The following is a 57,671-nucleotide window of genomic DNA, read 5'->3' as shown; positions in this document are numbered from 1 at the left end:
GCCGAAGGCGACCATCCCGACCAGGAATCGGACACCTGGTTCCTGGCCGGCCGGCTCGACGCGACCGACAGCGATCGGTCGTTTGCGTTCCTGACCATCTTCAACAAGAACCGGCCGGGCGGCACGGTGGTCGCGGACTTCTACACGATGGCGCTTTTCGACCTCGATACCGGCGACTACGGCACCTATACGGACTACGACATGCCGCCGGCCAACATGGAACCGGGAGCCCGGCGCAAGCTCGAGACGGCGTCGGGTCACCTGGACATCAGCTACCACAGCGGCGCGGGCACCGCGTCGTGGACCACCTGCCTCGACGCCGAGGGCAAGCTGCTGCCCTTCACCTACCGGGTCAGCCTCGTCGGCGAGGACCAATCCGGCCGGCCGATGCGGCTGGACTTGGCCGTAACCCCAACGCGCGCACCGACACCGGTGGGTGCGGCGACCTACAACGGAAAGATCGTCTGCTTCGGCCAGAGCGAGACGTACTCGTATTTCCAGACCGGACTGACAATGACCGGGACCCTGCGCTGGGGCAACGTGGTCGAGCAGGTCTTCGGCAGCGGCGGGCACGTCGACCGGCAGTGGTTCCCGAAGTACGCCGGCGGCGGGGGATCGGGCGGCGACCCGCGGGCCAGGTCACACGAGTGGCGCACCATCAACTTCGACAACGGCGTGGACTTGAGCATCTGGCGCCAGTTCGACCGCACGAACGGCAATGCGCTGCAGCCGTTTACCGGCGTGACGACCAGCCACCCGGACCCGACGATACCGCCGCAGTGCGCCGAAGACGTCGAGGTCACGATCAGCAGCTACGTCCGCTGGCCGGAGGAGGTGCGACCGCTGGTGCGGCCGGTGGCCCCGGCCCGATACATGCCGGACCGCCACCGGATCACTTGCGCCACATTGCAACTGGACATCGTGGGGGAGCCGATGGTGCCCGCCCCGGCGCACGGACTGCCGATCGAATACATGGAGGGCCCCTATCGCTACCAGGGAACGCTGTGGGGCAAACCCGTTTCCGGGTTCGCGTTCAACGAGCGCTCTTTGGCGCTGTATCGGGATTGGGAGTTGGTCGAGGTGCTGGCCACCACCGTGGCCGACGCGGGTACCGAGCTGCAATCGATGGTCGATGAGTTGGCGCGGTTGATAGCCGCCAGCCGCCGCGGCGAGGCGGTCGAATTGCTGAGTGCGCTGCCATCGGTTGAGAACGACTTGCTCGCAACGCTTCTCGATGATTTGGTCGCCGTGCTGTCGTCTTCGCCGAAACTGTAAATCCGCAGGCGTCTACTCGAACTATTGCTGCAAATATACAGTCTCGGCGCCAGGGCAGCCCGCAAGCGCCTGAGCCCAGCTGATGTGGCGATGCTGCAGGCCCGGCTCGTTGCGGCCGAAGATCAGGTGATCGCGGGCGCCCGACTCGAGGTTGGCCTGCAGGCCCTCGACCAGCCGGTAGTCCTCGTCGCGGACCGTGGCGTGCGCGTAGTCGAAAACGGCCTGAGCGCCGGCGGCCACCGATTCATCGGAGAGGTCCAACGGGGTGGAGTTCTGGTGCACGGTGACCGACCTGCCCGGGCGGTCGCCGGGGTATATCCGGAACAGCTCGCCGTTGGCGATCGTCACCGATAACACGATGTTGGGGAACAGCGCATAGATCACGACCATGTTGTGGAACGGGTCCCACCGCTCCTCGGGAACGTCGTCGAGTTCGAGGATCGTGTTGAGCGGGAAGATCAACCGGTGATGCGGGCCGTACGAGTCGAACACCGTGCAGTTGCTGCGGGCGATGGTGGCAAAGGTCTGCCGGTGCACGGTCGCGAAATGGTAGTTCTCCGAGAAGGTGTCGACCGCCAGTTTCCAGTTGATCGGGCAGTCGAGCACCTTCTCACCCAGCGGAGACCACCGCCCGATGCCCCACGAGTCGAGCTCGTCGGCCAGCGGCCCCAGGTGCGCGGCGACGTCTAGGTGCGCGCCGGGATCCAATGCGACCCAGAGGAACCCCGCGTGTTCGGCGGCCGGCAGCTCGGTCAAACCGTCGGACTTGACGGCGATTTCCGGGAACCCCTCATGTCCCGGAAGCGCCACCAAGCGCCCGTTGTTGTCGTACGTCCACGCGTGGTAGGGGCAGGTGAATCGCTTCGCGGTTCCACAACCCGTGGCCACCTGCGACTGGCGGTGCAGGCACACGTTTTCGAACGCCTTGACCGACCCGTCGGCCGTGCGGGTCAGCAGGATCGATCGGCCCAGCACCGTCTTGGTGCAGTACGCGCCCGGACCGGGCAGCTCCGAAACGTAGCCGACCAGTTGGGGACTGGCCATCAGCATCGCGCGGTCCCGGTGGTGCCGTTCGGCCGACGTGTAATCGGCCGCGTCGACCCGGTGCACGCCCCGCGCGAGATCGGTCGCCTTGTCGCGGGCCAGCTTCAAGGCGCGCCGCGTCAGGTCGATGAGCTGATCGCGATCCATTCGCCCAGTAGAGACCTTGCGACGGTTGTAAGGTCAAGCCGTGGCTGAGCAGCTGCTCATCGGCGACGTCACGGCCCTGACCGGGATCGCGTCGGGCCGCATCCGCCACTACGAGAAAATCGGGTTGCTGCGCGCCGAGTATCTGAGCAACGGCTATCGGGTCTTCGACGTCGATCAGGTGCTCGAGCTGTTGCGCATCGACCTGATGAGAAGCCTCGGCGTCGGCATCAACGACATTCAGCGGTTGCTCGACGGGGGCCAGACCACCCTGGCCGGGCTGCTGGACGAGCACCGCACGTTGCTGGTGCGCGAACGCGACCGGCTGGATCAGCTGATCGCCGCGATCGATGCGGCCACCGATACCGGCGCCGCCGACGTCGACGAACACCTGCTGCGCGCGTTGGCGACCCGGCATCGCGACAGCATCGGCGTCATCGGCCGGCTCACCACGCCGCTGTCGGCCCCCGTCACCGCGATGTATGCCGACCTGTTCGACGAATGGGAGCTCCCGGTTCCCGCGTTGTTCGGGCAGATGGCGCTGCCGCCGGCGGCCAGCACGCTGTTGGAGCGGCTGGCCGAGACGCCGGGACATCAGGTTCTCTTCGACCGACTGCGCAAACTCGCCGGCGACGTGGTTGCGTTGGACGAACGCGAATCGGCCGCAACGGAACTCGCTCAGAGCTGGATCGACCAGCAGCTGGCCGACCCGCTGCCCGACGACGTGGTGGCCGTGCTGCGCGAGGTGCAGCCGCTGTTGACGCACGACCCGGTGATCGTCCAGGGCTTCCGGGCGTGGGCCGGCTCGATCAGCCCGGCGGCCGCCCTCTTTCTCGACGAGATCGCCCGGCAGACCGCCCGCCGCGGTCTGCAGGCCGTCAGCGTCATCGTGCTGCCCGCCGATGCGGCACCGTGATGCACATGTGATCTTTGTGGCTAATGTGCCCGTTGTTGTTTGTGTCGTACCCTGTGGCATGTGTCGGTGTCGCGTCGTGACGTGCTCAAATTCGCGGCCGCCGCGCCCGCCCTGGTAGGGCTGGGCGTCGCGGCTTCGTCGCTGCGCGCCGCGCCGGCGTCGGCGTCGCTCGGCACCCTGCTGGACTACGCGGCCGGCGTCATCCCGGCGAGCCAGATCCGGGCCGCCGGGGCCGTCGGATCGATCCGATACGTCTCGGACCGCCGGCCCGGCGGCAATTGGATGCTGGGCAAGCCGATCCAGGTCTCCGAGGCCCGCGACCTGAGCAGCAACGGGCTCAAGATCGTTTCCTGTTACCAGTACGGCAAGGGCAGCACCGCCGACTGGCTGGGTGGCGCCGGCGCGGGGCTGCAACACGCGCAGCGGGGCATGCAGCTGCACGCCGCGGCCGGCGGTCCGGCGAACGCCCCGATCTACGCGTCGATCGACGACGACCCCTCGTACGACCAGTACAAACAGCAGATCGTTCCCTACCTGCGGTCGTGGGAATCGGTGATCGGGCACCAGCGCACCGGTGTGTACGCCAACTCGAAGACCATCGATTGGGCGCTGCACGACGGCCTGGGTTCATACTTCTGGCAGCACAACTGGGGCTCGCCGAAGGGTTTCACCCATCCCGCCGCGAGCCTGCACCAGGTCGAGATCGACAAGCGCAGCGTCGGTGGGGTCGGGGTGGACATCAACGAAATCCTCAAGCCCCAATTCGGGCAGTGGGCCTAGGGCCGGCCGCGGCCCAAGTTCCAGCAAACACTCGTTCGCTCATTTTCGGGCCGTGCGGCCGCGAGTCGCCCGACTGGCGCAGCGCCGGCGGCGCCTGAACGACCCGATTTTTTTAACATAACGATTACATAACAATCGTGCCTTGAACAGCGCAGTTATAGCTACTCGACCGTAACCACCTGCATGCAGCAAGTTTGTTCGCGGCGCCCGCGCGGGCGGTTCGGCGGGGTGTTACCCAGGACACGGTTACCCGCGCGTAGAACTCACCAGTAACCGATCAACATGCAAAAAGGGCACTGATCCTTATGACACTCTTAGTACAGCCGGTGCCGTCCGCCCGCTCCGTTGGGGCCCCCGACGACCCACCGGCCAGCCGCCCTCCGGCTGTGATTCGACGCGGAATCGACTGAAACCGAGCAGGCCCGCACCTCTGGGGTCGACCGGCCGAACCGAACGAGACGTAAAGACGCATACAGGGAGATACAAAAGGTGACGATCCACGAGCATGACCGGGTGTCCGCCGACCGCGACGGCACGGGCCCCCACCACACCGATGCTCTGGTCGACCGCCTGACGGCCGGCGAGGCCTACGCCGTCGCGTTCGGCGGCCAGGGCGCCGCCTGGCTGGAGAGCCTCGAGGAGCTGGTGTCGTCGGCCGGGATCGAATCCGACCTGGCGACGCTGGTCGGCGAGGTGGAGCTGCTGCTCGAGCCGGTGGCGAAAGAACTGGTCGTGGTGCGCCCGATCGGCTTCGAACCGCTGACCTGGGTGCGCGCGCTGGCCGCAGAGGACCCCGTACCGTCGGACAAGCACCTCACGTCGGCCGCGGTGTCCATCCCCGGCGTGCTGCTGACCCAGATCGCCGCCGCGCGCGCCCTGGCCCGGCAGGGCATGGACTGGGCCGCGACGCCGCCGGTGGCCGTCGTCGGGCACTCGCAGGGCGTGTTGGCCGTCGAGGCGTTCCGCGCCGCGGGGGCCCGCGACGTCGAACTGCTGGCGTTGGCGCAGCTCATCGGGGCGGCGGGCACCCTGGTGGCCCGCCGGCGCGGGATCTCGGTGCTCGGCGACCGCCCGCCGATGGTGTCGGTGACCAACGCCGACCCGGAGCGGATTCGCCGGCTGCTCGACGAGTTCGCGCAGGATGTCCGCACCGTGCTGCCCCCGGTGCTGTCCATCCGCAACGGCCGGCGGTCGGTGGTGATCACCGGCACCCCCGAGCAGCTCTCGCGCTTCGAGCTGTACTGCCAGCAGATCTCCGAGAAGGAGGAGGCCGACCGCAAGAACAAGGTCCGGGGCGGCGACGTCTTCGCGCCGGTCTTCGACCCGGTTCGCGTGGAGGTGGGCTTCCACACGCCGCGGCTGGCCGACGGCATCGACCTCGTCGCCGGCTGGGCCGAGAAGGTCGGCCTCGACGTCGAGCGGGCCCGGACGCTGACCGAGGCCATCCTGGTCGACGGCGTCGACTGGGTGGACGAGATCACGCACGTTCACTCCGCCGGCGCGCGCTGGATCCTCGACCTGGGTCCCGGCGACATCCTGACCCGGCTGACCGCGCCGGTGATCCGCGGCCTCGGCATCGGCATCGTGCCGGCGGCGACCCGCGGCGGTCAGCGCAACCTCTTCACCGTCGGCGCCGTTCCCGAGGTCGCCCGGGCCTGGTCGACCTACGCCCCGACCGTGGTGTCGCTGCCCGACGGCCGGGTCAAGCTTTCGACGAAGTTCACCCGGCTGACCGGGCGGTCGCCGATCCTGCTCGCGGGCATGACGCCCACCACCGTCGACGCCAAGATCGTCGCCGCCGCGGCCAATGCCGGGCACTGGGCCGAGCTGGCCGGCGGCGGTCAGGTCACCGAGGAAATCTTCGCCGCCCGCATCGAGGAGCTCTCGACGCTGCTCGAGCCCGGACGCACCTACCAGTTCAATGCGCTGTTCCTCGACCCGTACCTGTGGAAGCTCCAGGTCGGCGGCAAGCGGTTGGTGCAGAAGGCGCGTCAGTCCGGCGCGGCGATCGACGGCCTGGTGATCAGCGCCGGCATCCCGGACCTCGAGGAGGCCGTCGAGCTGATCGACGAGCTGAACGATGTCGGCATCAGCCACGTGGTGTTCAAGCCCGGCACCGTCGAGCAGATCCGCTCGGTCATCCGCATCGCGACCGAGGTGCCGACCAAGCCGGTGATCATGCACATCGAGGGCGGCCGGGCCGGCGGCCACCACTCGTGGGAAGACCTCGACGACCTGCTGTTGGCGACCTACTCGGAACTGCGCTCGCGTCCCAACATCACCGTCTGCGTCGGCGGCGGCATCGGCACCCCCGAGCGGGCCGCCGAGTACCTGTCCGGGCGCTGGGCCGAGTCCTACGGCTTCCCGCTGATGCCGATCGACGGCATCCTGGTCGGCACCGCGGCGATGGCGACGCTGGAGTCCACCACCTCGCCGTCGGTCAAGCGGATGCTGGTCGAAACCAACGGCACCGACCGGTGGATCAGCGCCGGAAAAGCCCAGGGCGGCATGGCTTCCAGCCGCAGCCAACTCGGGGCCGACATCCACGAGATCGACAACAGCGCCTCCCGTTGCGGCCGGCTGCTCGACGAGGTCGCCGGTGATGCCGAAGCGGTCGCCGAGCGGCGCGACGAGATCATCGCGGCGATGGCCACCACCGCCAAGCCGTACTTCGGCGACGTGGCGGAGATGACCTACCTGCAGTGGTTGCGGCGCTACGTCGAACTGGCCATCGGCGAAGGCAATTCGACCGCCGACACCGCCGCGCCGGGCAGCCCCTGGCTCGCCGACACGTGGCGCGACCGCTTCCAGCAGATGCTGCAGCGGGCCGAAGCTCGCTTGCACGCAAAGGATTTCGGGCCGATCGAGACCCGGTTCGACGAGGCCGCCCTGCTGGAGAATCCCGACGAAGCGATCGCGACGTTGCTCGCGCACTATCCCGACGCCGAGTCGGTGCAGCTGCACCCGGCCGATGTTCCGTTCTTCGTCACGCTGTGCAAGACGCTGGGCAAGCCGGTCAACTTCGTGCCGGTCATCGACAAGGATGTGCGGCGCTGGTGGCGCAGCGACTCGCTGTGGCAGGCCCACGACGCCCGCTACGACGCCGACCAGGTCTGCATCATCCCGGGCACGGCCGCGGTCGCCGGCATCACCCGGATGGACGAGCCGGTCGGCGAGCTGCTGGACCGCTTCGAGCAGGCCGCCATCGACGAGGTGCTGTCCTCCAACGGCCAGCCGCGGGCCGTCACGTCGCGCCGGCTGGGCCGCCCGGACGTGACCGGACCGCTGGCGATCGTGCTCGACGCGCCGGACGTGCAGTGGGCCGGGCGCACCACCACCAACCCCGTGCACCGCATCGCCGACCCGGCCGACTGGCTGGTGCACGAAGACCCTGAAGGCCCCGAAAGCCGCCGCGCCACACACTCTTCCACCGGGGCGCAGCTCGTGGTCGACGGCGATCACGTCGTCCTGAGCGTGCCGCTGTCGAGCACCTGGATCGACATCCCCTTCCGCCTGCCCGCCAACACCGCCGACGGCGGCACGCCGGTGGTCTCCACCGAGGACGCCACCACCGCCATGCGCGCGGTCCTGGCGATCGCCGCGGGGGTCGACGGCCCGGAGTTCCTGCCCCCGGTCTCCGACGGGACGGCCACGGTGACGGTGGACTGGGACCCCGAGCGGGTCGCCGACCACACCGGCGTCACCGCCACCTTCGGCGAGCCGCTGGCGCCCAGCCTCACCACCGTGCCCGACGCGCTGGTCGGCCTGTGCTGGCCCGCCGTTTTCGCGGCGATCGGCTCGGCCGTCACCGACGCTGGTGTGGCGGTGGTGGAGGGCCTGCTGAGCCTGGTGCACCTGGATCACGCCGCCCACCTGATCGGCAACCTGCCGACGGCGCCGGCCCAATTGACCGTGGCCGCAACGGCTTCGGCGGCCGTCGACACCGACATGGGCCGCGTGGTTCCGGTGTCGGTGACGATCACCTCCGGCGAGGGCTCGTTGATCGCGACGCTCGGTGAGCGTTTCGCGATCCTCGGGCGCACCGGTACTGCCGAGCTCACCGATCCGGTCCGGGCCGGCGGCGCGGTGTCGGAGAACGCCACCGACACCCCGCGTCGCCGCCGCCGCGACGTCACACTGGCTGCGCCGGTCGACATGCGCCCGTTCGCGGTGGTCTCCGGCGACCACAACCCGATCCACACCGACCGAGCGGCCGCGCTGCTGGCCGGCCTGGAATCGCCGATCGTGCACGGCATGTGGCTGTCGGCCGCCGCGCAGCACGCCGCGACCGCCACCGACGGTCGCGCCCGGCCGCCCGCCCGGCTGATCGGTTGGACGGCGCGGTTCCTGGGCATGGTGCGCCCCGGCGACGAGGTCGACTTCCGGGTCGACCGCGTCGGGATCGACCAGGGCGCAGAGGTTTTGGAGGTGGCCGCGCGCGTCGGCTCGGACCTGGTCATGTCGGCGACCGCGCGGCTGGCGGCGCCGAAGACGGTCTACGCCTTCCCCGGCCAGGGGATTCAGCACAAGGGCATGGGCATGGACGTCCGGGCCCGGTCCAAGGCGGCCCGCAAAATTTGGGACGCGGCCGACAAGTTCACCCGCGACACGCTGGGCTTCTCGGTGCTGCACGTGGTGCGCGACAATCCGACCAGCATCATCGCCAGCGGTGTGCACTACAACCACCCCGAGGGCGTGCTGTTCCTGACGCAGTTCACCCAGGTGGCGATGGCGACCGTGGCGGCCGCGCAGGTCGCCGAGATGCGCGAGCAGGGCGCCTTCGTCGACGGTGCCATCGCGTGTGGCCACTCGGTCGGTGAGTACACCGCGCTGGCCTGCGTCACCGGCATCTTCGAACTCGAGGCGCTGCTGGAGGCGGTCTTCCACCGCGGCTCGAAGATGCACGACATCGTGCCCCGCGACGAGTTGGGCCGCTCCAACTACCGGTTGGCGGCGATCCGGCCCTCGCAGATCGACCTGCCCGACGACGAGGTTCCGGCGTTCGTGGCCGATATTGCGGCGAATACTGGTGAGTTTCTTGAGATCGTCAACTACAACCTGCGCGGCTCGCAGTACGCGATCGCCGGCACGGTGCGCGGTTTGGAGGCCCTGGAGGCCGAGGTGGAGCGCCGCCGCGAACTCAGCGGCGGGCGCCGCTCGTTCATCCTGATACCGGGCATCGACGTGCCGTTCCACTCGCGGGTGCTGCGGGTGGGCGTGGCCGAGTTCCGCCGCTCGCTGGAACGGCTGGTGCCGCGCGGCAGTGATCCCGACCTGATCATCGGGCGCTACATCCCCAACCTGGTGCCGCGGCCGTTCACGCTGGACCGCGACTTCATCCAGGAGATCAGGGATCTGGTGCCGGCCGAGCCGCTCGACGAGATCCTGGCCGACTACGACACCTGGCGCCGCGAGCGGCCGAGCGACATGGCACGCACCGTCTTCATCGAGTTGCTGGCGTGGCAGTTCGCCAGCCCGGTCCGCTGGATCGAAACCCAGGACCTGCTGTTCATCGAGGAGGCCGCCGGCGGGCTGGGCGTGGAGCGGTTCGTCGAGATCGGCGTGAAGTCGTCGCCCACCGTCGCGGGGCTGGCCACCAACACCCTGAAGCTGCCCGAATACGCCCACAGCACAGTGGAAGTGCTCAACGCCGAGCGCGACGTCGCCGTGCTGTTCGCCACCGACACCGACCCCGAGCCGGAGCCGGAGGACGACGTTGATTCCGACGGTGCCGCGTCGGACGGTGCGCCCATGTCCGATGTCGCACCAGCCGTCGCTCCGGCTCCCGCCGCAGCTCCGTCAGGTACTCCACGTCCCGAGGACATCGCGTTCGACGCCGCCGACGCCACTCTGGCGCTGATCGCGCTGTCGGCCAAGATGCGCATCGACCAGATCGAGGAACTCGACTCCATCGAGTCCATCACCGACGGCGCGTCGTCGCGGCGCAACCAGCTGCTGGTGGACCTCGGTTCGGAGCTGAACCTGGGTGCCATCGATGGCGCCGCCGAGGCCGACCTGGCCGGGCTGCGGTCACAGGTCACCAAACTGGCCCGGACCTACAAGCCTTACGGCCCAGTGCTTTCCGACGCGATCAACGACCAGCTGCGCACGGTGCTCGGCCCGTCGGGCAAGCGCCCGGCCGCGATCGCCGAGCGGGTCAAGAAGGCGTGGGAGCTCGGCGACGGCTGGGCCAAGCACGTCACCGTGGAAGTCGCGCTGGGCACCCGCGAGGGCACCAGCGTGCGCGGGGGCGCGATGGGCCACCTGCACGAAGGCGCGCTGTCCGACGCCGCATCCGTCGACAAGGTCATCGACGCCGCGGTCGCCGCGGTCGCCGCGCGCCGCGGCGTCTCGGTGGCGCTGCCGTCGGCCGGCGGTGGCGGCGGCGCGACCATCGACGCCGCCGCGCTGGGCGAGTTCACCGATCAGATCACCGGCCGCGACGGTGTGCTCGCCTCGGCGGCCCGCCTGATCCTGGGCCAGTTGGGCCACGACAATCCGGTCAGCGCCTCGCCGGCGGCGACCGATGCCGAGCTCATCGACCTGGTCACCGCCGAATTGGGCGCGGACTGGCCACGTTTGGTGGCGCCGGTGTTCGACGCCAAGAAGGCCGTCGTGTTCGACGACCGCTGGGCCAGCGCCCGCGAGGACCTGGTCAAGCTGTGGCTGACCGACGAAGGCGACATCGACTCCGACTGGGCGCGCCTGTCCGAGCGGTTCGAGGGCACCGGTCACGTCGTCGCCACCCAGGCCACCTGGTGGCAGGGCAAGGCGCTGGCCGCCGGCCGTCAGATCCACGCGTCGCTGTACGGGCGGATCGCCGCCGGCGCCGAGAACCCGAACCCGGGCCCCTTCAGCGGCGAAACCGCCGTGGTGACAGGCGCTTCGAAGGGCTCGATCGCCTCGTCGGTCGTCGCGCGGTTGCTCGACGGCGGTGCCACCGTCGTCGCCACCACCTCGAAGCTCGACGACGAGCGGCTGGCGTTCTACCGCAGGCTGTACCGCGACCACGCCCGCTACGGCGCCGCCCTGTGGGTGGTGGCGGCCAACATGGCGTCCTACTCCGACATCGACGCCCTGGTCGAATGGGTCGGCACCGAGCAATCCGAAAGCCTTGGGCCGCAGTCGATTCACATCAAGGACGCGCAGACGCCGACGCTGCTGTTCCCGTTCGCCGCGCCCCGCGTGGTCGGGGACCTGTCGGAGGCCGGCTCGCGCTCCGAGATGGAAATGAAGGTGCTGCTGTGGGCCGTGCAGCGGCTGATCGGCGGCCTGTCGAAGATCGGCGCCGAGCGCGACATCGCGTCGCGCCTGCACGTGGTGCTGCCCGGCTCGCCGAACCGCGGGATGTTCGGGGGCGACGGCGCCTACGGCGAGGCCAAGTCGGCGCTGGACGCGCTGGTGAGCCGCTGGCACGCCGAGTCGTCGTGGGCGGCCCGGGTGAGCCTGGCGCACGCGCTGATCGGCTGGACCCGCGGCACCGGGCTGATGGGCCACAACGACGCGATCGTCGACGCCGTCGAGGAGGCGGGTGTCACCACCTACTCCACCGACGAGATGGCCGCCATGCTGCTGGCCCTGTGCGACGTGGAATCCAAGGTGGCCGCCGCGAGCAAGCCGATCGAGGCCGACCTGACCGGCGGGCTGGGTGACGCCCAGCTGGACATGGCCGAGCTGGCCGCCAAGGCCCGCGAGAAGATGTCGGCCGAGGCCGCCGCAGACGACGACGGCCCGGCCGAGGGCACCATCGCGGCGCTGCCGTCGCCGCCCCGCGGGTTCAAACCGGCGCCGGCCCCGGAGTGGGACGACCTCGACCTCGACCCGGCCGACCTGGTGGTGATCGTCGGCGGCGCCGAGCTCGGCCCGTACGGTTCGTCGCGCACCCGCTTCGAGATGGAGGTCGACAACGAGCTTTCGGCGGCCGGTGTCCTCGAGCTGGCGTGGACCACCGGACTGATCCGCTGGGAGGACGACCCCCAACCCGGTTGGTACGACACCCAATCCGGCGATCTGGTCGACGAGTCGGAGCTGGTCGAGCGCTACCACGACACTGTGGTGGAGCGCTGCGGCATCCGCGAGTTCGTCGACGACGGCGCGATCGACCCCGATCACGCGTCCCCGCTGCTGGTGTCGGTGTTTTTGGAGAAGGACTTCGCGTTCGTGGTGTCGTCGGAGGCCGACGCGCGCGCCTTCGCCGAGTTCGACCCCGAGCACACGATCATCCGGCCGCTGCCGGATTCCAGTGACTGGCAGGTCATCCGCAAGGCCGGCACCGAGATTCGGGTGCCGCGCAAGACCAAGCTGTCGCGGGTCGTCGGCGGCCAGGTGCCCACCGGGTTCGACCCGACGGTGTGGGGCATCAGCCCGGACATGGCGAGTTCCATTGACCGGCTTGCGGTGTGGAACATCGTGGCGACCGTCGACGCGTTCCTGTCGGCCGGCTTCAGCCCGGCTGAGGTGATGCGCTACGTGCACCCGAGCATGGTGGCCAACACCATGGGCACCGGCATGGGCGGTGGCACGTCGATGCAGACGATGTACCACGGGAACCTGTTGGGCCGTAACAAGCCGAACGACATCTTCCAAGAGGTGCTGCCCAATATCGTTGCCGCACACGTGGTTCAGTCCTACATCGGCAGCTACGGCGCGATGATCCACCCGGTGGCCGCGTGCGCGACCGCCGCGGTGTCGGTCGAGGAGGGCGTCGACAAGATCCGGCTCGGCAAGGCCGAAATGGTGGTCGCCGGCGGCATCGACGACCTCACGCTGGAGGGCATCATCGGCTTCGGTGACATGGCGGCCACCGCCGACACCGGGATGATGCGGGGCCGGGGCATCCACGACTCGAAGTTCTCGCGGCCCAACGACCGGCGCCGGCTCGGCTTCGTCGAGGCGCAGGGTGGCGGCACGATCCTGCTGGCGCGCGGTGACCTGGCGCTCAAGATGGGGTTGCCGGTGCTGGCGGTGGTGGCCTTCGCGCAGTCGTTCGGCGACGGTGTGCACACCTCGATCCCGGCGCCGGGCCCGGGGGCGCTGGGCGCGGGCCGCGGCGGCAAGGACTCGCCGCTGGCGCGGGCGCTGGCCAAGCTGGGCGTGGGGGCCGACGACGTCGCGGTGATCTCCAAGCACGACACGTCGACGCTGGCCAACGATCCCAACGAGACCGAGCTGCACGAGCGGCTGGCGGACTCGCTGGGCCGCTCCGCGGGCGCGCCGCTGTTCGTGGTGTCCCAGAAGAGCCTCACCGGGCACGCCAAGGGCGGCGCGGCGGTGTTCCAGATGATGGGCCTGTGCCAGATGCTGCGCGACGGGGTGATCCCGCCCAACCGCAGCCTGGACTGCGTCGACGACGAACTGGCCGGCTCTGCCCACTTCGTGTGGGTGCGCGAGACGATGCGGCTCGGCGAGAAATTCCCGCTGAAGGCGGGGATGCTGACCAGCCTTGGGTTCGGGCACGTGTCCGGCCTGGTGGCGCTGGTGCACCCGCAGGCGTTCATCGCCGCGCTGGACGCGGATCAGCGCGTCGACTATCAGCGGCGCGCGGATGCCCGCCTGCTGGCCGGTCAGCGCAGGCTGGCTTCGGCCATCGCCGGTGGGCCGCCGATGTACCAGCGGCCGCCGGACCGTCGCTTCGACCATGAGGCGCCGGAGAAGCGCCAGGAGGCGGCGATGCTGCTGAATCCGGCCGCCCGGCTCGGCGAGGACGAGGCTTTCGTCGGATGACTCGGCCTATCCGATAACCTGGCCAGCCATGGGCATTGTCGGAGTGGGGATCGATCTCGTCTCCATTCCCGATTTCGCCGAACAGGTCGACCAGCCGGGAACCGTCTTCGCCGAGACGTTCACGCCGGGTGAGCGCCGCGACGCCTCCGACAAGAGCTCGTCGGCCGCGCGTCACCTGGCCGCCCGATGGGCGGCCAAGGAGGCGGTGATCAAGGCGTGGTCGGGCTCCCGGTTCGCCCAGCGGCCCGTGCTGCCGGAGGACATCCACCGCGACATCGAGGTGGTCACCGACATGTGGGGCCGGCCGCGCGTGCGGCTGACGGGCGACATCGCCAAGCACCTGGCGGACGTGACGATCCACGTGTCGCTGACGCACGAGGGGGACACGGCGGCCGCGGTGGCCATCCTGGAGACCCCTTGAGCCTGGAGACCCCTTGAGCCTGGAGGCCCCTTGACCGCGAGCGTGCGTGTTTGTACACGACACGCCGGTGCTGAGTGGCATTCTGCGCACGCTCGCGGAATAGCGGGACGCGCATGAGCCCGCTGGCAGAACGCGTGCGCGAGGTGTTGCCGTCGGTGCGCCGCGACCTCGAGGACCTGGTGCGCATCGAATCGGTGTGGGCCGACCCCGCCCGGCGCGACGAGGTGCACCGCAGCGCGCGGGCGGTGGCGGACCTGTTGTCGCAGGCGGGTTTTCGCGATGTGCGCATCGTCAGCGAGGGCGGGGCGCCGGCCGTCATCGCACACCATCCGGCGCCGCCCGGCGCGCCGACGGTGCTGCTCTACGCGCATCACGACGTGCAGCCCGAGGGCGACCGCAGCCAGTGGGCGTCGCCGCCCTTCGAGCCCACCGAACGCGACGGCCGGCTGTACGGCCGCGGCAGCGCCGACGACAAGGCCGGCATCGCAACGCATTTGGCGGCCTTTCGGGCGCACGGCGGCAAACCGCCGGTGGGCGTCACGGTCTTCGTGGAGGGCGAGGAGGAATCCGGCTCGCCGTCGCTGGGCCGGTTGCTCGCCGCCCACCGCGACGCGCTGGCCGCCGACGTGATCGTCATCGCCGACTCCGACAACTGGAGCACCGACGCCCCCGCGTTGACGGTTTCGCTGCGCGGCCTGGCCGACTGCGTCGTCGAGGTCGCCACGCTCGACCACGGGCTGCACTCGGGCCTGTGGGGCGGCGTCATTCCCGACGCGCTGACCGTGCTGGTGCGGTTGCTGGCCAGCCTGCACGACGACGACGGCAACGTGGCGGTCGACGGCCTGCACGAAACCGATTCCGCCGCACTGAATTACCCCGACTACCCCGCCGAGCGGGTGCGGGCCGACTCCGGGCTGCTCGACGGTGTGTCCGAGATCGGCTCGGGGACGGTGCCGCAACGGCTGTGGGCCAAACCGGCGATCACGGTGATCGGCATCGACACCACGCCCATCGAGAAAGCGTCGAACACGCTGATCCCGCGGGCGCGGGCCAAGATCAGCATGCGGGTCGCGCCCGGCGGCGACGCGGCGGCCCACCTGGAAGCGCTGACCGCCCACCTGCAGCGGCACGCGCCCTGGGGCGCGCGGGTCACCGTCACGCCCGGCGAAATCGGCCAGCCGTACGCCATCGAGCCCACCGGGCAGGTGTACGACGCGGCACGGGCGGCGTTCCGGCAGGCGTGGGGCGTCGAGCCGATCGACATGGGTATGGGCGGCTCGATCCCGTTCATCGCCGAGTTCGCCGCCGCCTTCCCGCAGGCGAAGATCCTCGTCACCGGCGTCGAAGACCCCGCCACGCAGGCGCACAGCATCAACGAGAGCCTGCACCTGGGCGTGCTGGAACGCGCGGCGATCGCCGAGGCGCTGCTGCTGGCCGGCCTGGGCTAGAGGGACAGGTCGCGCCGGAGTTTGGCGACGTGGCCGGTGGCCTTGACGTTGTACTGCGCGACGGCGATCTTTCCCTTCTCGTCGACCAGGAACGTCGAGCGGATCACGCCGGTCACGGTCTTGCCGTACATCTGCTTCTCGCCGTAGGCGCCCCAGGCTGTCAGCACCTTGCGGTCGGGATCGGACAACAGCGGGAACGTCAGCTTCTCGGCGTCGCGGAACTTGGCCAGCTTTTCCGGCTTGTCGGGGGAGATGCCGACGACGTCGACGCCGGCGCCGTTGAGGTCGCGCAGGTTGTCGCGAAAGTCGCAGGCCTGCTTGGTGCATCCCGGTGTGGAGGCGGCCGGGTAGAAGTACACGATGACGCGGCGCCCCTTGTAGTCGGCCAGCGACACCTTGTTGCCGTCGGCGTCGGGCAGGCTGAAGGAGGGCGCCTTGTCGCCCGGGGCGAGCCGCGTGGTCTCGGTCAACGTGGGTCCTTTCTGTTCACCGCAGCGTTGGGGTTATCGCCGGCTGATCTAGGGTAGTGCCTCAGGTGCACAGGCGGACTTGGAGGACAGACACGTGGCGGACCGGGACCCCGAGGCCATCAAGCGGGACATCGACGTCGCCCGCGACCAGCTGGCGGCCACCGTCGATTCCCTCGCCGAGCGCGCCAACCCCCGCCGCCTCGCCGACGACCTCAAGGTGCGGGCGGTCGAATTCGTGAAGAAGCCCGTGGTGATCGCCTCGCTGGTCGGGATCTCGTCGATCGTGGTGATCGTGGTGGTGCGCCGGGTCAGGGACCGGTGACCTTCCGGACCTGGTCTGGCGCGCCGCTACCGACGTGCACGGGCAGGTCGTCGGCCCAGGGCTGGGTGGTGACCATGTCCTCGACGTCGAGGTAGCCGCGCTCGAACTCGCCGGTCGCCGCGTCGACGAGCCGGTACTCCTGCCGCTGTCGGTGGATGGGCTGTGCGTCGAGGATCACCACCCGCACGTCGCCGGGGGCGAACCCGCACCGCTGCTGCAGCGCCTCGATGAGGCACTCGTTGTGCATGTGCCCGTCGCCGAAGTTCCAGCCCAGCACCATCGAGCACAGGACCTCGCCCTCGCAGATGTTGTAGTCGTCCTCGTCGTAGCCGGCCAGCGCGCGGTGCACGAGGGTGAACAGCGCGCGACCGTGGGTGTTCATCCCGCGGAACGCCATCGCGAGGTGCAGCGGGACCAGGGTTTCTTCTTTGGACCCGTAGAGGCGCTCGAGCTGCAGGTGCTGCATTGGGCCGAGCGCGCGGGACCCGGTGCGGAACTTGTCGTCGACCGACGGCTTGACGCACCACAGCGTGGTGTCCCAGTTGCCGGCGTAGTAGCGCATGCCCGGCAGGAAGGAAACCTTGCGGGGGTACAGGTTTCCGACGACGACGGTGCCGGCGAGCACCGCGAACAGGATGGCCACCGGCAGGGGGTTCTCGACGCTCGACAGCCCCAGCTGCGCGTGGGCCACGAAGAGCGACAGCACCCCGAAGATCATGAACACGTTCCACTCCAGCGGCACGCCCATCGGGAAGGCCAGCAGGATATTGAGGTGAAACACGATCATCACGAACGCGGCGATGGCCGTCGGCCAGCCGCCGTGGCAGAAGAACAGCACCAGCGGCACCAGCCCCTCCACCGCGGTCGAGAAGTGGGCGATGACGCCCGCTAATGTGCTGGGCCGCAAGTCATCCGGATAGCGCTTGAACAGCGAGCGCTTGAGAATTCCGCTGGGGATGAACGGGTTGTTCGCCAGCATCGTGGAGATGACGAACGGGAAGTGCCGGGTCAGCTTGGAGGTTGCGGCGCCGATCCAGATGACCATGAAGACCACCTTGGCGCCGACGATGATGTCCGCTCCGGAGAACAGGAAGACCAGCGCCAGCGGCCCGTACACCTCGCCGCGGGCGGCCAGGAAGATCACCTTGTCGCGCAGGCTGAGCACGGCCAGGACCGCCAGGATGGCGACGGTCTGCCACCGCGGCAAAACGCCGATCATGGTGTCCAGCACGGGAATTGGGCCGGTGCCGTCCGAGACCAGCGCGATCACGAGCAACACCAGCAGCGCGTCGTAGAGCAACGCGTCGAGCGGCGTTCGGTCGTTGCCCTTGGTCAGCGGCGCCTTGCCCGGCCAGGGCGGCAATCGGATGGTGCCGGGTCGCAGCCAGTACAGGATCGAGCCCATCGGCGGGAAGTAGCGCCCGGCCAGCGGCCCGAAACAGCAACCGAGGCCGACGACTTCGAACAGCATGGTGAAAAGGACGGCCTTCTGGAACACGATCGGCTCGGACCACCACGCGCCCACGTCGGTGAAGCCGCCGATGCCGTTCGTCGACCACGCGAACAACCATGCGCCCAGGACATACAGCGCGATCTTGACGCCGTACATCAGGTGCATCACCAGGGGTGTGCCGAACCCGTTCTCGGCGATGTGGCGCGCCATCGGCACGATCCGCTCGGCCCGCGGCCGCGTGCTCCACTCGGCGTCCACGACGGGCAGGTTCGGCTGAATGAACCCCATTGCGGCTCCTTCGACGCGGCTTGTCTCACCGAGAAACTACATCGAGGAGCCGCGCGTGCTACGGCAATCCGGCCATCCCGTCCTGCCCGAGCAGCAGCCCGCCCGTGCCGCCGGGGCCGGCGGTGCCCGGTGTGGTTCCCGTCCCACCGCTGCCGCCGTTCCCGCCGTCACCGATCAACACGGCGCTGCCGCCCGCGCCGCCCTTGCCGCCCTTGTCGCCGGCGGCCGTGCCGGCGGCGCCCCCGTCGCCGCCGTTCCCGCCGTTGCCGATGCCCCCTGCGTGACCGCCGGCGCCGCCGTTCCCGCCGGTGAGGTCGCCGACGCCGCCCGCGCCGCCGATGCCGCCGACGCCGACGAGCGTGCCGGCGTTGCCGCCGGCCCCGCCGTTCCCGCCGATGGAGCCGGCGCCGGCGGCCGCGCCGCCGATGCCGCCGTTTCCGCCGGAGCCGGCGACCATGCCGGCGTTGCCGCCGGGGCCGCCGTCCCCGCCGATGCCGTTGCCGGCCCCGCCTCCGCCGCCGGCGCCGCCGTCGGCGAACAGCCCGCCGATTCCGCCTGCCCCGCCCTTTCCGCCGATGCCGCCGCCGAACCCTCCGCTGCCCCCGTCGCCTCCGGCGCCGAACAGGAGCCCGCCGGCGCCGCCGGGCCCGCCGTCGCCGCCGATGGCGGTGCCCCCTCCGGCGGTGCCGCCGGTGCCGCCGTGGGCGAACAGCCCGCCGGCGCCGCCACCGCCGCCGTTGCCGCCGATGGCGCTGCCGAACCCGCCGGCGCCGCCGGTGCCGCCGGCGGCGAACGCTCCGCCCGCGCCGCCGGTTCCGCCGTTGCCGCCGATGGTTCCGGACCCGCCGACTCCGCCGGTGCCGCCGAAACCGGAAATCCCGCCCATTCCGCCGGACCCGCCGTTCCCGCCGATGGGACCGGGCCCGCCGGCGCCGCCGGTTCCGCCGGCGGCGAAGGCCCCGCCGGCTCCGCCTGTGCCGCCGAACCCCCCGACGCCGGTCCCAGCCAAGGTGGAGGCGCCGCCCGCCCCACCCGGACCGCCGCGGGTGAACAGCCCGCTGGCCCCACCGGCGCCACCGGGTGCGCCATTGGCGGTCGACGAGGCCCCGCCGGTGCCGCCGGCGCCGCCGATGCCGAACAGCCCGGCGGCCCCGCCGTTGCCGCCGGCCACGCCGGTGGCCCCGGACGCTCCGGACCCGCCGTTGCCGCCGTTGCCGATCAGCCACCCGCCGTTGCCGCCGGGCGCCCCGGTCCCCGGCGCGCCGTTGGCGCCGTTGCCGATCAACGGACGGCCGGTCGCCGCCTGGACGGGCCCGTTGATGACGTCGAGCAGGCTCTGCAGCGGCGACGCGGCGGCGACCTCGGCGGCCGCGTATTGCCCGGCGCCCGCCGTCAACGCCTGCACGAATTCCTGATGAAAGGCCGCCGCCCGCGCGCTCAGGGCCTGATACGCCTGGCCCTGGCCGCCGAATATCGCGGCGATCGCCGCCGACACCTCATCGGCGCCCGCGGCCAGCACCGCCGTCGTGGGGCCCGCCGCGGCGGCGCTCACCGCCTCGATGGACGAACCGATATTTCCCAGATCCGCGGCGGCCGCTGTCAGCGCCTCCGGCGCGGTGATCAGAAGAGACATTTGGCACCTCTTGACGCGTCATGACCCATGGAGCCATGCCGACCAGTCGGCGCCTGCCGACATGCGTCGGCACATTCGGAGATTGTATGGCGATCGGCGACCGAAAGCGCCGCGAATGTGAAGATGAGTGCGCCGTCAGGGTTTCGAACCCCGGACCCGCTGATTAAGAGTCAGCTGCTCTACCAACTGAGCTAACGGCGCCGTGTACGGCCGAGACCGCGTACGCGACAATAACAGGCGTGCTGCCGCGAAGCGAAATCCCGATGTCCGCCAGGATACCTGTCGAGCGCCGGGGCGGACGCGCACTAAAACGCCCATCAAGCTAAAAGCCTTGCAGGGCAAGGGCTCTCAAAAAAGCGTTCCGCAGTAGGGGGCACGGTCTGTCGCGAAGGCGGCATCCAGGTCGCGTAACGCGCCCGGGCGCAGTTCGGTGATGCGGCCGGCCCGCAACAGCTGGGACGCGCGGTGCGCACCCATATAGAGCGTGGCCAGTTCGGCCAGGCCGATTTCGACGTCCGCGGGCCCGTCGTGCGGTGTGCATTTGCCGGTACCGTCACGCGTCTGAAGCAGGAACCGTCCTCCGGCGAGGTTCAGGGGGTCTGTGACGTCGAGCACGACGTCGGTGTCGGCCGCGTACACCCGCTCACCGAGCACCTCGGGGACGTCATTGATCCGCACCCACAGGAAATCGCTCATCCCGGTGGTCTGGGCGGTGCGCTGGTCGCGCAGCTTGAGCGGCAGCGGATCGTCGACGGGGACGTCGATCTCGATGGTGTCGAACATCTCCAACGCCAAGAGGGTCTGCAGCAGCTCGGTATGAGCCTCGTCGGTGACGGCGAAGAAGTCCTCGACGATCACCGAGCCGAACGGCGGCCGAAACGCGTGTTTGCCCGCACCGATGACTCGATACGCCAGAAAGCCGTCGGGGTGGACGGTGAAATTCAGCGCGGACCCGTTGCCCCGCTGCGTGGGCCGGTCCTCCAAAAAGTCGGCCCACCATGCGTCGTCGCGCTCCACCGCCCCGTTGGTCATCGCGCACCATCGTTCGTAGATTCCGGGCAAGAGGCGACTCGCCTCCTCGGCGTTGACTTCCCGCGCCCTGTTGCCGCCCGGCGCGTGACGCAGCTTCGCGAAGCGGCGGTCGATCGAATAGCAGTGGGCGTAGCTCGCCACCCCGGCGCCGAAACCGTCGTACATGGCGGTCTGGGTCGGGACACCACAGACGATCGGGTAGCCCCGCTCGATGAGTTTCCCCAGCCCCTGGGCGCTCAGCTGTGCCCATATCCCGGTTCCCTGATGGGTCGACGCGACCGCGATCATCGTCAGCCACGCGGCTCGCAGGCTGCCGCCACCGGGCACGGTGAGCCGCGCCCGGTAGATGATCGAGGTGCCCACCAAACTGGGATGCTCCGGGTCGGAAACGTCCTCGGCGACCAGGATGTCCTCGAGTTCGACCCGGCGTTTCCAGGCTTCCACGGCGCGCGGGTCCACCGGATCGCCGAAGGTGCGGGCCTGATTTTCGTAGACCGCTTGCCAGTCATTTTCGGTTGGATGCCTGATCGTGATGGCCTCGTCGGTCGCGTTCATCGCTTATCCAATCCGCTTCTAGGACAGCCAAACCGGCGCTGTCGCAACCCGAATCCACTTAACGGGGACCGTCTCGTCCGATACCCGGGTGTTCGACCGCCAAAACCGCTGTCGCGGGTCAGACCGGTCGTGTCTGGGTATAGCGATACCCGATGCTGCAAGGAATCACTCGGCTTGCCATCGCCGCGCCGCGACGCGTTATCGGCGTAGCGGTGTTGATGCTGCTGGGGGCGGCTGTTTTCGGCATCCCGGTGGTCAACGGCCTGTCGGGTGGGGGCTTTCAGGACCCGACCTCGGAGTCCGCGCGGGCGACGGCCCTGCTCAGGGACCGGTTCAACCAAACCGATCAGCAGATGCTGATCGCGGTGAGCGACCCCACGGGGGCCCGCAGCGATCGGGCGCGCCGGGTGGGCACGGATCTCGTCGACCAGCTGCGACGATCGCCGTGGGTCTTCAACGTCTCGTCGGCCTGGACGTCGCCGCCGCGGGTCGCCGCCCAGCTGGTCAGCAAGGACGGCTCGTCGGGGCTGATCGTGGCGGGCCTGCAGGGTGGCGAGAACGACGCCCAGAAGTACGCCAGCACGCTCACCCGCGAATTGGTGCACGACCGCGACGGCGTCACCGTGCGCGCCGGCGGCATGGCCGTGGCGTATGCGCAGATCAACCAGCAGAACGCCAGAGACCTGGTGTTGATGGAGGCCATCGCGATTCCGCTGAGCTTCGCGGTGCTGGTCTGGGTGCTGGGCGGGGTGGTGGCGGCGGCGGTGCCGGTCGGCGTGGGCGGGCTGGTCATCGTCTGCACGATGTCGGTGTTGCGGCTGATCAGCTTTTCCACCGACGTGTCGACGTATGCCCTGGACCTGAGCATCGCGATGGGCCTCGCGCTGGCGATCGACTACAACCTGCTGATCATCAGCCGCTACCGCGAGGAGCTGGCCCGGGCCGGGGAGCGGGACCGGGCGCTGTTCCGGACCATGGCCACGGCCGGCCGGACCGTGCTGTTTTCGGCCACGACCGTCGGGTTGTCGATGGCGGTGATGGCGCTGTTCCCGATGTACTTCCTGAAATCGTCGGCCTACACCATCGTGGCCACGGCGGTCATCGTCGCGTTCGCGTCCGTGGTGGTGACCCCGGCCGCGATCGCGCTGCTCGGGCCCCGGCTGGACGCGCTGGACGTCCGCCGCTGGCTGGCCCGGCGGGTGCCGCCGCGGGCGCCGTCGTGGCGCGACCACGCGCACAAGCCGGTGTATTCGCTGTTCTGGTATCGGTCGACGAAGTTCGTGCTGCGCCACGCCCTGCCAGCCGGCCTGGCCGTCGTCGCGCTGCTGCTGTTGCTGGGCGTCCCGTTCCTTGGGGTGAAGTGGGGTTTTCCGGACGAGCGGGTGCTGCCCCGATCGGCGTCGGCGCGCCAGGTCGCCGACATGCTCGACAACGATTTCGGCAACGGGCTGGGAACCTCGGTGTCCGTCGTCGTCCCCGACGCCCGGGGCGTGACCCCCGCCGACCTGGAGCGCTACGCCGCGGACCTGTCGCGCGTGCCCGACGTCTCCGCGGTCACGGCGCCGACCGGGACGTTCGTGGCGGGCTCCCCGGCGGGGCCGCCCGCCGCCGCCACGGGCATGGCCAACGGCAGCGCGTTCTTCACGGTGGCCACCACCGCGCCCCTGTACTCACCAGCGTCAAACACGCAACTGGACCGCTTGCACGCGGTCAAGGCTCCGGCGGGGCGGGCCGTGGAGATGACCGGGCTGGCGCAGCTCAACCGCGACAGCGTCGACGCGATCACCACGCGGCTGCCGACGGTGCTGGCGCTGATCGCCCTGATCACCTTCACGCTGCTGTTCTTGCTCACCGGCAGCGCGGTGCTGCCGCTGCAGGCGCTGGTGTGCAACGTGTTGTCGCTGACGGCGGCGTTCGGCGCGATGGTGTGGATCTTCCAGGACGGCCACCTCGGCGCGCTGGGGACCACACCCAACGGGACGCTGAACGCCAACATCCCCGTGTTGTTGTTCTGCATCGCCTTTGGGCTGGCGATGGATTACGAGGTGTTCCTGGTCTCCCGGATCCACGAATACTGGCTGGCGTCCCCGCCGGCCCGGGAGGCGCACCCGAGCCCGGCCGAGGCCCACGCCGTCACGGATGAGAGCACTGCGTTGGGCCTGGCCGGCATCGGCCGGGTGGTGACCACCGCCGCGCTGGTGATGTCGATCTCGTTCGCCGCGCTGATCCCCGCGCACGTGTCGTTCATGCGCATGCTCGGCGTCGGCCTGACGCTCGCGGTGCTGGCCGACGCCACCCTGGTGCGGATGGTCTTGGTCCCGGCGTTCATCCACGTGCTGGGCCGGTGGACCTGGTGGGCGCCCACACCGCTGACCTGGCTGCGTGACCGGCTGGCGACCGGCGAAGCCGCCGCCGCCGCGGTGGCACGGCGTCGCTGGGCCGCCGACGAACACCAGCCACGGCCCCTGATCAAGCGGTGGCCCACGACGGCGGTGAGCGAACATGGTTAGCGCCGCTGCGCTGGCGCTGGCTTCCGCTCTGTGCATCGCGATCGGTGACGTGCTGCAGCAGCGGGCGGCGCACTGCATCACCGACCGGTCCGTCGGCGACATCGAACTGTTCGCCAAGCTGCTGCGCAACCGGCGGTGGTGGGGGGGCGCCCTGCTGTTGGTGGCGAGCATCGCGTTGCAGGCGGCCGCGCTGGGGCGGGGTTCGGTGCTGCTGGTGCAGGCGTTGCTGATGCTGTCGCTGCTGTTCGCGCTGCCCATCAGCGCCAGGGTGTGGCACCGCACGGTGACCGGCGGCGAGTGGATCTGGGCCGGGCTGCTGACCGCCGCGGTCATCGTGATCGTCGTCGTCGGCAACCCGCAGGCCGGCCGGTCCGGCGCATCGCTGGGCACCTGGGTGGCCGTGGCCGCCGTGCTGGCGCCGCTGTTGGTGGCGTGCCTGGTGGTCGGCCGGATCCGGGGAGGCGCCCTGGCCGCCGCGTTGTTCGCGTTCGTCTCGGGATCGCTGTGGGGGGTCTTCGCGGTGCTGACCAAGGAGGTGGTCGCCCGGCTCGGCGACGGCGGTTGGGCGGCGGCCGGAACCCCCGAGTTATACGGGTGCATCCTGGCCGCGGCGGGCGGCGTGGTCTGGAGCCAGGCCGCGTTCCGGGCCGGGCCCCTGACCGCGTCGATGCCGACCCTGCAGATGTCGCAGCCGGTCGTGGCGGCGGTGCTGGGTGTCGTCGTCCTCGACGAGACTCTCAACGCCGGGCGCGCCGGTTCGTTGGCGCTGGTGACGGCGGCGCTGGTGGCGACGGCGGCGATCGTCAAACTGGCGCGCGTCGAGGCCGTCGCGACCCATGACGGGGTCGAGGCGCGGCGCCAAGACGCGGTGGGCCAGCCGGCGTAACGGTTCGGTCGCTGACCGTCCCATGTCGCATTGTGGGCGGCCAAAAACCCATTACAATGCTTCCACTGTTTCTGGTCAGCGGTGACCACACTTTGCCGATCGAATTTGGAAGGTCACTCGATGACGCCTTTGCGCAGACGCCGACCGTGGCTGGTTGCCACCATGGTCGTGTTTGCTGTCGTCGGCGTTGCCTGCAGCAGCAGCCACACCGCCGCGCCCGCGAAGGTCATCTTCGACAAGGGCACCCCGTTCGCCGACCTACTGGTGCCGAAGCTGACCTCCTCGGTGAGCGACGGTGCCGTCGGCGTCACGGTGGACGCGCCGGTGACAGTGAGCGTCGCCGACGGCGTGCTCGGGTCGGTCACCATGGTCAACGAGAACGGGCGCTCGATCGGCGGTCAGCTCAGCCCCGACGGGTTGCGCTGGTCGACGACCGAGCAGCTGGGCTACAACCGGCGCTACACGCTCAGCGTGAAGGCGCTGGGGTTGGGCGGCGCCGCCACCCGCCAGATGACCTTTCAGACCAGTTCGCCGGCCCACCTCACGATGCCCTACGTCAGCCCCGGCGACGGCGAGGTGGTCGGCATCGGCGAGCCCGTGGCGATCCGCTTCGACGAGAACATCGCCGACCGGGCCGCCGCGCAGAAGGCCATCGTCATCACCACCAACCCGCCCGTCGAGGGCGCGTTCTACTGGCTGAACAACCGCGAGGTGCGTTGGCGCCCAGAGCATTTCTGGAAGCCGGGCACCGCCGTAGACGTGGCGGTCAACACCTACGGCGCCGATCTGGGCGACGGGATGTTCGGCGAGGACAACGTCAAGGCGCACTTCACCATTGGCGACGAGGTCATCTCCACCGCCGACGACACCACCAAGATGGTGACGGTGCGGGTCAACGGAGAAGTCGTGAAGACCATGCCGACGTCGATGGGCAAGGACAGCACCCCGACGGCAAACGGCTTCTACATCGTGGGTGGGCGGTTCAAGCACATCATCATGGACTCGTCGACCTACGGCGTTCCGGTCAACTCCCCCAACGGATATCGCACCGACGTCGAATGGGCCACGCAGCTTTCGTATAGCGGTGTGTACGTGCATTCCGCGCCGTGGTCGGTCGGCGCCCAGGGCCACACCAATACCAGCCATGGGTGTCTGAACGTGAGCCCCAGCAACGCGGAGTGGTATTACGACCACAGCAAGAGCGGCGACATCGTCGAGGTGGTCCACACCGTGGGGGGGACGCTGCCGGGCACCGAGGGGCTGGGCGACTGGAACGTCCCGTGGCCGGTGTGGAAGGCCGGCAACGCCAACGTCAGCTAGCGCCGACGCCCGTTACGTTTCATTCATTTGAGCGCGACCTGCATGGCGTAGGGTGCCCGCCCATGAACACTCCTTCGCCCGGTCCGGGGTGGTGGCTGGCCTCCGACGGCAACTGGTATCCCCAGCGGTGGGAAACCACCTTCGTCCATTACACGAACGAGTCCCTGCCGGCCGTGATCGACGAGGCGAGTCGCCAGTCGAAAGCCTACGGGGAACAGGGCTGGGAGATCGTGGGCTCCTCGGTGCAGCGCAGTCAGGTCGCGCGCCGGTTCAAGGAGTACGACAGCGGCGGGGACCACTACTTCGAGTGGAGCATCGTCTGCACCCTGAAACGGCCTCTGGCGCCGGGGCAGACGGCGCAAGGCTCCGCCGAACGTTGGGGTGGCTGACGGGACTCGAACCCGCGACACCCAGGATCACAACCTGGTGCTCTACCAGCTGAACTACAGCCACCATTGCCGCGAGCGGGCTTCCATCACTGGGCCAACGAGCGGCGACCACCGATATTAGCCGGTCGGGGGCGCGGAGTCCGAATCGATTGTTCTCGTGGCGTTCTCTGGGCCTTCGAGGTCGGCGACGACGGTCTCGATCTCGCTGGTGGACGGGCCCGGCGGGGGCACGAACGCGGTCCGCCGGTAGTACTGCAGTTCGCGGATGGACTCGTGGATGTCGGCCAGCGCCCGGTGGGTCAGGCCCTTGGCCGGCTGGCCGTAGTAGATGCGGGGGTACCAGCGCCGGCACAGTTCCTTGATCGAGCTGACGTCGATCATCCGGTAATGCAGGTAGGAGTCCAGCTTTGGCATGTCGCGGGTGATGAAGGACCGGTCGGTGGCGATCGAGTTGCCTGCCAGCGGGGCGGTCTTGGGCTGCTTCACGTGGGTGGTGATGTAGTCCAGGACCATCGCCTCGGCGGTCGCCAGGTCGACGGTGGAGGACTTGACCTCCTCGATCAGCCCCGAGCGCGAGTGCATTTCGGCGACCACCTCGATCATCGACGACAGCGCGGCGTCGTCGGCGTGGATCACCACGTCCACGCCGTCACCGAGCACGTTCAGCTCGGCATCGGTGACCAGGACCGCGATCTCGATCAGCTTGTCCGAGCTCAGATCGAGCCCGGTCATCTCGCAGTCGATCCATACCAATTCGTCGCGCACAGCGCTCAGCGTATGCGTGCGCCGGGCCCGCGCGAGCCCTGCCCCCGCCTGGCCCGGGGAAGTAGTGTGAGCGTTGCGACTGGGGAAGAGGGGCGAGCACGATGACCACCGAATCGGCGGCGACACCCGCACAGCGAATCGCGAACGGCTATGCCGTCGAAGGCCAGGCGCTGGAATTGGGCACGGTCGTCGTCGACGGCGTGGCGGACCCGACCGCACAGATCCGCATCCCGCTGGCGACGATCAACCGGCACGGACTGGTGGCCGGGGCCACCGGAACCGGCAAGACCAAGACGCTGCAGTTGATCGCCGAACAGCTCAGCGCCGCGGGCGTGGCGGTGCTGATGGCCGACGTGAAGGGCGACCTGTCCGGCCTGGCGCGGCCCGGGGAGGCCAACGACAAGACCGCCGCGCGCGCGAAGGACACCGGCGACAACTGGGCGGCGACGGGGTTTCCGGTGGAGTTCTTGTCGCTGGGCACCGGGGGAGTGGGCGTGCCGGTGCGCGCGACCGTGGCCAGCTTCGGCCCGGTCTTGTTGTCGAAGGTGTTGGGGCTCAACGCCACTCAGGAATCCACGCTGGGGCTGATCTTCCACTGGGCCCAACAGGGCAACCATCCGCTGGTCACTTTGAACGATCTGCGCGCCGTCATCAGCCACCTGGCCAGCGACGAGGGCAAGGCCGACCTCAAAGACCTGGGCGGCGTGTCGTCGACGACGGCGGGCGTGATCCTGCGGGCGCTGGTGAACCTCGCCGGCGAGGGCGGGGACACGTTCTTCGGCAAGCCGGAGCTCGACCCGAACGATCTGTTGCACGTCGACGACGGGCACGGCACTATCTCCCTGCTCGAGTTCAGCGGTCAGTCGGTGCGTCCCGTCATCTTCTCCACCTTCCTGATGTGGCTGCTGGCCGACCTGTACGCCCAACTGCCTGAGGTCGGTGACGTCGACAGGCCCAAGCTGGTGTTCTTCTTCGACGAGGCGCACCTGCTTTTCGCCGATGCGTCCAAGGCCTTCCTCGAACAGGTCGAACAAACCGTCAAGCTGATCCGCTCCAAGGGCGTCGGGGTCTTCTTCTGCACCCAGCTGCCCACCGACATCCCCAACGACGTGCTGTCCCAGCTGGGCGCGCGGGTGCAGCACGCGCTGCGGGCGTTCACCCCCGACGACCAGGCGGCGCTGTCCAAGACCGTCCGCACCTACCCGAAAACCGATGTGTACGACCTGGAGTCGGCGCTGACCTCGCTGGGGATCGGTGAGGCCGTCGTCACCGTCCTGTCCGAGAAGGGCGCGCCCACACCCGTCGCGTGGACCCGGATGCGGGTGCCCCGCTCGCTGATGGCCTCGATCGGCACCGACGCGATCACGGCCGCAGCGAAAGCCAGTCCGCTGCAAGCGAAGTACGGTCAGACCGTTGAACAACCCGCGCAGGCCCAGGCCGCCCCGCGAGCTCCGCAGGCCGACTCCAACTATCCGCCGGTGCCGGCGGACTCCGTGCCGCCGCCGATGCCGGCGCCGGCCGAGCCCGCCGGGCCGAAGGGCCCCGCCGTGTGGGAGGACGTGCTGAACAACCCGACCGTGAAAAGCGGCATCAACACGGCGATACGCGAAGCGGTGAAAGCCATCTTCGGCACCGGCCGTCGCCGGAAGTAACAGCGACGGTGAGTTCGCTAATTTGCTTAAACGAGTGTCACTCTCATGTCATTTGTTTGCCGGAATCCGGAAACGCCTCTGTTCCAGGCTTGCCAAGAACCATAAGGGGCTCAAGCCAACTGAGCCGGCAACCGCGGGGTCGGACGATAGTCCTTCATGGATAACAGCAGTTATCCATGATCGGGCGCGGCGTGTCGCGCGACACGGCCCAGGCGAGTGTTCGTAGCACCGCCCATTAAATGTCAGCGTTCATCTGCGAGAGTGTCGCGGGTCGGGGCTCGGGCATCGCCGAAATGGTGCGGGCCGAGTATTCGATTGTCGAGTATTTTCACCACCAAAACGCAGGTTGCCACCAACCGCATCCTCGCTGGCATCACTCAACGAGGAGCGCCGGCCGGCGGCGGCCTAGCCGCCGCTTTGGAAGGGGGCGGCCTTCACCGGGCAGCGACCTGTCTAGGCAGCACCTTGCACATCCGCATCCAACACCAGGCGGTTGGGATTGGTATTTACCCGAGATGCAGGTAGCAGCGCAGGAATTTAGCGATCGGGGAGGCTGCGCGATAGTTCCAGGAGGTGGGTGCGTACCGCCCGCAGACGCCAGCGTTGTCCAATTGCGCCGCTATCGTCGAGGCAGCGCTCAACGAAGGTGTCCGACAATTTCCGCCGCTTGGGTGCGTCGTACACCCCCTGACGGCACATGTCGAAGTCGCACCCCAAGCGCCCGGCGCGTCCCGGACATCGAGTCATGACCCTGTGCGATGCCCACCAGTGGGTAACACAACGCGGAAGGTCGTCTCGGGCAAGGCCGTTAGCGCGGCCTAGTCCCCACTCGGCGATGCGCCCGGCGGGGTGGTATTCATCGAGCCACTCGCTGGCACCGCTGAAATTGAGCAGCATCATCACTTGAGCCAGGATGCGCAGCACCTGGGGATCTAGCTCACCTCCGGCCTGTGATACCGCCGTGTTGTCGTCGAGCCAGACAAATTTGCTGACGAAGATGTGCGGGTCGGAGCCGAGCAGGGTTTGTTTCGCGGCGACGATGCCAGCGTATTCCTTCACGATCTGGTGCGGGTCCTCGCGGCAGACTTCCAGGCCGCGGTCTAAAAATGGGGTACTGGTGTCGGGCTCCGCGACGCACTCGTCAAATTCGGCGCGGCGGTCCCTGTCGGCTGCGCACGCGACCAGCAGCGCTTGTAACGCGACCAGCCGCGCGTACCACGAGGCCCCGCGCAGCGGGCTGCGGTCGTTGTAGTCAACGTGGGTACGCGGGCCGTTCCAGTGCAGGCCGAGGATTGCGCCGGTCACCTCAACAAGCTCGTCGGGGGCGGCGACGCTGTCGGTAAGGCAGAGATAACTGGCGTCGCGGCATCCCTCGGCCAGTGCGATCTGCATGCCGACGTCGTGGTCGGGAACAGGATCGCGACGGGAGTCGTCAGTGCCCCCGTGGGCGGCCTGGTCCGGGCCGGCGGCCGCGGCATGCGGGGCTGAGCTGGCATCGCGACGTCGGAGCGACTTGGCAGCGGCCTCTGAGGACGCCGGGCTCGCGGCGGCGACCGCGCCATCTGGAGGTGCTGCTTGAGGACTGCCGTCGTGGGGGGTTGTGTCGGGCGAGGGGCCGTAGGGCGCAATGGCGTCCGCTAGGTCTTTCACCGCCAAGTGGACGTCGGCGCGACGGGAACTCGCTGAGACCAGAAGAGTGGGCAGAATCCAGGCAATCAGGGCGAATTCATGACCGTGCCAATCGCCCCGCCATCGGTAGCGCCACGAGAGGCCGGCGCGGCTTTCGTGGCCCGATCGGACAATCGAGGCCCAGTCGGCAAGCAGTGCGTCCCAGGTCGCTGCGCCGCCACTGCCGACCCGCCGACATAGAGCCCGATTCACGATGTGTCGCTCGGGTCGCCAGTCGGCTGCATAAGTGGCCAGGTGCCAGAGGGCTTTGGGCACTCCTGGCACCGTGCCGACCGTCCTGGCGGTGAGACGATCGGCGAATGCTTTCTGCGTGGCGGAGTCCGCCTTCTCCCAGACCGTGTCCAAAGAATTCTGCTCCAGCGAGACCACGTATTTCAGCGATGAAGCCGCGTTGAGGGCACCTCCTGCGGCGGCCAGCGCAGATTGTTTGATCGGGCACTCGTCATCGCTGAGTTCGGCGATACTGCTGAGTTCGGCGATCGCCCGCCGCCAGACCTTGGGCACGTTCTCTTCCGCGACCGCGACGGCAAAAGCAGCAGCCGACATCCTGGTGTATATCTCCGCGGCCGTGCACAGTGCGGAACGATCGACGGACAAGCTGAAAGGGACAGCAGCCTGGGCCAATCTTGAGCCGATGGCAATTTCACCTAGGCGTGGATCCATGAACCGGATCGTGGCCGTCGTTGCAGAGTGGTCCTCGGATAACAAGCCGCGTTTACACAAGGCGGCAACGGTCCGCTTGACATCGAACCGCGAAGAGTTGGCGAGATCGCGGTAAATGTCGGAGATTTCGACTGCCCACCCTCCGCTGAGGATGAGCCGGTCAGCGAGCCCGTCGACGACCAGCCGCTCCAGACGTGCCACACCGGCATCAGCATGGAAAAAGGTGTCAATATGGTCGCAGGCAAAGCGGATCAATCCGTCGCGTTTGAGGGCCTTGGCCGTCTCCTCGATCCGCGCAATGTCGTGGTTCTTATGGTAGACGGTGGGCACGCGCAGACCCGTCGGCTGAAGCACGTTGCCGAGCCTGCGGACGGCGCGTTCCCGCCGCTTCCGATCCTTCTCATTGCCGGTCGGGCCAATGTTTTCCAGCTCCAAATTGTCGGGAGGCGCGAGCGCCAGGGACTCGGCAAATAGCTGCGACGGAAATGCCGCTTGGGTCACGATAGCGACGAAATGGATGCCAGCACTTCGAAGTTCATCGAGACTGTCCGCCACCGCTTGCCGAGTGCTCTGCGGCGACCCGATTCGGGTGATCGCTTCCATATTCTTGATAACAACCACTATGCGGCGAAACCGAGTCAGCTGTTCAAATGCGCGCGCATAAGATTCAGCGCCACGCAAAAAGGGGTGCGGCGCCACGTCGGCTTTGCGGAGCAACGCTCTAAACTCCGCGCGCACCGCAGTGCTGTACGTTCCGTCATACGCGGGCCGGTCTAACGTAAGCGTGATGACCTTATGGCGGTTGAATTCGTTTGCTAGGTCCTTAACGAACGAATTGCCGGCGTCAATCGTCTGGGCGGAAAGAACAATCCAGTCCGCTGAGTCCAGGCGCCATCGCACCGCCTTAGCCTGACCGCGCCGCCTAGCCTCGGGAATATTGTTGTCCTTTGGCTCATTCCCGGCTTTATCGAGCGCCCGAGCTTGGTGTACGCACAGCGCGCGATACACGAAAAACCCGGAGATGAGCTCCAAGATGAACCACACGCCGAAGGCGGCCATGACGGTAGCTGCTGCGCTGAGGATGATGTTGCTGATTGAGTAGTAGACGCCGTCGTCGTCGGGCGACGTCTTATACACTTGGATGGCGCTATGGACAATGGCGACGATGATGGCGACCGGCAATAAAGACAACAACCGCAATGCTCCCCGCCGGGGCGCAACCGCATGCGGAAGGTGCGCGAAAAGGACGTGAACCCGCCGGGTTGAGGTGATAACCAGTGCGCACCCGAGGGCGGCGACAAAGCCTATCGAGGCGACGTTGATGACGTCGCGATACGCTCTCTGTGAGTGCAGGCGCGCCAAGATGAAGTCACGGAACGTCCTGGCCCAGTGCTGGTCGGTGAAGGTGAGCCAGAGCGCCATGCATATGAAGATGACCAGAATTCCCAGACTTCCAGTGCGTACCAGACAGCGCTTGCGTCGCGCGCGCTGTCTGGCGCGCGCGCGACGCAAGACATCCGCTCGATTGGATGGCGACTCATCAGTGGACATGAGACCGATTCCTCTTCAGCCGCAGCCGAATCCGGATGTCATGAGGATCGTGGTCAGTACAGCCCGCGACGAGGCGACTCGGGTACGCGGCCGAAGTGCACGAGCACAGCCAGAACGCAGTGAGTCGACTATGTTTCGTCATCTCCTCATTCATCGAACGTAGCCGCGCGTGCGCGTCGGTGGGGAGCCACGGTGAGCCACAACGTAGCAAGCACCCACCCAGCCGCGGCCTGGTTTGGCTAATTGGAGATCCGGGCCTTTTGCTTCGAGCCCGGTCGCGACGGCTGGCAGGCCTCGACATCAGCACTAACGAGATGTTCATCGACGGGATACGCCGCAGCTCGGTACTGATCACCGGGCCACCACGGTGCATCTCGGGGCCCTCACGGAGTGGCCTTGACTCTGACCCCGCACCACCCGACCGCCGTAGCTCAGCCGACGAAAGCCTGGGGCGATGCCGATCGCGGTCGTGGACCAGCCGCAACGACGGTCGCGAAGGCATTCGCAAGTTGCTCGAGCTGGGCAGGCCCGTATGACTCGGTGCCGGACTCCTTCTTGATTGCTTTGAGCAGCGCCTCTGCGGTTTCGTTCGTGAGGTCTTTGATGTTCTCGCCAGACATGGATACGGACGATAGCCCCCAAATCTGTTGAAAGTGCCCGCTTTCGGACTGGGACTGAGGCAATATCATGTCGTCGACTTCGACGCGGTGAGCACGGCCGCGCTCACCGCCCGGGCAAAGCATGCTGGGCGATCGCATCAGACCAAGCCCTCGCGCTGGCCGCGGCACGGCCGCGGCGCTGCTTGAGGCAGGCCGTCGAGGGGGTCAAACGGTGGGCGGCCTAGTGAGCATTGGAAAGTTGAGGTACCCGGGCCGCGGCCCCCGCGCCGGCTCTCCGAACTTGTGCGTGAAGGGAGTGGCCGGGATGGCCCAGGTGACCACTTTTTGCGCCCTCAGCGATTCGACGTGAGACTAGATCGACTGTGAAGTAGATTGTGAAGTATGCCGGCCGATAGAATTGATGACCCTTTCGAAGATTCTCGCGTGCCAGAAGTCCGTCTGAAAGACGGTCCGCTCGAGGTGGCCCTGTTCCAGGTTCGGTTCCCAGGTCCCGTCACCCGGATCGAGCAAGCCATCGACAGCAACGAAATTGCTCAAGCATTGAGTTCCGAGTACCCCTTCGCCGACCGTCAAGAAGTGTTGTCGTTCGTCATCCAGCCCGGACACCAACCGTCTCCCCAGAAGGCAGCTAACACCACCGCGTTGTCACTGTCAGACGCGTCGCAAAAGTGGACACTGAACATCGCTAGAGATTCCGTGTCCCTCACCACGACGGCTTACGTGAACCGTGACGACCTGTTGGAGCGAGCTGGGCGCATCTTTGAGGCGCTGTCGAAAGTGGCAGAGCCACCAGCTGTGGCTCGGGTTGGCTTGCGGTACTTGAACCGGGTCCGCGATGTTGGGTTGATCAGGAAGTTTTGCGGCAATGGAGGTTTGGCGGAACCGATTCGCCACCAGCAAGAATTCTCGCTGGCTAGAGACGAGATCCAAAGTGCACTAACGGAACTTCAGTTCGCATGGACGTCGGAGCAGAGGCTCCAAGCGCGATGGGGAGTATTGCCAGCTGGGCAAACTGTAGCCAATCCGTTCGAACCGCTGCCGGATCCGTCGTGGCTGCTCGATGTCGATGCCTTCCATGAATCCCTATTTGAATTTTCATCCGAGGAAGTCGTCAAGCGACTTAAGGTTTTGAGCGAGAGAGCATATCGGTATTTCAGATGGGTCTTCACGCCCGTGGCTCTTCCAGATTTCGGTGCCGTCGATGACTGATCTTCTTGTCTCAGACCCGGACAACCGGGACGAGTCGACTTCGGTAGCAGAAGCTTGGACCCAGTCCTTCCCCGCGAGGGCGTATGTATCGAGGCCAGTGTTGGAACATGCGTATCGCGTAGACCCGCAATTGCAGCATGTGTATCACGTGAATCCGTCTGAGTTGGAAACGATTTCGCCGCACTACGTCGTCTTGGTTAACGGTGTGATGGGTACCGGAGTTGACTTATCCGGCGCGCAGTTCGTCCTCTGTAACCTTGCTGGGTGGACTTGTCCGGCGGCGATCACAGCGGCCGTCCCCGGCTGGGCAGACGACGAGCCCGAGGCTCTGAGGCAGCTGCGTCGCTTCCACGGCTTTTGGGGGCCCGCCCTCGACGCCCCGGCCGTGCCGTCGAGTCCGCAGGAAATGGTTCGCTGGTTGCACGAGGAATCGGGGCTCACGTGGGACCAACTCGCCCGCACACTGGGCGTTTCCCGTCGATCAGTCCACGCGTGGGCAAACGGTCAACGAGTCAGCGGCAGAAACTTGGAACGCCTCAGCCATGTCTACTCGACGATCAAAGAAATCGACGCATCCTCTGCCGAGGACCGTCGCCACGCACTCTTCAGCCCTCGACATGACATGCAGCCCAACCTCTTTGATCAACTGGTCATCCAAGCCCGTAAGGCAGTGCCACCCCGAGATGAAAATGCGTTGCTTCGGCGCCTGGGTATCGCGCCAGCCAACTGAAGGATCTAAAGGACAGCAGGTGAGCTCCCTCGCAGAGTTCGATGAACTGCGTCAAGGTGATTGGCTGACCGGCGTGGCTAGCATTGCAATTACGGACTTCGCCGGCCGCGTCCAGCGTGAAGTGAAAACACCCCTCGGAGTCGCCGTAATAACGCAATGTTGCGACCTAGCAAACGAAGGCAGCGGCCTGGCTCAGTTGGCACGCGTGGTGACCCTCGAAGGCAAAGAGTACGCAGATGCCCTGTCCGGCCGGACTTGCCGGTACGCAAACATAGACGACACCCACTTTGCCGACCTCACCGTAGTCGGAACTGTCACACGAGAATCGCCGGACAAGCGGACGACAATGACCGCTGACAGGCGTGTGAAGTTCGCCGAGTGTATCTCAAGACGCTACTCCCGATTCGCCTTTCCCGATGACATCGTGAAAGTCCTTAAACCGCTTAAGGACAAGATCAGAGACACCGGCGCGAGAGCCGGATCTATCGGAACGGTAGTACGGGAAAGGATAGCGGACATCCGCCTCGAGTGTGCGCCGGATTGGGAAGCGCCGAGGGGGCTGAGTCTCACCCTGCTCGTCCTCGTCGAAGTCGCATTCCTTCCATCTGTGGAAGAACTCGAAGCCGCTGAGCCACCTGGTGGTCCCAAGCGGCAGCGCAAGCACGGGTTGAGTGGAGCAGCTGAGGCAATTTTGCGATGCGAGAGCCATGACCAGCGATTGGCCGACGCATGGGATGAGTTCGGAGGAGAACTCTTAAGCCTCCTTGAGAGCGGAATACCCGACGGCCCAATAGGATACGTCGAAGAGGTGCACGTAGAAGTGCTACGGACCGACGAGATCCACTTTGAACGCTACCGCAACACCGTGAACTTGGACTTCGACTACCTCTCAACACCGCGAACTCAGACCACATCACCGGGTCCGACGCGGTAAGCGTCGCTGCGAGCGTCCGGAGGCCACATGCCCGGCGGCATCTCACGTGCGGACACACATGATTGGCTGACCAGCCTCCAATTCCTCGAGCCGCGACACCAGCCCGTGCCACTGCGACGGGCTTCCGTTGGCGGCGGATCATGCTGACACACCACACCCGGACCGCCGCAGTGCTCGCCGCCCGGATGCTGCATGCGCTTCCGCCGCGGATCCCAACACTTCCGGCTGTCCACATCGCCCGCGCCTTCGCGAGCAGCGCCGCATAGACGCCCAGGACGACAACACCTGCATCTGCTGCAATATGCAGAATTAGTTCATGAATAATGACGATTAGCTATGAGAAGCCTTGCGCCGGTGGCACCTGAGCTGGCGAGGCGGCGAGCCGGTCCGAGGTATTGACGCCAATCATGTTGGGCTGCTACTCATTTCGGAATAATTCTTAGCTCGTATGCCGCGGTGAGGGACGCGCCGAGCCTTGCAGTCTGCCGTCAGGGCGCACCGGCGCTCGACGCAGCGGCACACAAATGCGAAAGATCTTCCCTGACCCGACGCTTTGGGAGCGGCCGCGGGTTGGTGTCGGGCCGGTATCCGCGATGGGTTCGTTAATCCGAAGGAATGGAAAAAGGGAACAGGTATTAGTGACACCACCAAGAAGCAGGTGGGATCACCAGGGCGAGTCTGCGATATGACGACGAACGTGGGAAGTAGCGCCTACCCGCCGCCGAGCTTCTTGTAGAAGCTGCCCACGATCGGCGCGACGATGGCGCGGGGGGCGTAGCCGCTGGCCACCGACATCGCCTTGGACGTCAAGCCCGGGACGACGCGCATCTTGTTGCGCTCCAACGCATCCAGGGAGATCTGTGCGGTGTGCTCGGTCGAGATCCACAGGAAATCCGGGACCAGCTTTTCGACCAGCGACCGTTCGGCGTCGTCGGGCAGGTCGGTGCGCACCGGGCCCGGCGCCAGTAGCGTGACGTGCACACCCGAGCCGCGCAGTTCGCCGCGCAACGATTCGCTGAACGTGTTGGCGAACGCCTTGGTGGCCGCGTAGGTGGCGTTGTAGGGGATCGGCGAATTGCCCGCCGCCGAACCGGAAATCAGGATGCCGCCGGCCTTGCGCTCCACCATGCCCGGCAGCACCGCCAGCGTAAGGTCGTGCACCGCAACGGCATTCAGCTGAACCTGGGCCTTCTCGCCCGCCGGGTCGAGGCCCGCGACCGGACCGAACGTTGCGGTGCCCGCGTTGGCGCACAGGATCGAGACGGGCCGGGCGGCCAACTCGTCGCACAGCTTCGCCCGTTCGGGCGGGTCGGCCAGGTCGGCGGGCCGCACGTCGACGGCCACCCCGTACTTGTCGGTCAGCCGGGCGGCCAGGTCGTTGAGCAGGTCCTCGCGCCGCGCGGTGACAATCAGGCTGTGCCCCCGCGCGGCGAGTTCGGTGGCCAGCGCCTCGCCGATGTTTTGCGAAGCCCCGGTGACAACGGCGCGCGCGTCGGGGCTGGGAGCGGGTACCGGCATGCGGCCAATCGTAGACAGCCGCGAACCCAATAGAGTGCCGGGCATGAGTCGGCGTCCGGCCACACCCGTGCCATCGCAGGTGGCGGCGTGGGCGCTGTGGGACTGCGGTTCGCTCGGCATGAACGCGATCGTGGCGACCTTCGTCTTCTCGGTCTACCTGACCGGCAGCGTCGGCGCGGGAATGTCCGGTGGCACGTCACCCGCGAGTTGGCTCGGTCGCTCACTCGCGGTCGCGGGGCTGACCATCGCGGTGCTGGCGCCGGTCGTGGGGGTGTGGGTGGAAGCCCCGCACCGCCGGCGGATGGTGTTGACCATCCTGACCGCTCTCGCGGTCACGTCGACCAGCGCGATGTTCCTGATCCGCGACGATCCCAGCTACCTGTGGGCGGGCTTGGTGCTGCTGTCGGCCACCGCCGCCTGCGGTGATCTCGCCGGCGTTCCCTACAACGCGATGCTGCGTCAGGTCTCGACGCCGCAGACGGCGGGGCGCATCTCCGGGCTGGGGGCGGCCGCGGGGTTCACCGGCAGCGTGCTCCTGCTGCTGCTGGTCTATTTCGGGTTCATCTCCGGAACCGGCCCGGTGCGCGGGCTGCTGCGCGTGCCCGTCCACGACGGGCTGTACGTCCGGGAGGCCATGCTGCTGACCGCGGCGTGGTTCGCCGTGCTGGCGCTGCCGCTGCTGTTCGTCGCCCACCGGCTGCCGGACTCCGGCGAGACGTCGCAGCCGAGCAGCATGCTCGGCGGCTATCGCAAGCTGTGGACCGAGGTGCGCACGGAATGGCGCCGCAACCGCAACCTGGTCTATTTCCTGGGAGCCAGCGCGCTGTTCCGCGACGGGCTGGCGGCCATCTTCGGGTTTGGCGCCGTGCTCGGGGTCAGCGTGTACGGCCTGTCCCAGGCCGACGTGCTGGTGTTCGGGGTGGCGGCCAGCGTGGTGGCCGCGATCGGCGCGGCGGCCGGCGGATTCGTCGACCACCGGATCGGATCCAAACCGGTCATCGTCGGGTCGCTGGTCGCGCTCATCGCCGTGTCGGCCACCATGATGGCGGTCTCCGGCGCGCACGCGTTCTGGCTGTGCGGTCTGCTGTTGGCCATGTTCGTCGGTCCGTCCCTGGCGTCGTCGCGCGCCCTGCTGTTGCACCTGGCGAAGGACGGCGGGGAGGGCGTCGCGTTCGGCCTCTACACGATGACGGGACGGGCCGTCGCGTTCGTGGCGCCGTGGCTGTTCTCCGTCTTCGTCGACGTGTTCGGCGCCGTGCGCGCGGGCATCGGCGGGATCTGCATCGTGCTGATCGCCGGACTACTGGCGATGCTGGTGGTTCGGGTCCCGGCGCGCGCCGAACAGCCCGCCTAGCGCTGATCCCGTCACGAACCGCGCGCGTCGCAGATCGTCAGCCCGACCCCGGTCCGCTGGCTCAACAGCACGCCGTCGACGGTGACCGAGCACGTGACGTCGTGACCGAAGTTGACCACCGTGACGTTGGCCGGATGCTGCGCCGACTTCGACAGGCTGACCTCTTTGTTCCACGGCAGCGCGACGTTGAACTCGGTCTGCACGACGTCGCCGCTACCGATGTAGACGACACTGATCGCGCGGCCCTCGCCGGTGACGCTATAGACGACGTCTTGCATCGCGCCCGGGGCGGTCGACCCGGTGGGCGGGCCCGACGCGGTCGGCGGCGGCAACGGCCGGAAGGTGCGCGACGGCGGCGTCGTCCGCGTGGACGGGCTCGGCGGCGGGGTCTGCTCCTCGCTCGACGGCATCGCGGGCAGCGGCGGCACCGCCGTCTGGTTCTTGATCGCATCGTTGGCCAGGATCAGCGCGATCACCAGCGCGACGACCAGAAGCACCGCGGCCCCGGCGCCCAACCACAGCCAGCGCGGTGAGCGCGGGCCGCCGGGCGGCGGCGGGGTCAGGCCCTCGGTCGGCGCCTCGCCCGCCTGGGGCAGCTGCTGCTGCCAGTACGGCGGAAGCTGCTTGGTGTCGTTGAGGTTGGCTGCCCACGGGCTGTATCCGCCGTAGCTGGGGGAGTAGGGGCCGGCCTGGTCGGCGTACGCCGGGTCGGCGGGCGGCGGATATGGCAAACCCTGCGGCCCGGCCGGTCCCGAGCCCGGTTGAGGGGGACTAAACCGCTCGGTTCGACGTGGATCGTTCATGTCCACCTCATGGCTTGCAGGGTACCTAAGCGGGACGCCCGGGCGAGGACTCGCCCGACGGGCCACGACTCAGGGGCACTGATTGCCGGCTTCGAGCGCGGCAACCGTCATCGCCCGCATGACGGCACGCGATCGCGCCGCCCCGGCGGGCTTGGCGCGCGAACCGTCGAGGGGCTTCATGCTGTGCGGGGTCGAGTTGAGCAGCCCGAAGATCGCGTGGGCCGTCAGCCGGGCGTCGGCCTCGGCCAGCTTCGGATTGAGCTCGCGCAGCACACCCACCCAGACCTCGACGTATTGGCGCTGCGCCTTGCGCACCTGCTTCTCGGCGGACTCGGGCAGGTGCGCCAGGTCGCGGTCCTGGATGCGGATCAGGTCGGGTTCGCCCAGCGCGAAGTCGAGGTGGAAGTCGACCAGCTCGTCCAGCGCGGCGGCCGCGTCGGCGTTGCGGGCCCGCGCGTTCCGGGCGCCGGCGAGCAGCCGGGTGCTGATCCCGACGAGCAACTCGACCAGCATCGACTCCTTGTTGGGGAAGTGGCGATAGATCGCCGGGCCGCTGACACCCGCCGCGGCGCCGATGTCTTCCAGGCGCACCGCGAGGAAACCGCGCTCGGCGAACAGGCGCTCGGCGGCCGACAGGAGTTGCAGGCGCCGGTCGGATTTCAGCCGGCTGCGGCGATTCGGCGGGTCGGGCTGCGGCGCGGACGTGGTCATGACCGCCTCCGTCTCGCCCGTTCGGTTAATCGTCACTAACTTAGCACGGGTGGTTGGTGGTTTAGGTTGATAGGCGAACCAGCCGGAGGCGCCGTGGCAAACCTGTCGTATGAACGGGGCCCGAGCGAGCCTGCGCTGCTCGAAACGACGATCGGGGCCAACCTGGCGGCCACCGCCGCGCAGCACGCGCAGCGCGACGCGCTCGTCGACGTCGCCGCGGGGCGACGCTGGAGCTACGCGGAACTGCTGGCCGACGTGCGGCGGCTGGCGACCGGGTTGGTGCGAGCCGGGATCGGGAGGGGAGATCGGGTTGGCATCTGGGCCCCCAACCGGTGGGAGTGGGTGCTCATCCAGTACGCGACCGCCGAAATCGGCGCCATCCTGGTGACCCTCAACCCCGCCTACCGGGCGCGCGAATTGGAATACGCGCTCACCCAGTCCGGTGTCGCGATGGTGATCGCGGCCCGGCAGTTCAAGGACACGGACTACGTCGCCCTGCTGGACGAGGTGGCCCCGCGCTGCCCCGGGCTGGGCGACATGGTGCTCCTGGACGGCGAGCGCTGGGAGGAGCTGGCCGGCGCCGAGGCCGACGCCGCCGCGCTGGCCGAGCTCGCGGCGGGGCTCGACCGGAAAGATCCCGTCAACATTCAATACACGTCGGGCACAACGGGTTACCCGAAGGCGGCGACGCTGAGCCATCGCAACATTCTCAACAACGGCTACCTGGTGGGTGAGCTGCTCGAGTACACCCCGCGCGACCGGATCTGCATCCCGGTGCCCTTCTATCACTGCTTCGGGATGGTGATGGGCAACCTGGCGGCCACCAGCCACGGCGCCTGCGTGGTGATCCCGTCGCCCGGCTTCGATCCCGCCGCCACCCTGCGCGCCGTGCAGGCCGAGCGGTGCACCAGCCTCTACGGCGTCCCAACCATGTTCATCGCCGAACTCGCCGTGCCCGACTTCGACGACTACGACCTGGGGAGCCTGCGCACCGGCATCATGGCCGGCTCGCCGTGCCCGGTCGAGGTGATGCGCAAGGTGATCGAACGCATGCACATGCCCGGGGTCTCGATCTGCTACGGCATGACCGAAACGAGCCCGGTGTCGACCCAGACGCGCACCGACGATCCGCTCGAACGGCGCGTCGGCACCGTCGGCCGGGTGGGCCCGCATCTCGAGGTCAAGGTGGTGGAGCCGGCCGGCGACCGGACCGTGCCGCGCGGGGTGGCCGGCGAGTTCTGCACGCGGGGCTATTCGGTGATGGCCGGCTACTGGAACGACCCCGAGCGGACGGCCGAGGTCATCGACGCCGACGGCTGGATGCACACCGGCGACCTGGCCGTCATGGACGAGTGCGGGTACGTGCAGATCACCGGCCGGATCAAGGACCTGATCGTCCGCGGCGGCGAGAACGTCTCCCCGCGCGAGATCGAGGAGTTCCTGCACACCCATCCCGACATCGTCGACGCCCACGTGATCGGGGTGCCCGACGCGCGCTACGGCGAGGAGGTCATGGCGGTGGTCATGCTGCGCGACGGGGCGGCGCTGACCATCGAGGGCCTGCGGGCGTTCTGCGCCGGGCGGATCGCGCACTTCAAGGTCCCGCGCTACCTGCGGATCGTCGACGAATTCCCGATGACGGTCACCGGCAAGGTCCGCAAAGCCGAGATGCGCGAGCAAGCGGTCGAGTACCTGCGTGACCAGGACTGAGCGCCGCCGGCCGCCCTGGACTCCGGGGTGCGGGCGATGGTACTCTCGCCTGAGTTAATGGTGATTAACTGAACCGGAGGCTGCGGCGGCGATGGACAAGGTGGTGGCGACGGCCGCCGAGGCGGTCGCCGACATAACCGACGGCTCGTCGCTGGCGGTCGGGGGATTCGGGTTTTGCGGCATCCCCGAGGCGCTGATCGCGGCGCTGGTCGACAGCGGCGTCCGCGATCTCGAGACGGTGTCCAACAACTGCGGCGGCTACGGCGTCGGGCTGGAAGCGCTGTTGCACCACAAGCGGATTCGCCGGGCCGTCGCCTCCTATGTCGGTGACAACAAGGAGTTCGCCCGCCAGATCCTCGCCGGTGAGATCGAGGTGGAGCTCACCCCGCAGGGCACGCTGGCGGAGCGGCTGCGCGCCGGTGGCGCGGGCATCCCGGCGTTCTACACGCCCGCGGGGGTCGGCACCCCGGTCGCCGACGGCGGCCTGCCGTGGCGCTACGACTCCTCCGGCGCGGTGGCGGTGCTCTCGCCCCCGAAGGAGACGCGCGAGTTCGACGGCGTCACCTACGTTCTCGAGCGCGCGATCCGGACCGACTTCGCGCTGGTGCACGCCTGGAAGGGCGACCGGCACGGCAACCTCGTCTACCGGGCGGCCGCCGCCAACTTCAATCCCGACTGCGCCACGGCCGGCAGGATCACCATCGCCGAGGTCGAACACCTCGTCGAGCCCGGCGAGATCGACCCCGCCGCGGTGCACACCCCGGGCGTCTTCGTGCACCGGGTCGTCCACGTGCCCGACCCCGACAAGCCGATCGAGAAGGTGACGGTCCGGTGAGCTGGACGAGGGAGGGCCTGGCCGCCCGGGTGGCCGCCGAATTCGAGGACGGCCAATACGTCAACCTCGGCATCGGCATGCCCACGCTGATCCCCAACCACATCCCCGACGGCGTCACCGTCGTCATCCACTCGGAAAACGGGATCCTCGGTGTCGGCCCGTATCCGCGGGCCGAGGACGTCGACGCGGACCTGATCAACGCGGGCAAGGAGACCGTCACGACGCTGCCCGGCGCGGCGTTCTTCGCCTCCTCAACCTCGTTCGGGATCATTCGCGGCGGGCACCTCGACGTCGCGGTGCTCGGGGCCATGCAGGTTTCGGCCACCGGCGACCTCGCCAACTGGATGATCCCGGGAAAGCTGGTCAAGGGCATGGGCGGCGCGATGGACCTGGTGCACGGCGCCCGTAAGGTGATCGTGATGATGGAGCACACCGCGCGGGACGGCACGCCGAAAGTCGTTGAGCGGTGCACCCTTCCGCTGACCGGCGTGGGCTGCGTCGACCGCATCATCACCGACCTCGCCGTCATCGACGTGTGCGACGACGGCCTGCGCCTCGTCGAGACCGCCCCCGAGGTCTCCGTCGACGAGGTGCTGGCCAAAACCGAACCGCCCCTTGCGCTGACCGGGAGGCACCCATGAGCACCGCCGTCAAGACCGCGCCGTCGTTCGCCGACGAGCACCGCCGCCTGGTCGCCGAGTTGAACGCCAAGCTGGCGGCCGCGGCGTTGGGCGGCAACGAGCGCGCGCGGGAACGCCACGTCAGCCGCGGCAAGCTGCTGCCCCGCGAGCGGGTGGACCGCCTGCTCGACCCGGGCAGCCCGTTTTTGGAGCTGGCCCCGCTGGCCGCCAACGGCATGTACGACGACGAGTCCCCGGGCGCCGGGATCATCACCGGGATCGGCCGGGTGTCGGGGCGCGAGTGCGTGATCGTCGCCAACGACGCGACCGTCAAGGGCGGCACCTACTACCCGATGACGGTCAAGAAGCACCTGCGCGCCCAGGAGGTGGCGCTGCAGAATCGGCTGCCGTGCATCTACCTGGTCGACTCCGGCGGCGCGTTCCTGCCGCGCCAGGACGAGGTCTTCCCCGACCGCGAGCACTTCGGGCGCATCTTCTACAACCAGGCGACCATGAGCGCCCAGGAAATCCCGCAGGTGGCCGCCGTGCTCGGTTCGTGCACGGCCGGCGGCGCCTACGTGCCGGCGATGAGCGACGAGGCCGTCATCGTCCGCGAGCAGGGCACCATCTTTCTGGGCGGGCCGCCGCTGGTGAAAGCCGCCACCGGCGAGATCGTCTCGGCCGAGGAGCTCGGCGGCGGCGACCTGCATTCGCGGGTGTCCGGGGTCACCGACCACCTCGCCGACGACGACGAGCACGCGCTGCGCATCGTCCGCTCGATCGCGGCCACCTTCGGCCCCCGCGAGCCCGCCCAATGGGAGGTGCAGCCCTCGATCGAGCCCAAGCACGCGCAGTCCGGGCTCTACGATGTGGTGCCGCCGGACCCGCGCGTGCCCTACGACGTGCACGAGGTCATCCTGCGGCTGGTCGACGGCAGCGAATTCAGCGAATTCAAGGCCAACTACGGCAAGACGCTGGTGACCGCCTTCGCGCGCATCCACGGCCATCCCGTCGGCATCGTCGCCAACAACGGCGTGCTGTTCAGCGAATCCGCCTTGAAGGGCGCGCATTTCATCGAGCTGTGCGACAAGCGCAAGATCCCGCTGCTGTTCTTGCAGAACATTGCCGGGTTCATGGTCGGCCGCGACTACGAGGCCGGCGGCATCGCCAAGCACGGCGCGAAGATGGTCACCGCGGTGGCCTGCGCGCGGGTGCCCAAGCTGACCGTCGTGATCGGCGGATCCTATGGCGCGGGCAACTATTCGATGTGCGGGCGGGCGTATTCGCCGCGCTTCCTGTGGATGTGGCCCAACGCCCGGATCTCGGTGATGGGGGGCGAGCAGGCCGCGTCGGTGCTGGCGACGGTGCGCGGCGAGCAGCTTAGCGCGGCCGGCAAGCCGTGGTCGGCCGACGAGGAGGAGGCGTTCAAGGCGCCCATCCGGGCGCAGTATGAGGACCAGGGCAACCCGTACTACTCCACGGCGCGCCTCTGGGACGACGGCATCATCGACCCGGCCGATACCAGAACGATTCTGGGGCTTGCCCTTTCGGCGTGCGCCCACGCGCCGCTGGAACCGGTCTCCTACGGCGTATTCCGGATGTGACGCGATGTTCGACACGGTATTAGTGGCCAACCGCGGCGAGATCGCCGTGCGGGTGATCCGCACCCTGCGCCGGCTGGGCATCCGCTCGGTCGCCGTCTACAGCGACCCCGACGCCACCGCGCGCCATATGCTCGAGGCCGACACGGCCGTGCGCCTCGGACCCGCGGCGGCGCGCGAAAGCTACCTCGACATCGACAAGGTGATCGACGCCGCGACACGCACCGGATCCCAGGCGATCCACCCGGGCTACGGATTCCTCTCGGAGAACGCGCATTTCGCCGCGGCCTGCGAACGCGCCGGGGTGGTGTTCCTGGGACCGCCGGCGCGGGCGATCGAGGTGATGGGCGACAAGATCACCGCGAAGAACGCGGTCGCCGCCTTCGACGTGCCGGTGGTGCCGGGTGTGGCCAGGCCCGGGCTGAGCGACGACGATCTCGTCGCGGCGGCCGAGGAGGTCGGCTACCCGGTGTTGATCAAGCCGTCGGCCGGCGGCGGCGGAAAGGGCATGCGGCTGGTCGACGACCCGGCGCGGCTGCGCGAGGCGCTGGTGAGCGCCCGGCGCGAGGCCGGCTCCTCGTTCGGCGACGACACGCTGTTCCTGGAGCGGTTCGTGTTGCGGCCCAGGCACATCGAGGTGCAGGTGCTCGCCGACGCGCACGGCAACGTGGTGCACCTGGGCGAGCGCGAGTGCAGCCTGCAGCGGCGCCACCAGAAAGTCATCGAGGAGGCGCCCTCGCCGCTCCTCGACGCCGAGACCCGCGCCCGGATCGGAGCCGCGGCCTGCAACACCGCCCGCAGCGTCGACTATGTCGGCGCCGGCACGGTGGAATTCATCGTCTCCGCGGCTCGTCCCGACGAATTCTTCTTCATGGAGATGAACACCCGCCTACAGGTGGAACACCCGGTCACCGAGGCGGTCACCGGCCTGGACCTGGTCGAGTGGCAGCTGCGGGTCGCGGCCGCCGAGAAGCTCGGATTCGCCCAGGGCGACATTGAATTGCGCGGGCATGCGATCGAGGCCCGCGTCTACGCCGAGGACCCGGCGCGCGGGTTCCTGCCCACCGGCGGCCGGGTGCTGCGGGTGTCCGAGCCGTCCGGCGCCGGCGTGCGGGTGGACTCGTCGCTGCTGACCGGCACGCTGGTCGGCAGCGACTACGACCCGATGCTGAGCAAGGTGATCGCCCACGCGGACGATCGCGACGGGGCGCTCGCGAAACTCGATCGGGCGCTGGCGCATACGGTGATCCTGGGCCTGCAGACCAACGTCGAATTCCTGCGGTTCCTGCTCGCCGACGAGCGGGTGCGCGCCGGCGACCTGGACACCGCGCTGCTGGACGAGCGGCTGGCGGACTTCGCGCCGGCCCCGCCGCCCGACGACGTGCTGGCCGCCGGTGGGTTGTTCCGTCAGTGGGCGTTAACTTTCCAGGCGCGGGGCAACCCGTGGGCGGCGCCGACGGGATGGCGGGTCGGCGGCGGCGCGGCCCCGGTGCGCACCGACATGCAGACCCCGCTGCGCAGCGAGACGGTATCGGTGTGGGGCCCGCCCGACGCCGCCACGGTACAGGTCGGCGACGGTGAGATCGGCTCCGCCCGTGTCGAACTCGACGGCCCGCGGATCGGCGTGACGTTGGACGGGCGGCGCCGCGAATACTGGTGGGCCGAGGCCGACCGGCACCTGTGGATCGCCGACGAGCGGGGGACCTGGCACCTGCGCGAGGCCGAGGAACACAAGATCCACCGGGGGACCGGCGCACGCCAGGCCGAGGTCGTCAGCCCGATGCCCGGCAACGTGATCGCGGTGCAGGCCGAATCCGGCGCCGAGGTCTCCGAGGGCGACGTGGTGGTGGTCGTCGAGGCGATGAAGATGGAACATTCGCTGGCCGCGCCGGTTTCGGGGCGGGTGGAGGTGCTGGTCTCCGTCGGCGATCAAGTGACGGTGGACCAGGTGCTGGCCCGGCTGAGTGAAGAGAGCAAGGACGAGGAATGACGACATTTATGACCGCGGGCACGTTGCCCAAGGAATACGAGGATCTTCGCGACACGGTGGCGGACTTCGCACGCACCGTCGTCGCACCCGTGTCGGCCAAACACGATGAGGAGCACAGCTTCCCGTACGAGGTGGTCGCCAAGATGGCCGAGATGGGCCTGTTCGGCTTGCCTTTCCCGGAGGAGTACGGCGGGATGGGCGGCGACTACTTCGCGCTGGCGCTGGCGCTCGAGGAGCTCGGCAAGGTCGACCAGTCGGTGGCCATCACGCTGGAGGCCGGCGTCGGCCTCGGCGCGATGCCGATCTACCGGTTCGGCACCGAGGAGCAGAAACAGAAGTGGCTGCCGGACCTCGTGGCCGGCCGGGCGCTGGCCGGCTTCGGGCTCACCGAACCGGGCGCCGGCTCCGACGCGGGCGCCACCCGCACCACCGCGCGGCTCGACGACGGCGAGTGGGTGATCAACGGCACCAAGCAATTCATCACCAACTCCGGTACCGACATCACCTCGCTGGTCACCGTCACCGCCGTCACCGGAACCCTCGCGGGCGACAAGAAGGAGATCTCGACGATCATCGTGCCCAGCGGCACACCGGGTTTCACCGTCGAACCGGTCTACAACAAGGTCGGCTGGAACGCGTCGGACACCCACCCGCTGACCTTCGCCGACGCCCGCGTGCCGGAGGAGAACCTGCTGGGCGCCCGCGGCACCGGCTACGCGAACTTCCTGTCCATCCTGGACGAGGGCCGCATCGCGATCGCCGCGCTGGCGACCGGGGCGGCGCAGGGCTGCGTCGACGAAAGCGTCAAGTACGCAAAGGAACGCCAGTCGTTCGGCCAGCCGATCGGCTCGTACCAGGCGATCAGCTTCAAGATCGCCCGGATGGAGGCCCGCGCCCACGTCGCGCGTACCGCGTATTACGAGGCCGCCGCGAAGATGTTGGCCGGCAAGCCCTTCAAGAAGGAGGCCGCGATCGCCAAGATGATCTCGTCCGAGGCCGCGATGGACAACGCCCGCGACGCCACCCAGGTTCACGGCGGCTACGGCTTCATGAACGAGTACCCGGTGGCGCGCCACTACCGCGACAGCAAGATCCTGGAGATCGGGGAAGGGACCACGGAGGTGCAGTTGATGCTCATCGCGCGATCGCTGGGGCTGTCGTGACGGACAAGTCGATCATCCAGCGGGGCTTGTGGTTTGAGGAGTTCGAGGTCGGCACGACCTATCTGCACCGGCCTGGCCGCACCGTCACCGAGGCCGACAACGTCTTGTTCACCACGCTGACGATGAACACCCAGTCGCTGCACCTCGACGCGGCCTGGGCCGCCGAGCAGCCAGGCTTTCGTGGCGAGCGGCTGGTGAACTCGATGTTCACCCTCTCCACGCTGGTTGGGCTGTCGGTGGCGCAGCTGACGCTGGGCACCATCGTCGCCAACCTCGGCTTCTCCGAGGTGTCGTTCCCCAAGCCCGTCTTCCACGGCGACACCCTCTACGCCGAGACCGTGTGCACCGACAAGCGCGAGTCGAAGAGCCGCCCCGGCGAAGGCATCGTCACCCTCGAGCACACCGGCCGCAACCAGCACGGCGACGTGGTGGCGCGCGCGGTGCGGACCACGCTGGTGCGGAAGCGGCCCGCGGAGGAGTCCTGATGGATCTGCGTAGCGTGGGGCCCGGCTGGCTGTTCTGCCCGGCCGACCGCCCCGAGCGTTTCGCCAAGGCCGCCGCGGCTGCCGACGTGGTGATCCTCGACCTCGAGGACGGCGTGGCCGAGGCGGACAAACCCGCCGCCCGCAAGGCGCTGCGGGAGACCCCGCTGGACCCCGAGCGGACGGTGGTGCGGATCAACGCGGCGGACACCGCCGAGCACGCCCGCGACCTGGACGCCCTGGCCGAGACCGCTTACACGACGGTGATGCTCTCCAAGACCGAATCGGCCGCGCAGGTGACCGCCCTGGCGCCGCGCGACGTCGTCGCGCTGATCGAAACCCCGCGCGGCGCGGTTTTCGTCGCGGAGATCGCCGCGGCCGAGGGCACCGCCGCCCTGATGTGGGGCGCCGAGGACCTGGTCGCCACGCTCGGCGGCAGCTCGAGCCGGCTGGCCGACGGCACCTATCGCGACGTCGCCCGCCACGTCCGGTCGTCGACCCTGCTCGCGGCGGCGGCCTTCGAGCGGATCGCGCTCGACGCCGTGCACCTGGACATCCGCGACATCGAGGGCCTGCGGGCCGAGGCCGACGACGCCGTCGCCATCGGGTTCGACGGGACCGTGTGCATCCACCCGAGCCAGGTCCCGGTCGTGCGCGAGGCCTATCGCCCCACCGAGGAAAAGCTGGACTGGGCGCGCCGGGTGTTGGCGGCGGCGCGCTCGGAACGCGGGGTCTTCGCGTTCGAGGGACAGATGGTCGATTCGCCGGTGCTCAAGCACGCCGCGATGTTGTTGCGGCGGGCGGGGGAGCCCGCGTCCGGCTAGGGCGCGACACGTTTGCGCCCCGACCGTGATCAACGCGGCGTCTTCGTATTCGGGCGCATAATGGGAGATACGCCAGTCTCGCGTCGAATGGAGACTTTCGTGTAGCTCTGGCGATCGCCAAGGAGGCGGTATGGCGGATGTGTCTCAGACGCCGATGACCGTCGACCTCGACCCGGTGCAACTCGTCGCCGCCGACGGCACGCCGACGCCCGAAAGCCGTTACGGCCGCGGCCTTCCGCCGGAGACCCTGTGCTGGCTCTACGAGATGATGGTGGTCACCCGCGAGCTGGACACCGAGTTCGTCAACCTCAAGCGGCAGGGGCAATTGGCGCTGTTCGCGTCCTGCCGCGGGCAGGAAGCCGCGCAGGTCGGGGCCGCCGCCTGCCTGCGCAAGACGGACTGGCTGTTTCCCCAATACCGCGAGCTCGGCGCGTATCTGGTCCGCGGCATCCCGCCCGGACACGTCGGCGCGGCGTGGCGCGGGACGTGGCACGGCGGGCTGGACTTCACCAAGAAGTGCTGCGCGCCGATGTCGATTCCGATCGGCACCCAGACCCTGCACGCCGTCGGCGCGGCGATGGCCGCGCAACGCCTGGGCGAGGATTCGGTGACGGTGGCCTTCCTCGGCGACGGCGCCACCAGCGAGGGCGACGTGCACGAGGCGCTGAACTTCGCGGCCGTGTTCGGCGCGCCCTGCGTGTTCTATGTGCAGAACAACCAATGGGCGATCTCGGTGCCGGTGTCCAAACAGACCGCAGCACCTTCGCTCGCGCACAAGGCAATTGGCTACGGGATGCCCGGCATCCGGGTGGACGGCAACGACGTGCTGGCCTGCTACGCGGTGACGGCCGAGGCCGCCGCCCGCGCCCGCTCCGGCGGCGGGCCGACGTTGATCGAGGCGGTCACCTACCGGCTCGGCCCGCACACCACCTCCGACGATCCGAGCCGCTACCGCACGCAGGACGAAGTGGACCGATGGGCGGCGCTGGACCCGATCCCGCGCTACCGCGCCTACCTGCGGGGTCAGGGCCTGTGGTCGGACCGCCTGGAGGAGCGGATCGCCGCGCGCGCCAAGCGGATGCGGGCCGAATTGCGCGACGCGGTCTTCGACGCGCCCGACTTCGACGTCGACGAGGTGTTCACCACCGTGTACGCCGAGATCACCCCGGGGTTGCAGGCGCAGCGCCGGCAACTGCTGGCCGAGCTGGGGCGGCTCGAATGACCCAGCTCGAAGACCGCCCGGCCGCCCCCACCCGGGACGCGCCCGCCGCGCAGCCGCTGACCATGGTGCAGGCGCTCAACCGCGCGCTGCACGACGCGATGGCCGCCGACGACCGCGTCCTGGTGTTCGGCGAGGACGTCTCGGTCGAGGGCGGGGTGTTCCGGGTCACCGAGGGCCTGGCCGAAACGTTCGGCGAGGCGCGATGTTTCGACACGCCGCTGGCCGAATCCGCCATCGTCGGCATCGCGGTCGGCCTGGCCCTGCGCGGCTTCGTGCCGGTGCCCGAGATCCAGTTCGACGGATTTTCCTACCCGGCCTTCGATCAGGTGGTCAGCCATCTGGCGAAGTACCGCACCCGCACCCGCGGCGAGATCAACATGCCGGTCACCGTCCGGATCCCGTCGTTCGGGGGAATCGGTGCGGCCGAACATCATTCGGACTCCACCGAGTCCTACTGGGCCCACACGGCCGGTTTGAAAGTGGTGGTGCCGTCCAGCCCGTCCGACGCCTACTGGCTGCTACGCCACTCGATCGCCTGCCCCGACCCGGTGATGTACCTGGAGCCGAAGCGGCGCTACCAGGGACGCGGCGAGGTCGACACCACCCGGCCCGAGCCGCCCATCGGACAGGCCGTGGTGCGCCGGCCCGGCCGCGACGTCACCGTCGTGACGTACGGCAGCCTGGTGAACACCGCCGTCGCCACCGCGGAAGAGGCGCAGCGGCAGCGTGATTGGAGTTTGGAGGTCATCGACCTGCGGTCGCTGGTGCCGCTGGACTTCGACACCGTCGCCGCCTCGATCCATCGGACCGGGCGCTGCGTGGTGCTGCACGAGGGGCCGCGCAGCCTCGGCTACGGGGCCGGCCTGGCCGCGCGCATCCAGGAGGAGATGTTCTACGAGTTGGAGGCACCGGTGTTGCGCGCCTGCGGTTTTGACACGCCCTACCCGCCGGCGCGGTTGGAGGGGTTGTGGTTGCCGGGGCCTGATCGGCTGCTGGACTGCGTCGAGCGCGCGCTGGGCATGCCATGAGCACCGACGACCGGGTGATCGCGTTCCGGGTTCCCGACCTCGGCGAGGGGCTCGAAGAGGTGACGGTGACGTGCTGGTACGTCGAGGCCGGCGCCGACGTCGAGCTCAACCAGGTGTTGTGTTCGGTGGAGACCGCCAAGGCGGAGGTGGAGATTCCGAGCCCGTACGCCGGGCGGATCGTCGAAACCAACGGCGCCGAGGGCGATGTGCTCAAGGTCGGCGCCGTGCTGGTCCGCATCGACACCGCGCCCGGCCAGGGCGCGGTGCCCACGCTGGTCGGCTACGGCGCCGACGCGGGCATCGACGCCAGCCGGCGGACCGGCCGGCCGCGCGCCGCCCCGCCGGTGCGCAAGCTGGCCAAGGAGCTTGCGGTCGACCTCGCCGCGTTGCCTCGCAGCGGGGATCGGGTGATCACCCGCGCGGACGTGCTGGCGGCCGCTCACGCCACGGCGGATGATGTTCGGCCGGTCCGCGGGGTGCACGCCAGGATGGCGGAGAAGATGGCGCTGTCCCACCGGGAGATCCCGGCCGCGAAGGCCGGCGTGGACGTGGATTGCACCGCGCTGCTGCGACTGAGCGACCGTTCCCCGGACCCTGAGATTTCGCCGTTCGTGCTGACGCTTCGGCTGCTCGTTATCGCCCTGCGCCACAACACGATTCTCAACTCGACATGGGTCGATTCGCCCGAAGGCCCCCAGGTGCACATTCATCGGGGCGTGCAGGTGGGATTCGGTGTGGCCACCGACCGGGGACTGCTGGTGCCGGTGATCGCCGACGCGCAGACGATGACCACGCGCGAGTTGGCCGCCCGGACGGCCGAATTGATCAAAGGTGCCCGCGAGGGCATTTTGACGCCCACCGAACTGACGGGCTCCACCTTCACCGTGTCGAACTTCGGGGCGCTCGGCGTCGACGACGGCGTGCCGGTGATCAACCACCCCGAAGCCGCGATCCTGGGCATGGGCGCGATCAGGCCGCGCCCGGTGGTCGTCGGCGGCGAGATCGTTGTGCGTCCGACGATGGCGCTGACGTGCGTGTTCGACCACCGCGTGGCCGACGGCGCCCAGGTGGCTCGGTTCCTCTGCGAGCTGAGGGATCTGATCGAGTCGCCCGAGACCGCCCTGCTGGACCTGTAGCGGGTCCCTGGCTCCTCGCGGCAAACGCGCACGTCAACGCGGACGGGCGCCCGGTTGATGTCGCGCCGGAGTCGCCGACGGGGGAGAATCGTCTCCTTGCGTTTACCTGCGCCACTACGACGCAGCGCACAGGAAGAGGGCGGGACAGCGTCATGAAGAAACCAGCGGCAGTAGCGATCGCGATCGGCGTGGCATTCGCTGCAGCGCCGTTCGCTCATGCCGACGACCCGTGGATTGCGATGGCGATCTCGGATTCCACCGGGCAGATCAGGTTCACCGCCGGAGGAAAAAACCAATCTGAGGCCATTCAGACCGTGATGTCGGCGTGTCGCAAGACAATCAGCGATTGTCGTCTTCTGGCCAGCGGGCAGGGTGGGTGCGTCGCTATAGCCATGAATGCTGCGAACACCAAGTACTACGGGGGCTGGGGTGCAACACGCGACGATGCGGAGGCGGCCGCGCTGGCTACCGCTAACGGCGGAACGGTCCAAAAAGACCACACCCACTGCTTGGGAGACCCCACGGGCTAGCGGGGGACCGGCAGCGGGTGTTTCGCCGCACCGAGACATCAGCCCGTGCGACGCTCGTCGGCGTGTCGTATGCGTAGTTTATGTGTCGCGCACGGGCCTACTTGCGCCGCGCCGCGGCCAATCTGCTTGCGAATTCCGGTGATTGGATGGACGACGCCTGCGGCCCGAGCTCGGTTCGCATGGCGAGGTGGTGCTGCTCGCTGTCCAGCGATCCCGGGTTGATGGTGGCGCGCATCGTCGCCTTGGTCGCCAGCACCACCTCACGGGGAGCCGCGGCGGGGCCCGCGGCCAGCGCCAGCGCGGCGGCGACCGGGTCGTCGGCGACGCTGAGCGCCAGGCCGTGCCGCACCGCGGCTTCCGCGTCGAAGCGCATCCCGAACAGCAACGCCGCGCGCGCCACCTGCGGGCCGACCGCGCGCTGCAGCATCCACGTGGCGCCCCCGCCGGGGTGCAGACCCAGCTTCTGGAACCGGGCGTCGAACAGCGCGCCGGGCCCGGCGATGCGCACGTCGGCGGCCAACGCCAGGTTCAGGCCCGCGCCGACCGCCGCGCCGTTGACCGCGGCGATCGTGGGCAGCCGGCAGTCGCCGACGGCCATGAAGCCGTCGTAGAGCCTTTGTAGCCCCGACTCCGCCGCCCCGCCGCCGGCGGCGCCCAGGGCGCTGAGGTCGGCGCCGGCGCAAAACGCCTTGCCCGCGCCCGTGACCACGACGGCGTGCACGTCGGGGTCGGCTTCGGCCCGCTCCACCGCGGATCGCAGCAGCGCCGACATCTCATCGGTGAGGGCGTTGCGCCGGTCGGGGTCGTTGACGGTGATGAGCGCGACGTGAGCGTCGACGCTGAACAGGACGAGATCGGGGCGGGTCATGGATATCTAAGGTACGGGGCACCCCCACCAGCGCAAACGCCCGCCAAGAATCCCTGGAGAATCTCGCAAGCCCGCCCGCCGATGCTCGAGTCGAACCACCGATCCGGCATCTGAACGAGGAGCAGCCCATGCGCACCGCGGCGGACAAGAAGGCGAACAGGAAACTCGGATTCCTCCGGCTGGCGATGGTGTCGTCCGTTACCGCCGTGCTCGTCGCGCTCGGGATGGGTGTCGCCTACCTCAACGTCCCGTCCGCGGGTCACCCCTGCTCGGTGCGCAACGCCACCACCCGCGACGCGGCCGGGCGCACCATGTGGTGCAACCCGGGCGCCGACGGCGAGGGGGTGGTCTGGCAGTACGCGCAGGCATCGTGACCGCGACGCGACTACCTGGGCAAACGTATTTACCCAACCCGACCTGGAAGAAATCTGGGAACGCTTGTTTCCAGTGTCCATGGCCGCCAAGGCGGTTCGCGGACCGCGCTGAATAGTCCTGCGACGCAAGCCATTTCGCCCCGAGCGGGCCTGTCCGACACGCGTCTGATTACCACCGGGTCGCGGCCAATCGCCGGTTTCGGCGACGCCCTGTCCGTTCCTCGGTATCGTCAAGCCGTGCTCGAGACTTCGATCCCCGCTGTGCTGCGCGAGCGGGCCCTGCTGCGGCCCGATGAGACGGCGTTCACCTACGTCGATTACGAGCAGGACCCGGCGGGCGTGGCGGAAAGCCTGACGTGGTCACAGCTATACCGGCGAACGCTGAACGTCGCGCGGGAGCTCAAAGCTTGCGGGTCGAACGGCGACCGGGCTGTGATCTTGGCGCCGCAGGGGCTCGAATACCTGCTCGCGTTCCTGGGCGCGCTGCAGGCCGGTCAGATCGCGGTCCCGCTGCCGCTGCCGTTGCGGGGCGCCGGCGACGAACGCGTCAGCTCGGTCCTGCTGGACGCGTCGCCGTCGTCCATCCTCACGACCTCCCCCGTCGCGGGCGACATCGCCGAGTACATCCAGTCGAGGCCCGGCGAGCGCGCGCCATCGCTCGTCGAGGTCGATCTGCTGGACCTGGACTCGGACCCTGGCCCCGCCGCCGACCCCGAGAATCTGCCGAGCGTCGCGCATTTGCAGTACACCTCCGGTTCGACCCGCACGCCGGCGGGAGTCGTGGTCTCGCACAAGAACATTCAGGTCAACTGCCAACAAATCATGGCGTCCTACTACGTGGACGGGATCGCTCCACCGGACACCACGGTGGTGTCGTGGCTGCCGTTCTTCCACGACATGGGCCTGGTCCTGAGCATTTGCTTCCCGATCATGGCGGGGTTCCGCACCGTGCTCACCAGCCCGCCGGCGTTCCTGCAGCGACCGGCGCGCTGGATGCAGTTGCTGGCCAGCAACCCGCACGCGTTTTCGGCCGGGCCGAACATCGCATTCGAATTGGCCGCGCGGAAAACGTTGGATGACGACCTGGCCGGGCTCGACCTCGGCGGCGTGCGCAACATCCTCAATGGCGCCGAACGCGTCAACCCGCCGACGCTGCGGCGCTTCGCCGAGCGGTTCGCCCGCTTCAACCTTCGCCCCGAGGCGTTGCGGCCCTCCTACGGCCTCGCCGAAGCCACGCTCATGGTCGCCACACTGGACACCGGTCTGCCACCGTCGACCGTGTTCTTCGAATCCGAAAAGCTGACCGCCGGCGACGCGCGGCGGTGCGCAAGCGGAGAAGGCATACCGCTGGTCAGCTACGGCATGCCGAACACGCAGACAGTGCGCATTGTCGACCCCGAGACCAGCATCGAGTGCCCGGCGGGAACGGTCGGCGAGATCTGGGTGCACGGCGACAACGTCTGTTCCGGCTACTGGCAGAAGCCGCAAGAGAGCGAACGCACCTTCGGCGCAACGCTTGTCAATCCGTCGGCCGGCACTCCCGAAGCGCCGTGGCTGAGAACCGGAGACCTCGGCTTCTTCTCCGACGACGAGATGTTCATCGTCGGCCGCATCAAGGACCTCCTGATCGTCTACGGGCGCAACCACGCCCCCGACGACATCGAGGCGACGATCCAGGAAATCACCGCGGGCCGCGTCGTGGCGATAGCGGTTCCGGACGACGACGGCGTCGAAAAGCTGGTCACCATCGTCGAATACAAGGCGGGTGGCGATCCCGAAGAGGCCGCGGAAAAGCTGCGCGCCGTCAGGCGCGAGATCACCGCTGCGATATCGAGGGCGCATGAACTGAGCGTGGCGGATCTCGTTCTGGTGCCGCCCCATTCGATTCCCCTCACCACCAGCGGCAAGGTCAGGCGGCGCGATTCCCTGCAGCGCTACCTGCGCAACGAGTTCACCCGGTGGGACGAGCCGGCCCGCCGGCCGGAACCGCGTGTCGCCGAGGAAACCGGCGCCCAGCCCGACTCGGATTGGACGCAACGGCTGCGCACGCTGAGCCGGCAGCAGCACGACCTGGTGGTAGGCGTGGTGTGCTCGCAGGTGGCTTCGGTGTTGGGCAACGCCAGCCCCCAGGACATCGACCCCGAGTGCCCGTTCCAGGACCTGGGGTTCGATTCGGTGAAGGCGACCGAGTTGCTCGACCGGCTCAAGACCGAAACCAGGCTCGAACTGCCGGCCACCCTGGCCTTCGACTACCCCACCCCCGACGAGTTGGCCACGCACCTGGGCCTGTTGCTGAGCGGAGCCGTCGCGGCGGCTCCGCAGGTGGGGTCGCGGGCGGAAGCGGACGAGCCGATTGCGGTGGTGGGCATGGCTTGTCGCTTCCCCGGCGGCGTGGAATCGCCGGCGGCGCTGTGGGATCTGGTGGCCGGCGGCGTCGACGCGCTGGGGGAGTTTCCGGCCGACCGGGGCTGGAACCTGGC

General features: G+C 68.6%; 42 protein-coding genes, 2 tRNA genes and 1 pseudogene (1 of these 45 running past the window's edge). 31 read left to right on the top strand and 14 right to left on the bottom strand.

Annotated elements, in window-relative coordinates; all coding sequences use genetic code 11:
* A protein-coding gene (locus tag A5673_RS22655) for a secreted hydrolase (protein ID WP_068237801.1) crosses the window boundary here: on the top strand, positions 1-1,275 show its 3' portion. The gene continues 69 nt to the left of window position 1, outside the view; only the last 1,275 of its 1,344 coding nucleotides appear in the window; the start codon falls outside the window, past its left edge; the stop codon is at positions 1,273-1,275.
* Positions 1,276-1,296: 21 nt separating this feature from the next.
* Here A5673_RS22655 and A5673_RS22650 read toward each other — a convergent pair whose 3' ends face one another.
* Complete coding sequence (locus A5673_RS22650; protein ID WP_068237799.1) at positions 1,297-2,466, bottom strand: aromatic ring-hydroxylating dioxygenase subunit alpha; 1,170 nt, start codon at positions 2,464-2,466, stop codon at positions 1,297-1,299.
* Between the two features lie 40 nt (positions 2,467-2,506).
* On the opposite strand from A5673_RS22650, the gene A5673_RS22645 reads away from it, so the two are divergent.
* The 5 genes from A5673_RS22645 to A5673_RS22625 all read left to right on the top strand — a co-directional run bounded on the left by A5673_RS22645 (position 2,507) and on the right by A5673_RS22625 (position 15,751).
* Entirely contained in the window at positions 2,507-3,379 is an 873-nt protein-coding gene (locus tag A5673_RS22645; protein WP_068237796.1) for a MerR family transcriptional regulator, read from the top strand.
* A gap of 60 nt (positions 3,380-3,439) precedes the next feature.
* Complete coding sequence (locus A5673_RS22640) at positions 3,440-4,159, top strand: glycoside hydrolase domain-containing protein (RefSeq protein ID WP_068237793.1); 720 nt, start codon at positions 3,440-3,442, stop codon at positions 4,157-4,159.
* A 489-nt stretch (positions 4,160-4,648) separates the two neighbouring features.
* Positions 4,649-13,882 carry a type I polyketide synthase gene (locus A5673_RS22635; RefSeq protein ID WP_068237790.1) on the top strand — a complete coding sequence of 3,078 codons (9,234 nt, stop codon included), beginning with the start codon at positions 4,649-4,651 and terminating at the stop codon, positions 13,880-13,882.
* 28 nt (positions 13,883-13,910) lie between these two features.
* Positions 13,911-14,303: a holo-ACP synthase gene (locus A5673_RS22630; RefSeq protein ID WP_068237787.1), complete on the top strand. Its 393-nt coding sequence runs from the start codon at positions 13,911-13,913 to the stop codon at positions 14,301-14,303.
* Between the two features lie 113 nt (positions 14,304-14,416).
* Positions 14,417-15,751 (top strand): dipeptidase, encoded by a 1,335-nt coding sequence (locus A5673_RS22625; protein ID WP_068237785.1) that lies wholly within the window; start codon positions 14,417-14,419, stop codon positions 15,749-15,751.
* Here the strand turns inward: A5673_RS22625 and bcp are convergent.
* Positions 15,748-16,221 carry a thioredoxin-dependent thiol peroxidase gene (gene bcp / locus A5673_RS22620; protein WP_068237782.1) on the bottom strand — a complete coding sequence of 158 codons (474 nt, stop codon included), beginning with the start codon at positions 16,219-16,221 and terminating at the stop codon, positions 15,748-15,750. The genes A5673_RS22625 and bcp overlap by 4 nt on opposite strands.
* 94 nt (positions 16,222-16,315) lie before the next feature.
* Between bcp and A5673_RS22615 the strand changes: the two genes are divergently transcribed.
* A complete protein-coding gene (locus A5673_RS22615; protein WP_068237848.1) occupies positions 16,316-16,543 on the top strand; it encodes a DUF3618 domain-containing protein in 228 nt (75 codons plus the stop codon).
* Here A5673_RS22615 and A5673_RS22610 read toward each other — a convergent pair.
* The 4 genes from A5673_RS22610 to A5673_RS22595 form a co-directional block, all read right to left on the bottom strand.
* Entirely contained in the window at positions 16,530-18,284 is a 1,755-nt protein-coding gene (locus A5673_RS22610; protein ID WP_068237779.1) for a DUF3556 domain-containing protein, read from the bottom strand. The two genes, A5673_RS22615 and A5673_RS22610, sit on opposite strands and share 14 nt — an antisense overlap.
* Positions 18,285-18,342: 58 nt before the next feature.
* The gene (locus A5673_RS22605; RefSeq protein WP_068237776.1) at positions 18,343-19,917 is read right to left on the bottom strand and encodes a PE family protein; all 1,575 of its coding nucleotides are present in this window, start codon (positions 19,915-19,917) and stop codon (positions 18,343-18,345) included.
* Positions 19,918-20,045: 128 nt separating this feature from the next.
* Positions 20,046-20,118: transfer RNA gene (locus A5673_RS22600), tRNA-Lys, on the bottom strand.
* Between the two features lie 147 nt (positions 20,119-20,265).
* Positions 20,266-21,504 carry a GNAT family N-acetyltransferase gene (locus tag A5673_RS22595; protein WP_068237773.1) on the bottom strand — a complete coding sequence of 413 codons (1,239 nt, stop codon included), beginning with the start codon at positions 21,502-21,504 and terminating at the stop codon, positions 20,266-20,268.
* A gap of 152 nt (positions 21,505-21,656) precedes the next feature.
* Here A5673_RS22595 and A5673_RS22590 point away from each other — a divergent pair, with 152 nt between their 5' ends.
* The 4 genes from A5673_RS22590 to A5673_RS22575 all read left to right on the top strand — a co-directional run bounded on the left by A5673_RS22590 (position 21,657) and on the right by A5673_RS22575 (position 26,609).
* Positions 21,657-24,014: an MMPL family transporter gene (locus tag A5673_RS22590; RefSeq protein ID WP_068237770.1), complete on the top strand. Its 2,358-nt coding sequence runs from the start codon at positions 21,657-21,659 to the stop codon at positions 24,012-24,014.
* Positions 24,007-24,900 (top strand): DMT family transporter, encoded by an 894-nt coding sequence (locus A5673_RS22585; RefSeq protein WP_068237768.1) that lies wholly within the window; start codon positions 24,007-24,009, stop codon positions 24,898-24,900. Before A5673_RS22590 ends, A5673_RS22585 begins: the two co-directional genes overlap by 8 nt.
* Positions 24,901-25,020: 120 nt before the next feature.
* The gene (locus A5673_RS22580; RefSeq protein WP_082958899.1) at positions 25,021-26,220 is read left to right on the top strand and encodes an Ig-like domain-containing protein; all 1,200 of its coding nucleotides are present in this window, start codon (positions 25,021-25,023) and stop codon (positions 26,218-26,220) included.
* Between the two features lie 62 nt (positions 26,221-26,282).
* Positions 26,283-26,609 carry a hypothetical protein gene (locus A5673_RS22575; protein ID WP_068237763.1) on the top strand — a complete coding sequence of 109 codons (327 nt, stop codon included), beginning with the start codon at positions 26,283-26,285 and terminating at the stop codon, positions 26,607-26,609.
* On the opposite strand, the gene A5673_RS22570 is transcribed toward A5673_RS22575, so the two are convergent.
* Together A5673_RS22570 and orn are read right to left on the bottom strand one after the other, a co-directional pair.
* Positions 26,598-26,673, bottom strand: a tRNA-His gene (locus A5673_RS22570). The two genes, A5673_RS22575 and A5673_RS22570, sit on opposite strands and share 12 nt — an antisense overlap.
* Before the next feature lie 53 nt (positions 26,674-26,726).
* Positions 26,727-27,374 (bottom strand): oligoribonuclease, encoded by a 648-nt coding sequence (gene orn / locus A5673_RS22565; RefSeq protein ID WP_068237760.1) that lies wholly within the window; start codon positions 27,372-27,374, stop codon positions 26,727-26,729.
* A 101-nt stretch (positions 27,375-27,475) separates the two neighbouring features.
* Here orn and A5673_RS22560 point away from each other — a divergent pair, with 101 nt between their 5' ends.
* On the top strand, positions 27,476-29,026 hold the full coding sequence (locus A5673_RS22560) for a helicase HerA-like domain-containing protein (RefSeq protein ID WP_068237757.1): 1,551 nt from the start codon (positions 27,476-27,478) through the stop codon (positions 29,024-29,026).
* A gap of 537 nt (positions 29,027-29,563) precedes the next feature.
* On the opposite strand, the gene A5673_RS22555 is transcribed toward A5673_RS22560, so the two are convergent.
* Both A5673_RS22555 and A5673_RS29270 read right to left on the bottom strand, forming a co-directional pair.
* Entirely contained in the window at positions 29,564-32,800 is a 3,237-nt protein-coding gene (locus A5673_RS22555) for an AzlD domain-containing protein (protein WP_068237754.1), read from the bottom strand.
* A gap of 560 nt (positions 32,801-33,360) precedes the next feature.
* Positions 33,361-33,549 carry a hypothetical protein gene (locus tag A5673_RS29270; RefSeq protein ID WP_156748494.1) on the bottom strand — a complete coding sequence of 63 codons (189 nt, stop codon included), beginning with the start codon at positions 33,547-33,549 and terminating at the stop codon, positions 33,361-33,363.
* A 381-nt stretch (positions 33,550-33,930) separates the two neighbouring features.
* Here A5673_RS29270 and A5673_RS28640 point away from each other — a divergent pair, with 381 nt between their 5' ends.
* From A5673_RS28640 to A5673_RS29265, 3 genes are read left to right on the top strand one after another with little or no spacing between them, the layout of a single operon-like run.
* Positions 33,931-34,758, top strand: a complete 828-nt coding sequence (locus A5673_RS28640) for a TIGR04255 family protein (protein ID WP_082958898.1) — start codon at positions 33,931-33,933, stop codon at positions 34,756-34,758.
* On the top strand, positions 34,751-35,488 hold the full coding sequence (locus A5673_RS28635; RefSeq protein WP_082958897.1) for a helix-turn-helix transcriptional regulator: 738 nt from the start codon (positions 34,751-34,753) through the stop codon (positions 35,486-35,488). Before A5673_RS28640 ends, A5673_RS28635 begins: the two co-directional genes overlap by 8 nt.
* 19 nt (positions 35,489-35,507) lie before the next feature.
* A complete protein-coding gene (locus A5673_RS29265; protein ID WP_156748492.1) occupies positions 35,508-36,422 on the top strand; it encodes a hypothetical protein in 915 nt (304 codons plus the stop codon).
* Between the two features lie 711 nt (positions 36,423-37,133).
* On the opposite strand, the gene cmrA is transcribed toward A5673_RS29265, so the two are convergent.
* Positions 37,134-37,940 (bottom strand): mycolate reductase, encoded by an 807-nt coding sequence (gene cmrA, locus A5673_RS22545; protein ID WP_068237748.1) that lies wholly within the window; start codon positions 37,938-37,940, stop codon positions 37,134-37,136.
* 43 nt (positions 37,941-37,983) lie between these two features.
* Between cmrA and A5673_RS22540 the strand changes: the two genes are divergently transcribed.
* On the top strand, positions 37,984-39,294 hold the full coding sequence (locus A5673_RS22540; protein ID WP_068237745.1) for an MFS transporter: 1,311 nt from the start codon (positions 37,984-37,986) through the stop codon (positions 39,292-39,294).
* Between the two features lie 11 nt (positions 39,295-39,305).
* On the opposite strand, the gene A5673_RS22535 is transcribed toward A5673_RS22540, so the two are convergent.
* Entirely contained in the window at positions 39,306-40,097 is a 792-nt protein-coding gene (locus A5673_RS22535; protein ID WP_068237741.1) for an MmpS family transport accessory protein, read from the bottom strand.
* A 69-nt stretch (positions 40,098-40,166) separates the two neighbouring features.
* Complete coding sequence (locus A5673_RS22530; RefSeq protein WP_068237738.1) at positions 40,167-40,808, bottom strand: TetR/AcrR family transcriptional regulator; 642 nt, start codon at positions 40,806-40,808, stop codon at positions 40,167-40,169.
* Between the two features lie 93 nt (positions 40,809-40,901).
* Between A5673_RS22530 and A5673_RS22525 the strand changes: the two genes are divergently transcribed.
* The 12 genes from A5673_RS22525 to A5673_RS28630 all read left to right on the top strand — a co-directional run bounded on the left by A5673_RS22525 (position 40,902) and on the right by A5673_RS28630 (position 53,949).
* Complete coding sequence (locus A5673_RS22525; RefSeq protein WP_068237735.1) at positions 40,902-42,518, top strand: AMP-binding protein; 1,617 nt, start codon at positions 40,902-40,904, stop codon at positions 42,516-42,518.
* A gap of 91 nt (positions 42,519-42,609) precedes the next feature.
* A complete protein-coding gene (locus tag A5673_RS22520) occupies positions 42,610-43,353 on the top strand; it encodes a CoA transferase subunit A (RefSeq protein WP_068237732.1) in 744 nt (247 codons plus the stop codon).
* Positions 43,350-43,994, top strand: coding sequence for a CoA transferase subunit B (locus A5673_RS22515; protein WP_068237730.1), 645 nt, complete (start codon positions 43,350-43,352; stop codon positions 43,992-43,994). Before A5673_RS22520 ends, A5673_RS22515 begins: the two co-directional genes overlap by 4 nt.
* Complete coding sequence (locus tag A5673_RS22510) at positions 43,991-45,577, top strand: carboxyl transferase domain-containing protein (protein WP_068237727.1); 1,587 nt, start codon at positions 43,991-43,993, stop codon at positions 45,575-45,577. Before A5673_RS22515 ends, A5673_RS22510 begins: the two co-directional genes overlap by 4 nt.
* Positions 45,578-45,581: 4 nt before the next feature.
* Positions 45,582-47,564: an acetyl/propionyl/methylcrotonyl-CoA carboxylase subunit alpha gene (locus A5673_RS22505; RefSeq protein ID WP_068237723.1), complete on the top strand. Its 1,983-nt coding sequence runs from the start codon at positions 45,582-45,584 to the stop codon at positions 47,562-47,564.
* Positions 47,561-48,727, top strand: a complete 1,167-nt coding sequence (locus A5673_RS22500) for an acyl-CoA dehydrogenase family protein (RefSeq protein ID WP_068237720.1) — start codon at positions 47,561-47,563, stop codon at positions 48,725-48,727. Before A5673_RS22505 ends, A5673_RS22500 begins: the two co-directional genes overlap by 4 nt.
* Positions 48,709-49,212, top strand: coding sequence for a MaoC/PaaZ C-terminal domain-containing protein (locus A5673_RS22495; RefSeq protein ID WP_156748498.1), 504 nt, complete (start codon positions 48,709-48,711; stop codon positions 49,210-49,212). The genes A5673_RS22500 and A5673_RS22495 overlap by 19 nt, the downstream gene beginning before the upstream one ends.
* Positions 49,212-50,033, top strand: coding sequence for a CoA ester lyase (locus A5673_RS22490; RefSeq protein WP_068237714.1), 822 nt, complete (start codon positions 49,212-49,214; stop codon positions 50,031-50,033). The genes A5673_RS22495 and A5673_RS22490 overlap by 1 nt, the downstream gene beginning before the upstream one ends.
* 130 nt (positions 50,034-50,163) lie before the next feature.
* Positions 50,164-51,255: a pyruvate dehydrogenase (acetyl-transferring) E1 component subunit alpha gene (gene pdhA / locus A5673_RS22485; RefSeq protein WP_068237711.1), complete on the top strand. Its 1,092-nt coding sequence runs from the start codon at positions 50,164-50,166 to the stop codon at positions 51,253-51,255.
* Positions 51,252-52,283: a 3-methyl-2-oxobutanoate dehydrogenase subunit beta gene (gene bkdB / locus A5673_RS22480; RefSeq protein ID WP_068237709.1), complete on the top strand. Its 1,032-nt coding sequence runs from the start codon at positions 51,252-51,254 to the stop codon at positions 52,281-52,283. Before pdhA ends, bkdB begins: the two co-directional genes overlap by 4 nt.
* A complete protein-coding gene (locus A5673_RS22475) occupies positions 52,280-53,419 on the top strand; it encodes a dihydrolipoamide acetyltransferase family protein (protein ID WP_068237706.1) in 1,140 nt (379 codons plus the stop codon). The genes bkdB and A5673_RS22475 overlap by 4 nt, the downstream gene beginning before the upstream one ends.
* A 152-nt stretch (positions 53,420-53,571) precedes the next feature.
* The gene (locus A5673_RS28630) at positions 53,572-53,949 is read left to right on the top strand and encodes a DUF4189 domain-containing protein (protein WP_082958896.1); all 378 of its coding nucleotides are present in this window, start codon (positions 53,572-53,574) and stop codon (positions 53,947-53,949) included.
* 97 nt (positions 53,950-54,046) lie between these two features.
* Here A5673_RS28630 and A5673_RS22470 read toward each other — a convergent pair whose 3' ends face one another.
* Positions 54,047-54,817 (bottom strand): enoyl-CoA hydratase, encoded by a 771-nt coding sequence (locus tag A5673_RS22470; protein ID WP_068237703.1) that lies wholly within the window; start codon positions 54,815-54,817, stop codon positions 54,047-54,049.
* Between the two features lie 128 nt (positions 54,818-54,945).
* On the opposite strand from A5673_RS22470, the gene A5673_RS22465 reads away from it, so the two are divergent.
* The 3 genes and pseudogenes from A5673_RS22465 to A5673_RS30180 form a co-directional block, all read left to right on the top strand.
* Positions 54,946-55,191 carry a hypothetical protein gene (locus A5673_RS22465; RefSeq protein ID WP_068237700.1) on the top strand — a complete coding sequence of 82 codons (246 nt, stop codon included), beginning with the start codon at positions 54,946-54,948 and terminating at the stop codon, positions 55,189-55,191.
* A 237-nt stretch (positions 55,192-55,428) separates the two neighbouring features.
* Positions 55,429-57,156, top strand: a pseudogene (locus A5673_RS22460) (AMP-binding protein); the annotation flags it as partial.
* Positions 57,157-57,264: 108 nt separating this feature from the next.
* On the top strand, positions 57,265-57,671 hold a 407-nt coding region (locus A5673_RS30180; protein WP_231971428.1), incomplete at its 3' end, for an acyl carrier protein.

The sequence above is a fragment of the Mycobacterium sp. E3198 genome (genome assembly GCF_001667015.1).
Lineage (GTDB): Bacteria > Actinomycetota > Actinomycetes > Mycobacteriales > Mycobacteriaceae > Mycobacterium.
The sequence above is the reverse complement of the archived record's forward strand: the minus strand, read 5'-3'. Positions and strand labels throughout refer to the sequence as shown.

What these genes read in the sequence shown, in the direction of transcription:
- A5673_RS22650 (WP_068237799.1), bottom strand. Translation starts at nt 2,466, where the DNA reads ATGGATCGCGATCAGCTCATCGACCTGACGCGGCGCGCCTTGAAGCTG.
- A5673_RS22630 (WP_068237787.1), top strand. Translation starts at nt 13,911, where the DNA reads ATGGGCATTGTCGGAGTGGGGATCGATCTCGTCTCCATTCCCGATTTC.
- A5673_RS22625 (WP_068237785.1), top strand. Translation starts at nt 14,417, where the DNA reads ATGAGCCCGCTGGCAGAACGCGTGCGCGAGGTGTTGCCGTCGGTGCGC.
- A5673_RS22610 (WP_068237779.1), bottom strand. Translation starts at nt 18,284, where the DNA reads ATGGGGTTCATTCAGCCGAACCTGCCCGTCGTGGACGCCGAGTGGAGC.
- A5673_RS22605 (WP_068237776.1), bottom strand. Translation starts at nt 19,917, where the DNA reads ATGTCTCTTCTGATCACCGCGCCGGAGGCGCTGACAGCGGCCGCCGCG.
- A5673_RS22595 (WP_068237773.1), bottom strand. Translation starts at nt 21,504, where the DNA reads ATGAACGCGACCGACGAGGCCATCACGATCAGGCATCCAACCGAAAAT.
- A5673_RS22590 (WP_068237770.1), top strand. Translation starts at nt 21,657, where the DNA reads ATGCTGCAAGGAATCACTCGGCTTGCCATCGCCGCGCCGCGACGCGTT.
- A5673_RS22585 (WP_068237768.1), top strand. Translation starts at nt 24,007, where the DNA reads ATGGTTAGCGCCGCTGCGCTGGCGCTGGCTTCCGCTCTGTGCATCGCG.
- A5673_RS22580 (WP_082958899.1), top strand. Translation starts at nt 25,021, where the DNA reads ATGACGCCTTTGCGCAGACGCCGACCGTGGCTGGTTGCCACCATGGTC.
- A5673_RS22575 (WP_068237763.1), top strand. Translation starts at nt 26,283, where the DNA reads ATGAACACTCCTTCGCCCGGTCCGGGGTGGTGGCTGGCCTCCGACGGC.
- A5673_RS22560 (WP_068237757.1), top strand. Translation starts at nt 27,476, where the DNA reads ATGACCACCGAATCGGCGGCGACACCCGCACAGCGAATCGCGAACGGC.
- A5673_RS22555 (WP_068237754.1), bottom strand. Translation starts at nt 32,800, where the DNA reads ATGGCGCTCTGGCTCACCTTCACCGACCAGCACTGGGCCAGGACGTTC.
- A5673_RS29270 (WP_156748494.1), bottom strand. Translation starts at nt 33,549, where the DNA reads ATGTCTGGCGAGAACATCAAAGACCTCACGAACGAAACCGCAGAGGCG.
- A5673_RS28640 (WP_082958898.1), top strand. Translation starts at nt 33,931, where the DNA reads ATGCCGGCCGATAGAATTGATGACCCTTTCGAAGATTCTCGCGTGCCA.
- A5673_RS28635 (WP_082958897.1), top strand. Translation starts at nt 34,751, where the DNA reads ATGACTGATCTTCTTGTCTCAGACCCGGACAACCGGGACGAGTCGACT.
- cmrA (WP_068237748.1), bottom strand. Translation starts at nt 37,940, where the DNA reads ATGCCGGTACCCGCTCCCAGCCCCGACGCGCGCGCCGTTGTCACCGGG.
- A5673_RS22540 (WP_068237745.1), top strand. Translation starts at nt 37,984, where the DNA reads ATGAGTCGGCGTCCGGCCACACCCGTGCCATCGCAGGTGGCGGCGTGG.
- A5673_RS22535 (WP_068237741.1), bottom strand. Translation starts at nt 40,097, where the DNA reads ATGAACGATCCACGTCGAACCGAGCGGTTTAGTCCCCCTCAACCGGGC.
- A5673_RS22530 (WP_068237738.1), bottom strand. Translation starts at nt 40,808, where the DNA reads ATGACCACGTCCGCGCCGCAGCCCGACCCGCCGAATCGCCGCAGCCGG.
- A5673_RS22520 (WP_068237732.1), top strand. Translation starts at nt 42,610, where the DNA reads ATGGACAAGGTGGTGGCGACGGCCGCCGAGGCGGTCGCCGACATAACC.
- A5673_RS22510 (WP_068237727.1), top strand. Translation starts at nt 43,991, where the DNA reads ATGAGCACCGCCGTCAAGACCGCGCCGTCGTTCGCCGACGAGCACCGC.
- A5673_RS22505 (WP_068237723.1), top strand. Translation starts at nt 45,582, where the DNA reads ATGTTCGACACGGTATTAGTGGCCAACCGCGGCGAGATCGCCGTGCGG.
- A5673_RS22500 (WP_068237720.1), top strand. Translation starts at nt 47,561, where the DNA reads ATGACGACATTTATGACCGCGGGCACGTTGCCCAAGGAATACGAGGAT.
- A5673_RS22490 (WP_068237714.1), top strand. Translation starts at nt 49,212, where the DNA reads ATGGATCTGCGTAGCGTGGGGCCCGGCTGGCTGTTCTGCCCGGCCGAC.
- pdhA (WP_068237711.1), top strand. Translation starts at nt 50,164, where the DNA reads ATGGCGGATGTGTCTCAGACGCCGATGACCGTCGACCTCGACCCGGTG.
- bkdB (WP_068237709.1), top strand. Translation starts at nt 51,252, where the DNA reads ATGACCCAGCTCGAAGACCGCCCGGCCGCCCCCACCCGGGACGCGCCC.
- A5673_RS22475 (WP_068237706.1), top strand. Translation starts at nt 52,280, where the DNA reads ATGAGCACCGACGACCGGGTGATCGCGTTCCGGGTTCCCGACCTCGGC.
- A5673_RS28630 (WP_082958896.1), top strand. Translation starts at nt 53,572, where the DNA reads ATGAAGAAACCAGCGGCAGTAGCGATCGCGATCGGCGTGGCATTCGCT.
- A5673_RS22470 (WP_068237703.1), bottom strand. Translation starts at nt 54,817, where the DNA reads ATGACCCGCCCCGATCTCGTCCTGTTCAGCGTCGACGCTCACGTCGCG.
- A5673_RS22465 (WP_068237700.1), top strand. Translation starts at nt 54,946, where the DNA reads ATGCGCACCGCGGCGGACAAGAAGGCGAACAGGAAACTCGGATTCCTC.